At 70.9% G+C, this 56,102-nt stretch carries 53 protein-coding genes and 1 rRNA gene (1 of these 54 running past the window's edge); 21 read left to right on the top strand and 33 right to left on the bottom strand.

The window, feature by feature from the left end; translation table 11 throughout:
• The 3 genes from AB0Q90_RS22305 to AB0Q90_RS22295 all read left to right on the top strand — a co-directional run.
• On the top strand, positions 1-330 hold the final stretch of the coding sequence (locus AB0Q90_RS22305; RefSeq protein ID WP_363159371.1) for a beta-ketoacyl synthase N-terminal-like domain-containing protein. 2,673 nt of this gene lie to the left of the window's left edge; 330 of the gene's 3,003 nt are visible here — the last part of the coding sequence; its start codon lies beyond the left edge, outside the window; it ends in the stop codon at positions 328-330.
• 257 nt (positions 331-587) lie between these two features.
• Positions 588-2,423, top strand: coding sequence for a non-ribosomal peptide synthetase (locus AB0Q90_RS22300; RefSeq protein ID WP_363159372.1), 1,836 nt, complete (start codon positions 588-590; stop codon positions 2,421-2,423).
• On the top strand, positions 2,420-3,178 hold the full coding sequence (locus tag AB0Q90_RS22295) for a thioesterase domain-containing protein (protein WP_363159373.1): 759 nt from the start codon (positions 2,420-2,422) through the stop codon (positions 3,176-3,178). The genes AB0Q90_RS22300 and AB0Q90_RS22295 overlap by 4 nt, the downstream gene beginning before the upstream one ends.
• On the opposite strand, the gene AB0Q90_RS22290 is transcribed toward AB0Q90_RS22295, so the two are convergent.
• Together AB0Q90_RS22290 and AB0Q90_RS22285 are read right to left on the bottom strand one after the other, a co-directional pair.
• Complete coding sequence (locus AB0Q90_RS22290; protein ID WP_363159374.1) at positions 3,129-4,952, bottom strand: glycoside hydrolase family 15 protein; 1,824 nt, start codon at positions 4,950-4,952, stop codon at positions 3,129-3,131. The genes AB0Q90_RS22295 and AB0Q90_RS22290 overlap by 50 nt on opposite strands.
• A gap of 32 nt (positions 4,953-4,984) precedes the next feature.
• Entirely contained in the window at positions 4,985-6,886 is a 1,902-nt protein-coding gene (locus AB0Q90_RS22285; protein ID WP_363159375.1) for an alkyl sulfatase dimerization domain-containing protein, read from the bottom strand.
• A gap of 240 nt (positions 6,887-7,126) precedes the next feature.
• Here AB0Q90_RS22285 and AB0Q90_RS22280 point away from each other — a divergent pair, with 240 nt between their 5' ends.
• A complete protein-coding gene (locus AB0Q90_RS22280) occupies positions 7,127-7,984 on the top strand; it encodes a YhjD/YihY/BrkB family envelope integrity protein (protein WP_363159376.1) in 858 nt (285 codons plus the stop codon).
• 166 nt (positions 7,985-8,150) lie between these two features.
• Here the strand turns inward: AB0Q90_RS22280 and AB0Q90_RS22275 are convergent, their stop codons facing one another.
• Both AB0Q90_RS22275 and AB0Q90_RS22270 read right to left on the bottom strand, forming a co-directional pair.
• A complete protein-coding gene (locus AB0Q90_RS22275) occupies positions 8,151-8,747 on the bottom strand; it encodes a sigma-70 family RNA polymerase sigma factor (protein WP_363159377.1) in 597 nt (198 codons plus the stop codon).
• Between the two features lie 152 nt (positions 8,748-8,899).
• Positions 8,900-9,517 carry a hypothetical protein gene (locus tag AB0Q90_RS22270; protein ID WP_363159378.1) on the bottom strand — a complete coding sequence of 206 codons (618 nt, stop codon included), beginning with the start codon at positions 9,515-9,517 and terminating at the stop codon, positions 8,900-8,902.
• Between the two features lie 230 nt (positions 9,518-9,747).
• Here AB0Q90_RS22270 and AB0Q90_RS22265 point away from each other — a divergent pair, with 230 nt between their 5' ends.
• Complete coding sequence (locus AB0Q90_RS22265; RefSeq protein WP_363159379.1) at positions 9,748-11,322, top strand: CBM35 domain-containing protein; 1,575 nt, start codon at positions 9,748-9,750, stop codon at positions 11,320-11,322.
• Positions 11,323-11,363: 41 nt separating this feature from the next.
• Here AB0Q90_RS22265 and AB0Q90_RS22260 read toward each other — a convergent pair whose 3' ends face one another.
• From AB0Q90_RS22260 to AB0Q90_RS22240, 5 genes are all read right to left on the bottom strand, one after another.
• Positions 11,364-12,629 carry an ArgE/DapE family deacylase gene (locus AB0Q90_RS22260; protein ID WP_363159380.1) on the bottom strand — a complete coding sequence of 422 codons (1,266 nt, stop codon included), beginning with the start codon at positions 12,627-12,629 and terminating at the stop codon, positions 11,364-11,366.
• Positions 12,630-12,729: 100 nt separating this feature from the next.
• Positions 12,730-14,145: a HAMP domain-containing sensor histidine kinase gene (locus AB0Q90_RS22255; RefSeq protein ID WP_363159381.1), complete on the bottom strand. Its 1,416-nt coding sequence runs from the start codon at positions 14,143-14,145 to the stop codon at positions 12,730-12,732.
• The gene (locus AB0Q90_RS22250) at positions 14,146-14,862 is read right to left on the bottom strand and encodes a response regulator transcription factor (protein WP_363159382.1); all 717 of its coding nucleotides are present in this window, start codon (positions 14,860-14,862) and stop codon (positions 14,146-14,148) included. It lies immediately after the preceding gene.
• Between the two features lie 73 nt (positions 14,863-14,935).
• Entirely contained in the window at positions 14,936-15,520 is a 585-nt protein-coding gene (locus AB0Q90_RS22245) for an FMN reductase (RefSeq protein ID WP_363159383.1), read from the bottom strand.
• On the bottom strand, positions 15,517-16,599 hold the full coding sequence (locus AB0Q90_RS22240; RefSeq protein ID WP_363159384.1) for an LLM class flavin-dependent oxidoreductase: 1,083 nt from the start codon (positions 16,597-16,599) through the stop codon (positions 15,517-15,519). Before AB0Q90_RS22240 ends, AB0Q90_RS22245 begins: the two co-directional genes overlap by 4 nt.
• A 108-nt stretch (positions 16,600-16,707) precedes the next feature.
• Between AB0Q90_RS22240 and AB0Q90_RS22235 the strand changes: the two genes are divergently transcribed.
• Positions 16,708-18,108, top strand: coding sequence for an MFS transporter (locus AB0Q90_RS22235; protein WP_363159385.1), 1,401 nt, complete (start codon positions 16,708-16,710; stop codon positions 18,106-18,108).
• A 67-nt stretch (positions 18,109-18,175) separates the two neighbouring features.
• Here AB0Q90_RS22235 and AB0Q90_RS22230 read toward each other — a convergent pair whose 3' ends face one another.
• On the bottom strand, positions 18,176-19,060 hold the full coding sequence (locus AB0Q90_RS22230) for an NADP-dependent oxidoreductase (RefSeq protein WP_363159386.1): 885 nt from the start codon (positions 19,058-19,060) through the stop codon (positions 18,176-18,178).
• Positions 19,061-19,193: 133 nt separating this feature from the next.
• On the opposite strand from AB0Q90_RS22230, the gene AB0Q90_RS22225 reads away from it, so the two are divergent.
• Positions 19,194-19,592, top strand: coding sequence for a helix-turn-helix domain-containing protein (locus AB0Q90_RS22225; RefSeq protein ID WP_363159387.1), 399 nt, complete (start codon positions 19,194-19,196; stop codon positions 19,590-19,592).
• A 21-nt stretch (positions 19,593-19,613) separates the two neighbouring features.
• On the opposite strand, the gene AB0Q90_RS22220 is transcribed toward AB0Q90_RS22225, so the two are convergent.
• Together AB0Q90_RS22220 and AB0Q90_RS22215 are read right to left on the bottom strand one after the other, a co-directional pair.
• The gene (locus AB0Q90_RS22220; RefSeq protein WP_363159388.1) at positions 19,614-20,087 is read right to left on the bottom strand and encodes a MarR family transcriptional regulator; all 474 of its coding nucleotides are present in this window, start codon (positions 20,085-20,087) and stop codon (positions 19,614-19,616) included.
• Between the two features lie 74 nt (positions 20,088-20,161).
• Positions 20,162-20,623, bottom strand: coding sequence for a hypothetical protein (locus tag AB0Q90_RS22215; protein ID WP_363159389.1), 462 nt, complete (start codon positions 20,621-20,623; stop codon positions 20,162-20,164).
• A gap of 126 nt (positions 20,624-20,749) precedes the next feature.
• Between AB0Q90_RS22215 and AB0Q90_RS22210 the strand changes: the two genes are divergently transcribed.
• The gene (locus AB0Q90_RS22210) at positions 20,750-21,085 is read left to right on the top strand and encodes a YnfA family protein (RefSeq protein ID WP_363159390.1); all 336 of its coding nucleotides are present in this window, start codon (positions 20,750-20,752) and stop codon (positions 21,083-21,085) included.
• A 12-nt stretch (positions 21,086-21,097) separates the two neighbouring features.
• Here AB0Q90_RS22210 and AB0Q90_RS22205 read toward each other — a convergent pair whose 3' ends face one another.
• On the bottom strand, positions 21,098-21,532 hold the full coding sequence (locus AB0Q90_RS22205; RefSeq protein WP_363159391.1) for a nuclear transport factor 2 family protein: 435 nt from the start codon (positions 21,530-21,532) through the stop codon (positions 21,098-21,100).
• Between the two features lie 158 nt (positions 21,533-21,690).
• On the opposite strand from AB0Q90_RS22205, the gene AB0Q90_RS22200 reads away from it, so the two are divergent.
• The 3 genes from AB0Q90_RS22200 to AB0Q90_RS22190 are packed head-to-tail and all read left to right on the top strand — an operon-like array spanning position 21,691 to position 23,870.
• Positions 21,691-22,467, top strand: coding sequence for an SDR family NAD(P)-dependent oxidoreductase (locus tag AB0Q90_RS22200; protein ID WP_363159392.1), 777 nt, complete (start codon positions 21,691-21,693; stop codon positions 22,465-22,467).
• Complete coding sequence (locus AB0Q90_RS22195; protein WP_363159393.1) at positions 22,467-22,592, top strand: hypothetical protein; 126 nt, start codon at positions 22,467-22,469, stop codon at positions 22,590-22,592. The genes AB0Q90_RS22200 and AB0Q90_RS22195 overlap by 1 nt, the downstream gene beginning before the upstream one ends.
• Before the next feature lie 9 nt (positions 22,593-22,601).
• Positions 22,602-23,870, top strand: a complete 1,269-nt coding sequence (locus tag AB0Q90_RS22190) for a tyrosine-protein phosphatase (protein WP_363159394.1) — start codon at positions 22,602-22,604, stop codon at positions 23,868-23,870.
• Positions 23,871-23,918: 48 nt separating this feature from the next.
• On the opposite strand, the gene AB0Q90_RS22185 is transcribed toward AB0Q90_RS22190, so the two are convergent.
• On the bottom strand, positions 23,919-25,112 hold the full coding sequence (locus AB0Q90_RS22185) for an RtcB family protein (RefSeq protein ID WP_363159395.1): 1,194 nt from the start codon (positions 25,110-25,112) through the stop codon (positions 23,919-23,921).
• 180 nt (positions 25,113-25,292) lie between these two features.
• On the opposite strand from AB0Q90_RS22185, the gene AB0Q90_RS22180 reads away from it, so the two are divergent.
• The 3 genes from AB0Q90_RS22180 (at position 25,293) to AB0Q90_RS22170 (ending at position 28,377) form a co-directional block, all read left to right on the top strand.
• Positions 25,293-26,108 (top strand): DUF3558 domain-containing protein, encoded by an 816-nt coding sequence (locus AB0Q90_RS22180; RefSeq protein ID WP_363159396.1) that lies wholly within the window; start codon positions 25,293-25,295, stop codon positions 26,106-26,108.
• A gap of 109 nt (positions 26,109-26,217) precedes the next feature.
• Positions 26,218-27,039, top strand: coding sequence for a DUF3558 family protein (locus AB0Q90_RS22175; RefSeq protein ID WP_363159397.1), 822 nt, complete (start codon positions 26,218-26,220; stop codon positions 27,037-27,039).
• A 108-nt stretch (positions 27,040-27,147) separates the two neighbouring features.
• On the top strand, positions 27,148-28,377 hold the full coding sequence (locus AB0Q90_RS22170) for a DUF2637 domain-containing protein (RefSeq protein WP_363159399.1): 1,230 nt from the start codon (positions 27,148-27,150) through the stop codon (positions 28,375-28,377).
• Between the two features lie 67 nt (positions 28,378-28,444).
• Here the strand turns inward: AB0Q90_RS22170 and lysS are convergent, their stop codons facing one another.
• Positions 28,445-30,187: a lysine--tRNA ligase gene (gene lysS, locus AB0Q90_RS22165; protein WP_363159401.1), complete on the bottom strand. Its 1,743-nt coding sequence runs from the start codon at positions 30,185-30,187 to the stop codon at positions 28,445-28,447.
• A gap of 127 nt (positions 30,188-30,314) precedes the next feature.
• On the opposite strand from lysS, the gene argS reads away from it, so the two are divergent.
• Entirely contained in the window at positions 30,315-32,069 is a 1,755-nt protein-coding gene (gene argS / locus AB0Q90_RS22160) for an arginine--tRNA ligase (protein WP_363159402.1), read from the top strand.
• Positions 32,070-32,134: 65 nt separating this feature from the next.
• Here the strand turns inward: argS and AB0Q90_RS22155 are convergent, their stop codons facing one another.
• Positions 32,135-32,581, bottom strand: coding sequence for a peptidoglycan-binding domain-containing protein (locus AB0Q90_RS22155; RefSeq protein ID WP_363159403.1), 447 nt, complete (start codon positions 32,579-32,581; stop codon positions 32,135-32,137).
• Positions 32,582-32,797: 216 nt separating this feature from the next.
• Here AB0Q90_RS22155 and AB0Q90_RS22150 point away from each other — a divergent pair, with 216 nt between their 5' ends.
• Together AB0Q90_RS22150 and AB0Q90_RS22145 are read left to right on the top strand one after the other, a co-directional pair.
• Entirely contained in the window at positions 32,798-33,517 is a 720-nt protein-coding gene (locus AB0Q90_RS22150) for a peptidoglycan-binding protein (RefSeq protein ID WP_363159404.1), read from the top strand.
• Positions 33,514-34,278 carry a DUF2690 domain-containing protein gene (locus AB0Q90_RS22145; protein ID WP_363159406.1) on the top strand — a complete coding sequence of 255 codons (765 nt, stop codon included), beginning with the start codon at positions 33,514-33,516 and terminating at the stop codon, positions 34,276-34,278. The genes AB0Q90_RS22150 and AB0Q90_RS22145 overlap by 4 nt, the downstream gene beginning before the upstream one ends.
• Here the strand turns inward: AB0Q90_RS22145 and AB0Q90_RS22140 are convergent.
• The 3 genes from AB0Q90_RS22140 to hemB all read right to left on the bottom strand — a co-directional run bounded on the left by AB0Q90_RS22140 (position 34,275) and on the right by hemB (position 37,503).
• Positions 34,275-35,090, bottom strand: a complete 816-nt coding sequence (locus tag AB0Q90_RS22140) for an arylamine N-acetyltransferase (protein ID WP_363159407.1) — start codon at positions 35,088-35,090, stop codon at positions 34,275-34,277. The two genes, AB0Q90_RS22145 and AB0Q90_RS22140, sit on opposite strands and share 4 nt — an antisense overlap.
• Positions 35,091-35,160: 70 nt before the next feature.
• Positions 35,161-36,375, bottom strand: a complete 1,215-nt coding sequence (locus AB0Q90_RS22135) for a PLP-dependent aminotransferase family protein (RefSeq protein WP_363159408.1) — start codon at positions 36,373-36,375, stop codon at positions 35,161-35,163.
• Between the two features lie 135 nt (positions 36,376-36,510).
• Positions 36,511-37,503 (bottom strand): porphobilinogen synthase, encoded by a 993-nt coding sequence (hemB, locus tag AB0Q90_RS22130; RefSeq protein WP_363159409.1) that lies wholly within the window; start codon positions 37,501-37,503, stop codon positions 36,511-36,513.
• Between the two features lie 481 nt (positions 37,504-37,984).
• Here hemB and AB0Q90_RS22125 point away from each other — a divergent pair, with 481 nt between their 5' ends.
• The gene (locus AB0Q90_RS22125; RefSeq protein ID WP_363159410.1) at positions 37,985-39,397 is read left to right on the top strand and encodes an FAD-dependent oxidoreductase; all 1,413 of its coding nucleotides are present in this window, start codon (positions 37,985-37,987) and stop codon (positions 39,395-39,397) included.
• A gap of 12 nt (positions 39,398-39,409) precedes the next feature.
• Here AB0Q90_RS22125 and AB0Q90_RS22120 read toward each other — a convergent pair whose 3' ends face one another.
• The 5 genes from AB0Q90_RS22120 to AB0Q90_RS22100 all read right to left on the bottom strand — a co-directional run bounded on the left by AB0Q90_RS22120 (position 39,410) and on the right by AB0Q90_RS22100 (position 45,157).
• On the bottom strand, positions 39,410-41,116 hold the full coding sequence (locus AB0Q90_RS22120) for a uroporphyrinogen-III synthase (protein WP_363159412.1): 1,707 nt from the start codon (positions 41,114-41,116) through the stop codon (positions 39,410-39,412).
• On the bottom strand, positions 41,113-42,072 hold the full coding sequence (gene hemC, locus AB0Q90_RS22115) for a hydroxymethylbilane synthase (protein WP_363159413.1): 960 nt from the start codon (positions 42,070-42,072) through the stop codon (positions 41,113-41,115). The genes AB0Q90_RS22120 and hemC overlap by 4 nt, the downstream gene beginning before the upstream one ends.
• The gene (locus tag AB0Q90_RS22110) at positions 42,069-43,850 is read right to left on the bottom strand and encodes a glutamyl-tRNA reductase (protein WP_363159414.1); all 1,782 of its coding nucleotides are present in this window, start codon (positions 43,848-43,850) and stop codon (positions 42,069-42,071) included. Before AB0Q90_RS22110 ends, hemC begins: the two co-directional genes overlap by 4 nt.
• Positions 43,847-44,611 (bottom strand): redox-sensing transcriptional repressor Rex, encoded by a 765-nt coding sequence (locus AB0Q90_RS22105; protein ID WP_363159415.1) that lies wholly within the window; start codon positions 44,609-44,611, stop codon positions 43,847-43,849. Before AB0Q90_RS22105 ends, AB0Q90_RS22110 begins: the two co-directional genes overlap by 4 nt.
• 252 nt (positions 44,612-44,863) lie before the next feature.
• The gene (locus tag AB0Q90_RS22100) at positions 44,864-45,157 is read right to left on the bottom strand and encodes a glutaredoxin family protein (RefSeq protein WP_363159416.1); all 294 of its coding nucleotides are present in this window, start codon (positions 45,155-45,157) and stop codon (positions 44,864-44,866) included.
• A 107-nt stretch (positions 45,158-45,264) separates the two neighbouring features.
• Here AB0Q90_RS22100 and AB0Q90_RS22095 point away from each other — a divergent pair, with 107 nt between their 5' ends.
• The 3 genes from AB0Q90_RS22095 (at position 45,265) to AB0Q90_RS22085 (ending at position 48,788) form a co-directional block, all read left to right on the top strand.
• A complete protein-coding gene (locus AB0Q90_RS22095) occupies positions 45,265-46,179 on the top strand; it encodes an HAD-IB family hydrolase (protein WP_363159417.1) in 915 nt (304 codons plus the stop codon).
• 363 nt (positions 46,180-46,542) lie between these two features.
• Positions 46,543-47,316, top strand: coding sequence for an ECF subfamily RNA polymerase sigma factor, BldN family (locus tag AB0Q90_RS22090; protein ID WP_363159418.1), 774 nt, complete (start codon positions 46,543-46,545; stop codon positions 47,314-47,316).
• Positions 47,317-47,549: 233 nt separating this feature from the next.
• The gene (locus AB0Q90_RS22085) at positions 47,550-48,788 is read left to right on the top strand and encodes a DUF5667 domain-containing protein (RefSeq protein WP_363159419.1); all 1,239 of its coding nucleotides are present in this window, start codon (positions 47,550-47,552) and stop codon (positions 48,786-48,788) included.
• An 89-nt stretch (positions 48,789-48,877) separates the two neighbouring features.
• On the opposite strand, the gene AB0Q90_RS22080 is transcribed toward AB0Q90_RS22085, so the two are convergent.
• The 9 genes from AB0Q90_RS22080 to rrf all read right to left on the bottom strand — a co-directional run.
• Entirely contained in the window at positions 48,878-49,939 is a 1,062-nt protein-coding gene (locus AB0Q90_RS22080) for a lysophospholipid acyltransferase family protein (protein ID WP_363159420.1), read from the bottom strand.
• A 14-nt stretch (positions 49,940-49,953) separates the two neighbouring features.
• Positions 49,954-51,015, bottom strand: a complete 1,062-nt coding sequence (locus AB0Q90_RS22075) for an NAD-dependent epimerase/dehydratase family protein (RefSeq protein WP_363159421.1) — start codon at positions 51,013-51,015, stop codon at positions 49,954-49,956.
• Between the two features lie 247 nt (positions 51,016-51,262).
• Positions 51,263-51,361: an AURKAIP1/COX24 domain-containing protein gene (locus AB0Q90_RS22070; RefSeq protein WP_003948845.1), complete on the bottom strand. Its 99-nt coding sequence runs from the start codon at positions 51,359-51,361 to the stop codon at positions 51,263-51,265.
• A 156-nt stretch (positions 51,362-51,517) separates the two neighbouring features.
• Entirely contained in the window at positions 51,518-51,730 is a 213-nt protein-coding gene (locus tag AB0Q90_RS22065; RefSeq protein WP_004984898.1) for a helix-turn-helix domain-containing protein, read from the bottom strand.
• Positions 51,731-51,859: 129 nt separating this feature from the next.
• Complete coding sequence (locus tag AB0Q90_RS22060) at positions 51,860-52,675, bottom strand: phosphatase (RefSeq protein ID WP_363159422.1); 816 nt, start codon at positions 52,673-52,675, stop codon at positions 51,860-51,862.
• 200 nt (positions 52,676-52,875) lie between these two features.
• Positions 52,876-54,051 carry an acetoin utilization protein AcuC gene (locus AB0Q90_RS22055; RefSeq protein WP_363159423.1) on the bottom strand — a complete coding sequence of 392 codons (1,176 nt, stop codon included), beginning with the start codon at positions 54,049-54,051 and terminating at the stop codon, positions 52,876-52,878.
• The gene (locus AB0Q90_RS22050) at positions 54,002-55,222 is read right to left on the bottom strand and encodes an MFS transporter (RefSeq protein ID WP_363159424.1); all 1,221 of its coding nucleotides are present in this window, start codon (positions 55,220-55,222) and stop codon (positions 54,002-54,004) included. The genes AB0Q90_RS22055 and AB0Q90_RS22050 overlap by 50 nt, the downstream gene beginning before the upstream one ends.
• Positions 55,223-55,305: 83 nt before the next feature.
• Complete coding sequence (locus tag AB0Q90_RS22045; protein ID WP_363159425.1) at positions 55,306-55,950, bottom strand: HAD family hydrolase; 645 nt, start codon at positions 55,948-55,950, stop codon at positions 55,306-55,308.
• Between the two features lie 71 nt (positions 55,951-56,021).
• Positions 56,022-56,102 (bottom strand): 5S ribosomal RNA (gene rrf, locus AB0Q90_RS22040); the annotation flags it as partial.

Here is a 56,102-nt window from a genome sequence, read left to right as displayed (position 1 = left end):
GTGGCCCCGGAGGCCCTCGCCCCGCCCGCCGCGGACGCGGGCCCCGCTCCGGTGCCGGAGGCGCGGAGCGCGGAGCCGGAACCCGAGAGCCCGGCCCCGGTCGTCGACCCGGCGGAGGCCGTGGCCCGGATCTGGGCGGAACTGCTGGGCCGGGACGATTTCCCGGCGGACGCCGACTTCTTCGCGCAGGGCGGCGACTCCCTGCTGATCACCCGGCTCATTCGCAGGGTGAACAGCGAGTTCGGCATCCGTGTCCCCGTGCGCGAGATGCTGACCCGGCGGACGCTGGACGGCCATATCGAGGTGGTGCGTCGACTTCGGGTGAGCTGAAACGCGTGCAGAACGCCTACAGAGCGCCTACAGAATGTAACCGCTAATCAGCTTTCTCCTTTTGGGCGAGCGAACACGATTCGCACTCGCCCCGCGAAACGGATCACAAAATTCCGCTAGCGAACTCACCATCCGGAGTTCGCTGATCGCTTTGGGGAGTTTTTCTTATGTCGGCCCTACAACCGATGAAATCCCAAATAGCCGCGTCAATCGGCGAACCCCTGCCTGAAGACGCGCACGTTCCCGTCCATGAAGCGGTGGCCCGGCAGGCCGCCGACCGTTCCGCCGCGGTCGCCGTGCGCTGCGGCGATCTGGCCGTCACCTACGGCGAGTTGATCTCCTGGTCCCGGCGGCTGTCGCACCGCCTCGCCGCGGCCGGGGTGGGCCCCGGTGACCGGGTCGCGCTCCTCGCCGAGCCCTCCGCCGCGATGATCGCCTCCGTGCTCGGCGTCCTCGGCGCGGGCGCCGCCTATGTGCCCGTAGACCTGGCCCAGCCGGACGCCCGGGTCGCCACGATCCTCGACGACGCCCAGGTGAAGGCCGTCGTGGCAACGGCACACACGCAGGACCGGACGACCGACTCCCCGGTGCCGGTCGTCACGGTCACGGACGTACCCGACGAGGAGCCGGACGCCCCGGCCGCCGACTCCTTCGCCGCCGTGGTCTCCCCGACGGACCCGGCCTACCTCATCTACACCTCGGGCAGTACCGGCGAACCCAAGGGTGTGGTCGTAGAGCACCGCAGTCTCGCCGCCTCGACCCGGGCCCGCCTCATGGTCCACCCGGACCCTCCGACCTTCCTCCTGGTGTCACCGCTGGCCTTCGACTCGTCGGTCGCCGGGATCTGGGGCACCCTCCAGGCGGGCGGCTGTCTGGTCGTGGCGTCCGCCGACGAACTGCGTGACGCCGACCGGCTGGTCTCCCTCGTCAGCCACCACCGCGTGGACCGCACCCTGTGCGTGCCCGCGCTGTACGAGCTGCTTCTCGACGCCGCCGAACGCGCCGGGACGGCTCCCCTGGCCTCCCTGCGGCAGGTGATCGTAGCGGGCGAGGCCCTGCCGCAGTCCCTGGTCGAACGGCACTTCGCGGTCCACTCCGGCGCGGTGGACCTGATCAACGAGTACGGCCCGACCGAGACGACCGTATGGGCCACCTACCACCGCTTCACCGGCGTCGAACCCGTCAGCATCGGCGGCCCGGCCCCCGGCGCCCGGCTCTACGTCCTCGACGACGAGCGCAGGCCCGTACCACCGGGCCTGCAGGGCGAGTTGTTCATCGGCGGAGCCGGCGTGGCACGTGGCTACTTCGGCCGTCCCGAGGCCACGGCGGCGGTCTTCCTCGACGATCCCTTCGCCGGGAAACCCGGCGCGCGCATGTACCGGTCCGGTGACCTCGTGCGCCAAAGCGCGGACGGCGGGCTGGAGTTCATCGGCCGCAAGGACGACCAGGTCAAGGTCCGCGGTCACCGCGTGGAACTCGGTGCGGTCGAGGCGACGTTGCGCCTGCTGGACGGCGTCCAGGAGGCGGTCGTCCTGCCCGACGCGCGGGGAACGGGCCTGATCGGCTTCGTCGCCTCGCGGGAGGGCGCGGACCCGGGCGCGCTGCGCCATGCCCTCGCCGAGAAGCTGCCGCCCGTCATGGTCCCCGGCGATCTGCGGGTCCTGCCGGAACTGCCGCGCAACCTCAACGGCAAGCTCGACCGCGCGCTGCTGCGGACACACGCGGCGCAGCCCGCGGAGCCACCCGCGGCGGCGGCACCCCGCACCGACGATCCGCTCACCGCCCAGGTGACCGCCGCCTGGTCGGAGGTCCTCGGCGTGGCCACGGTGCCGCTGGACGTCAACTTCTTCGATCTGGGCGGCCATTCGCTGGCCATGTTCAAGCTCCAGGACGCGCTGGAGCGGCACTGCGGGCTGCGGCCGTCGATCGTCGCCCTGTTCCAGGAGACCACCGTGGCGGCACAGGCCGCGCTCATCCGCACCAGTCGCGAGGAAGAAGGGGACACGATGCCGTCCGACTCCGCCGAGGCCGCCCGCAGGGCCCGCACGGCCAGGCTCCGCCAGCAGCGCGCCCGGAAGGGGGCCCGACAGTGACCGCTCCCGCCTCGCGCGTGCTGGTGTGCGATACCCCCCGGCCTGCGGCAGCCGTCCGCCTGGTGTGCTTCCCGCACGCCGGGGGCTCGGCCTCCTTCTACCGTTCCTGGGGCCCCGCGCTGCCCGAGGCGGAGGTCCACGCCGTCCAGTACCCCGGCCGCGCCGACCGGATGGACGAGGAACCCCCGCACGATCTCGTCCGGCTCGCCGCGGAGATCGCCGACGCGCTCGAACCGCTGGCGGACCGCCCGCTCGCCTTCTTCGGACACAGCCTGGGCGCCCCCGTGGCCCTGGAGACGGCCCGCGCGCTGCAGAGCCGGGGCATTCACCTCGCGCACCTGTTCGCGTCGGGCTCCCGCGACGCCCCGCTGCCCGTCCTCCCCGACCACGACGACGACCCCGACCAACTGCTCAAGGACCTGGTCAGGATGGGCGGCACCGACGCGGAGATGGCGGCCGACCCGATCTTCCAGGAAGTGGTCCTGCCGTATCTGATCGCCGACGGCCGGATGTTCCACGACTACGCGATGGCGCCCGGGCCGCAGCTCACCTGCCCGGTCACCACCGTCGTCGGCGACCGGGACGACGACGCGGACCTGCGCCCGTGGAGCGCGCTGAGCACCGGGCCCGTCCGGGAGGCCGGTGTCACCGGGAACCACTTCTATCTGATCGCCGATCCGCCGTACTCCCTGCTGCGGGAGGCCCTCACCGCCCCGCCCGGTCCAGCTCCTCGTCCAGCCCCAGAGCTGCCGTGATCAGGGCGAGATGGGTGAACGCCTGCGGGAAGTTGCCCAGTTGTTCGCCCGTGGGGCCGATCTCCTCGGCAAACAGGCCGACATGGTTGGCGTACGTCAGCATCTTGTCGAAGGCATAGCGGGCTTGGTGGAGGCGGCCGGCGCGGGCGAGGGCGTCGACGTAGAGGAAGCTGCACAGGGAGAAGGTGCCCTCGCTGCCGCGCAGTCCGTCGGGGGAGGCGGCGGGGTCGTAGCGCAGGACCAGGCTGTCGGAGACCAGTTCGGCGTCCATGGCGTCGAGCGTGGACAGCCAGCGCGGGTCCCGGGGCGTGATGAAGCCGACCGCCGGCATGAGCAGCAGTGAGGCGTCGAGGACCTCACTGCCGTAGTGCTGGACGAACGCCCCCCGCCGCTCGCTCCAGCCGCGGTCCATGACCTGCCGGAGGACGTCGTCGCGGGCGGTGGTCCAGGCGGTCACGTCGCCGGGGCGGGCCAGCTCGCGCGCCACCCGGATGCCCCGGTCGAAGGCCGTCCAGCACATCAGCCGGCTGTAGGTGAAGTCCTGCCGGCCGCCGCGCGTCTCCCAGATGCCCTCGTCCGGGCGGTCCCAGTTCCGCGCCAGCCAGTCCAGTACGTCGGCCATGCCGCGCCAGTTGTCGTAGCCCATGAAGTGGGCGAGGTCGTCGGTGTTGGTGAGGGCGTGCACGGCTTCGCCGTAGATGTCGAGCTGGAGCTGGTCGGCGGCGCCGTTGCCGATGCGGACGGGTGCCGAGCCGCGGTAGCCCTCCAGGTGGTCGAGGGTCTCCTCGACGAGATGGGGGTCGCCGTCGATGCGGTACATGATCTGCAGCGGCTCGCCGTTGACCGTGCGGCGCTCGCGCAGGCGGTCGCCCAGCCAGTGCCGGAAGGCGTGGGCCTCCTCGGTGAAGCCCAGGCCGAACAGGGCGTTCAGGGACAGGGAGGCGTCCCGGATCCAGGTGTAGCGGTAGTCCCAGTTGCGTTCGCCGCCGAGCTGCTCGGGCAGGCCCGCCGTCATGGCGGCGATCGGGGCGCCGGTGGGGGCGTAGGTGAGCAGCTTCAGGGTGATCGCGGACCGGTGGACCGTCTCCTGCCAGCGGCCCTGGTAGCGGCTGCGGCGGATCCAGCCGTGCCAGAAGGCGCAGGTGGCGTCGAACTCCGCGCGGACGCTCCCGGCCGTCGGCGCGGGGGGCGGTGGGCCGCCCGCGGCGCAGACCGTCAGCACGGCCCCCGCCAGCTGTCCCTGGCCCAGTTCCGCGACGGCGCGCACGTCCTCGCCGTCCCGCTCCAGCTCCACCGGCCCCGCGGTCTGGAGGTGGGCGTCGGTGCCGGGGCCGGCGAAGTGCGCCGTGCCCTCGTGCAGGGTGAGGCGGTGGGCGGCGCGGCCGTAGTCGAAGCGGGGGCGGCAGGCGATCGAGAAGCGGATCCGGCCGCGGGTCACCCGCAGCACCCGGACCAGCCGGTGCCGGTCCGTGGCTGTCTCGGGCCGGTCCACCGCCATGAAGTCGACCACTTCACCGACCCCGTCGGGGGTGAGGAACCGGGTGATGAGCACCGCGGTGTCGGCCAGGTAGAGCTGGCGCGTGGTCACCTCCGCGCCCTCCACGGTGATCGCGAAGTGGCCGCCGCGGTCGTGGTCGAGCAGGGCCGCGAAGATGCTGGGCGAGTCGAACCGCGGGGCACAGAACCAGTCGACGACGCCGTCGGAGGAGACGAGGGCCGCGGTCTGGAGGTCTCCCACCATTCCGTGGTCGGCGATGGGCGGGTAGCGACGCATGGTGACTCCCTCCTGTTCGTTCGGCGGACCGCTCACGGCGTGACGATCGCGAAGTCCGGGTCCGGAGCGGCGAGATACCCGAGCAGTTCGGTGAGCCGGCCCAGGTCGCCGCTGACCTTGATGTCGTCCCGGGCCGCCAGATCGGCCGGGGAGAGGGCACCGAGCAGCACGGCGCGCAGATCCGCCTCGGCGAGGGTGATCTCCACGTCCGGGCCGCCGGCGGCCGGGCCGGTGCCGGTGACCTGGGTGAGGACTCCGTTGCGCAGGCGCAGGGTTACGGGGGCGCCGCCGGTCGGGTTCCAGCGCACGGTGATGTCCGCGTCCCAGCTCCGCGGGCCGTCCACCCGGATGGCGAGCGTGTCGAAGAGCTGCTCCAGGGTCAGCGCCGACAGCAGGTCGGGCGAGGTGGTTCCGGTGGGCGTGCCGATCGGGCCGCGGCGCAGTTCCAGGGCGCCGACGAGGTAGAAGTTGCGCCAGGTGCCGTTCTCGCTGCCGTAGCCGAGCTGTTCGAGGGCGTCGGCCTGGAGGGCGCGTGCCTCGGCGTTGTCCGGGTCGGCGAACACGACGTGGTGGACGACCTGGGCGACCCAGCGGAAGTCGCCGTCGGCGTACGACTGCCGGGCCCGGCGCAGCACTTCGTCGGCGCCGCCCATGAACTCCACGTACCGCTGGGCGGATTCGACCGGCGGATGCTCCCACAGGTGCGCCGGGTTGCCGTCGAACCAGCCCAGGTAACGCTGGTAGACCGCCTTGGTGTTGTGGCTGACCGAGCCGTAGTAGCCGTGGGTGTGCCAGGCCCGCTCCAGGGCCGGCGGCAGCTGCATCCGCTCGGCGATCTCCGGCCCGGTCAGGCCCTGGTTGAGCATGCGCAGGGTCTGGTCGTGGAGGTAGGCGTACAGGTCGCGCTGCTCGGACAGGAAGCCGACGACCCGCTCGCGGCCCCACACGGGCCAGTGGTGCGAGGCGAAGGCCACGTCGGTCGAGTCCGTGAACAGGTCGATCGCCTCGGTGAGGTAGCGCGCCCAGACCCGGGGGTCGCGGACCTGGGCGCCGCGCAGGGTGACCAGGTTGTGCAGGTTGTGGGTGGCGTTCTCCGCCATGCACAGCGCCGCGTGGTCGGGGAAGTGGATGTTCAGCTCCGCCGGGGCCTCGGTGCCGGGAGTGAGCTGGAAGACCATGCGGATGCCGTCGACGGTCTCCGTCTGCCCGGTGCGGGTGATGTCCACGGTGGGCGGGATCAGCCCGACCGAGCCGGTGGACAGGGTCTGCCCTAGACCCGCGCCGATCTGCCCCCGCTCCCCCTTCGGCAGCCCGGCGCCGTACATGTAGGCGGCGCGGCGGTTCATGGCCGTACCGGCGTAGACGTTCTCGCTGACGGCGTGCTCCAGGAAGCCCTGCGGCGCGAACACCGGGACGCCGCCGGCGATGTCCTCGTCCGTCACGACACCGCGGACACCGCCGAAGTGGTCGGCGTGGCTGTGGGTGTACAGCACCCCCGTCACCGGCCGGTCCCCGCGGTGGCCGCGGTACAGGGCGAGCCCCGCGGCGGCCGTCTCGGCGGTCAGCAGCGGGTCGACGACGAGGACGCCGCGCTCGCCCTCGACGATCGTCATGTTCGACAGGTCGAAGCCGCGCACCTGGTAGATCCCCTCGACCACCTCGAACAGACCGTGGTCGGCGCAGAGCCGGCTCTGCCGCCACAGGCTCGGGTTGGCGGTGTCCGGGCAGTCCTGCCCGAGGAATCCGTAGGCCTCCAGGTCCCAGACGACCCGGCCGTCCGCGTGGGTGATGGCCGACTCCCGCGCCGTGCCCATGAAGCCGCGCCGCGCGTCCTTGAGGTCCTGGTCGTCGTCGAAGGGGAACCGCTGCCGTACCGCCTGGTTGGCCTGCGCGATGACCGGCTGCGCGGGCTTGGCGTCGGTGTTCTCGGGCATCTCTGTCTCCCTCGCGGAGGACGGGTGGACTCAGCCACTGCCACCCTCACCCGGGCCCCCCGCCACCACGACCGGGTGTACGCCGTACGGGGGTACGGCGACTCGCCCCGGCCCCCGCCCCGTCCGACACTCGAAGTCCCCCCGCCCGGCGGGCCGGTGACCCGAGGAGACCGATGAGCACGCAGGAGCAGGAGTACGAGCATCCGCGCGTCCGTGGCCTGCGGTGCCGGGGTCTCCGCTGTGCCGACCGATGTCGCGGACCGCATGGCCGGTGAACCGTCGACGCGGGTGGAGCGCCTGCGCACCCGCGCCGAACAGCGCTTCCCCGTCGTGAGCGAACTGACGGGCCGGCTGCTGTCCACGAACCTCCTGGACGCGGCGACCCGGCTCGCGGCCCAGGCGTTCCTGGCCGCGGTGCCGCTGCTGTTCGCCCTCGCCGCGTTCGCCCCGCACGGCGTCCGCGACCAGCTCCGGGAGTCCCTGCGCGCCATGTTCGGGCTGACCGGGCAGTCCGACGGGGAACTTCAGCAGGTCCTCGGCGACTCCGCCGACGACAGCCTGCGCGAGACCAGCGGTGTCATCGGCCTGGCGGTGGCGCTGGTCTCCGCCACCAGCTTCAGCCGGGCCATGGCCAGGGTCTGTGAACGGGCCTGGCGGCTCCCCAAGGCGGGAACCAGGGTCGCGGCCTGGCGCTGGGTGGTGTGGCTCCTGGTGCTGGTGCTGGTCGTCCTGCTCCAGGCGCCCCTGCGCAACGGCTTCGGCGCCGGCCCGTGGCTGGGCATCGTGCTCACCTTCCTGGTGAGCACCGGTGTCTGGCTGTGGACGCAGCGCCTGCTGCTGGCCGGCCGCGTCCCCTGGCTGTCGCTGCTGCCCGGAGCGCTCCTGGCCGGCGCCGCCACCAGCGCCCTCGGCCTGACGGCCCGCATCTACATGCCCACCGCACTCAACCGCGCCCTCCAGGAGTACGGCTCCCTCGGCCTGGTCCTCACCCTGCTGTCCTGGCTGATCGTGGTGTGCGCGGGGGTCACCTTCGCGGTGACCATCGGTGCGGTACTGGCGGAGGAACCACCACTGAAGGGGCTCCTGACGAGGGACTGAGGAACAGGGGGTGCCGTGGCCGCACCCCCCATTCCGAATCAGGCGGCCGCGAGATCCGCATCGCGGTGACCATCGGCGCGGTACTCGCCGAGAACCACCACTGAAGGGGCTCCTGACGAGGGACTGAGCCGCGGGGGGTGCCGTGGCCGGCACCCCCCGTTCCGGCTCAGGCGGCGACCAGGTCCGCCAGCGTCTCCCGGGCCCGCGCCACGCGGGAGCGGACCGTGCCGACCGGGCAGTCGCTGACCTCGGCCGCCTCCGCGTAGGGCAGGCCGAGCAGCTGGGTGAGGACGAAGGCCTCCCGGCGCTCGTCGGGCAGCGAGGCCAGCAGGTCGAGCAGGGCGATGCCGTCGTCGAAGCCAGGCAGGAACCGCGGCTGGGCGTTCTCGACGGCCAGCTGCCAGTCCGGCACGTCGCACAGCCGGGGCCGGGCGGAGGCGTGCCGGTAGCTGTCGATCACCGCGCGGCGGGCGATGGACAGCAGCCAGGCGCGGGCGGAGGAGCGGCCCTCGAACCGGTGCAGGCTGCCGAGCGCCCGCAGGAACGTGTCCTGCGCGAGGTCGTCCACAGCCTGGGGATCGGCGCACAGATGGGCGACGTAGCGCAGGACGTCGCGGTGCAGGGCGCGTACGAGGTGCTCGACCGCGTCCGCGTCACCGCCGCGGGCGGCGAGCGCCCATGCCGTCGTCGACTCGTCGAGCGCTGCCCGTTTCTCGCGGTTTTCGCTGCTCGTGCCGCGGGCGGGCGGGACAGAAGTGATCACGTGGTGTCCTTCTCGTCATCCGTGATCCGGACCGGTGGGCACACGAGGGCGCGGGCGGTCCGGTGAGTGGGGAGACGGCCGTACGGCACCTGCGTGGGCGTACGGCCGAGCCCGGGGCGGCTGTCTGCGCGGCCCCGGGAATCCGGCTGTCGTCAGGCGACAGCGGTCCCCACGGGCGGACCCCGGGAAGTGATCGCGTGGACGAGGAGGAGACGCGGGACGCGCTCCGAGCGGCGCCGGCGCACACGGACGCGCGGCCGCTGCGGGACGGCGGGCAGGGCGAGCGGCAGCCGCAGCGGCGCCGCCAGCCGGCCGGCCACGGCCCGCAGGATGCGGAAGGCGGCCTTCTCGCCGTGGGCCAGCCACAGCCCGGTGAGCAGGGCGGCCAGCAGGTGGGCGGCGAACATGCCGAACGACGACGAGCCGTCGGAGGCGTGCCCCATATCCATGGCATCCGTGGACATGGAATGCATGGGGTGCATGTGTGCCGACCCCATGTCCGCGACAGGACGCTCCTCCGGCTGCGCGAGGGAGAACCCTGTGTGCAGCCCCGTCTGCGCCGCGACCACGACCGCGACGATCAACGGCAGCCCGCGTTCACGCCCCGCCAGACGCCAGCCCACCGCGCCGGTGGCGGCCGCGCCGGCCACCAGCGTCCGTCCGGGCACATGGCTGCCGGACATCATGACGTGCCCCAGGGCGGCGAGCAGCACGCACACGGCCGCGAACACCGCGGCTCGTATCGTGCGAGTACACCACCCTGCTGTCATGGCGCCTCATCTTCGCATCCGGGCACGTTCCGTCAGGTGTGGGTACGGCACCCACCCCTGCCCCGCACTCAGTTCGCGGCCTGTGACCCCCACCACTTGTTCATGTCCGTGAATAAAAATCAAGTACGCGGATATTGACGCGCACACAACACCACTCCCAAGCTTCCCGGAGAAAGCGCTTACCCCCAAGGGGTTTGGCACCCGCGCCCGTTTCTCCTGGAGGCACCACGATGCACCTGAGACCCGCCCTCGCGTGCGCCGGCCTGCTGGCCGGTGCGCTCGTCGCGCTGTCCGGCAACCCCGCGCAGGCCGCGACCACCCGGTACGAGGCCGAGACCTCGCCCGCCGTCTGCACCGGCGCCGTCGAGACCGAGTGGGCCGGCTACTCCGGCAGCGGATACTGCAACGGCACCAACGCCACCGGCGCCTACGCCCAGTTCACCGTGAACGCCCCCGCCGCCGGCACCGCGACGCTGGCCGTCCGCTTCGCCAACGGGACCACCACCGCCCGCCCGGCCGACCTGATCGTCAACGGCAGCACCGTCCAGACGCCGTCCTTCGAGGGCACCGGCGCCTGGACGACGTATGCCACCAAGACGCTCACCGTGTCGCTCAACGCGGGCAGCAACACCATCCGGCTGAACCCGGCCACCGCGAACGGCCTGCCGAACGTCGACTCCCTCGACGTCACGACGAGCGGCGACACCACTCCCCCGACCAGCGGCGCGCTCTACGTCTCACCGACCGGCACCGACGGCGCGGCCGGCACCGAGTCCGCCCCGACGACCCTCACCTCGGCGATCAGCCGCATCGGCTCCGGCGGCACGATCTACCTGCGCGGCGGCACGTACAACCAGGCGTCGACCGTCACCATCCCGGCGACCAGCAACGGCACCGCGAGCGCCCGGACGAAACTGTCCGCCTACCCGGGCGAGCGGCCGGTGCTGAACTTCTCGGCGCAGACCGAGAGTTCGTCCAACCGCGGGCTCCAGGTGATGGGCTCGTACTGGCACGTCTCCGGGATCACCGTCGAACGGGCCGGTGACAACGGCATCTTCGTCGGCGGCAGCAACAACGTCTTCGAGCGCACGGTGACCCGCTACAACCGCGACACGGGGCTCCAGCTCGGCCGGATGGCGTCCTCCACCCCGACCAGCCAGTGGCCCGCCAACAACCTGATCCTCAGCGCCGAGTCGCACGACAACGCCGACTCCGACGGCGAGGACGCCGACGGCTTCGCCGCGAAGCTGACCGTCGGCCCCGGCAACGTCTTCCGCTACGCCGTCGCGCACAACAACATCGACGACGGCTGGGACCTCTACACCTACTCCGACTACGACCCCATCGGCGCGGTGACCATCGAGGACTCCCTCTCCTACGACAACGGCACCCTCACCGACGGCTCACAGGCCGGCAACGGCGACCGCAACGGCTACAAGCTCGGCGGCGAGGACGTGCCGATCAACCACGTCGTGCGGCGCAGCATCGCCTTCGACAACGGCAAGCACGGGTTCACGTACAACAGCAACCCGGGCTCGATGACGATCTCGAACAACCTCAGCATCGACAACACCGAGCGCAACTTCAGCTTCGACGCGGGTACTTCGGTGTTCCGGAACAACACCTCGTGCCGCAGCTCCAGCGGCACGAACGACCGGATCATCGGTGACGCCGACACCTCCAACCAGTTCTGGTCCGGCACCAACGGCTCCCGGTGCGCCAACTACTCCGGGGCCCTTGGCTGGTCGTTCGCCTCGGACGGCCGCCTGGTCGTGACCCTGGGCGGCAGGACGGTCACGCTGTAGCCGAACCGAGGGTGCCCGTCCGCCGGCGCGGACGGGCACCCCTACTTCGTCCCCACCGTCCGCAGGACCACCGGCACCAACGTCCGCGCCGCCGCCACCACTTCACGCACCGACACATGCTCCCGCGAGCTGTGCGCCACCTGGATGTCCCCCGGCCCGAACTGCAGGGCCGGGATGCCCGCACCGGTGTACAGCCGCAGATCGCTGCCGTACGTCGCACCCCGCTCCCGCAGCTCCGGGCCTCCGACGGCGTCGGCGTGGGCGGCCCGCACCACGTCCGTCAGCGGGTGCCCGGCCGGCAGCGCGCCGCTCGCGAACTGCCCGCCCGGCCAGGTGACCGTCGCCGGATGCTCCCGCAGCCACGGATCGGCGGCGCAGGCCTCGGCCACACACCGCTCGAACTCGGCGCGCGCGTCCGCCGGTTCCTCCCCCAGCCGCACCCCCAGCCGCCCCTCCGCCACCAGCAGATCGGGCACGCTGCTCGCCCAGTCCCCCGCACGCACGGTCCCGACGGACAGGCCGTACGGGATCGGGTACTCGGCCATCAGCGGCGCCGGATCCCTGTTCCGCTCGGCCTCAAGGCGGGCCAGCGCCCGGTGCAGCGGCAGATAGGCGTCGACCGCGCTCACCCCCTGCTCCCGGGAGCTGCCGTGCGCCGACTTCCCCGGCACGGCGAGCCGGAAGGTCAGCGCCCCGGCGTTGGCGGTGATCACGCTCCCGCCGGTCGGCTCGGCGATCACGCAGGCGTCACCGCCGTATCCGCGTTGCAGCGTGCCGAAGGCGCCGATCCCGCCGTCCTCCTCCCCGACGACGAAGTGCACGGCGACCCGCCCGCGCAGCCGGATCCCGGCCGCCCGAATGGCCGCCAGCGCGGCGAGATGGGCCGTCAGCCCGGCCTTCATGTCACAGGCCCCCCGCCCGTGCACAAGATCCCCGGTCACCCGCGGCACGAACGGATCCCCGGCCCAGGCCGCCGGATCCCCGGGCGGCACGACATCGACATGCCCCTGAAGAATCAACGTCGGCCCGTCACCCGCGTCGGCCGTCGTCCCGACCAGTCCCCACGCCTCCTCCCGCGGCACCTCAGACCCCGGAAAGTCGGGGTGGGCGCGCAGGACGTCCAAGTCCATGCTCCACAGATCGACTTCGAGCCCGAGCCGGGTCAGCCGCGCGGCAAGGTGATGCTGAAGCTCGGACTCGGCGGCACTGCCGGTCACGCTGGGTACGGCGATGAGCTCCAGCAGAGTGCGGGCAACATCGGCTTCGTCGACAGCGGCGAGCGCAAGGGCCTCTTCGGAACTCAACATGCGGTGGTTCCTTTCACATGGCTTTTAGGGGCGCGGGGAACTGCGCGACAAGCCACATACAACCCGCACCCGCCAACGCACAGAACCCCCCGAGCTCTCCTCAGGCCCCCGACCCCACCGTGAACCCGACAACAGACCCACCCCCCGCCCGCCGCGCAGCGAACGTCGCCCCACCGTGCGCCAACGCCACCTCCCGAACGATCGACAACCCCAGCCCCGACCCAGGCAAAGACCTCGCATCCGCAGCCCGGTAGAACCGGTCGAACACATGCGTAAGGTCGGCGTCCGCCACCCCCGGCCCCCGGTCCAGCACCTCCACCCGCACAGTCCCCGGCACGGCGGGCCCCGCCACATTGATCTCGATCTCCCCCGTCCCGCCCCGGTCGAACTTCGCCGCGTTCTCCACCAGGTTGGACAGCGCCCGCTGAAGCATCCCCGCCCGCCCCTGCACCGCCGTCTCCCCGCCGGCCCGCACCACGATCCGCCGCCCGGTGCGCCGCCGGGCCAGCCCCGCCACGTCCTCGGCGAGCTCCGCGAGATCGACCCGCTGCGGCGGCTCCGTATCGGACTGCCCGGCCGCCAGGTCCACCAACTCGTTGACGAGATCGGTCAGTTCACGCGCCTCCTGGGAGAGGTCGGCAACCAGCTCCTCCCTGGTCGCGGGCGGCAGCTCGTCGATCCGCCGCAGCAGCGAGATGTTCGTCCGCAACGACGTCAGCGGCGTACGCAGCTCATGCCCCGCGTCCTGCACCAGCCGCCGCTGGTCCTCCTCCGACTGGGCGAGCCGCCCCAGCATGCGGTCGAAGGCGCGGCCGAGGCGGCCCACCTCGTCGTAGCCGGTGACCGGCACCTGGATGCCGAGGCGCCGGGTGCGGGCGACGTCCTCCGCGGCGGCGGTGAGCACGATCAGCCGCCGGGTGATGCGCCAGGCCAGCCACCAGCCGAACAGCCCCGCGCCGACGACCACCGCGGACATCAGGAGCAGCGTCCGCTGCTGAAGGGCCCGCAGCAGGTCCTCGGTGTTGCTGAACTCCTGCGCGACCTGCACCGCCCCGCGGCCGCCGCCCAGCGAGACGGTCGCCACGCGGTAGACGTCGTTGCCGACGTCGACGTCCGCGTGCACGACGCTGCGCCCGGAGGTCTGCCGGCCCGCGATCTCCCGGTCGGCGTCGGTGACGGGCAGTCCGGGGCGGCCGGGGTCGACGATCGAGCCGTCCGGGCCCAGCACCTGCACATCGGTGCGGGCGGGCCGGACCAGGTCGTGACCGGGCGCGGAGGAGGAGAAGTCCTCGGGGTCCATCCGGCGCTCGCGCACCTCGTCGCCCAGGTCCCGCACGATCTCGTCGAACACGGACTGCTGGTCGACGCGGACCAGCCGGGCGGCGGCGCTGTAGGACAGGATGCCGACGACGACGGTGACGGCGGCGGCCACCGCCGCGAAGGACACCGCGAAGGTGGTGCGCAGCGAGACCAGTCGCGGGCGCCGGTTTCTCAGCAGTCGCCCGACGCGGCCCACTCAGTGCTCCCGGAGCACGTAACCCACACCGCGCACCGTGTGGATCAGGGCCGGCGCGCCCGGCTCGTCGAGCTTGCGGCGCAGATAGCCGACGTAGACGGCGAGGTTCTTGGAGCCGGGTCCGAAGTCGTAGCCCCAGATGCGGTCGTAGATGGTGGCGTGGTCGAGCACGATCCCGGCGTTGCGGACCAGCAGCTCCAGCAGTTCGAACTCGGTGCGGGTCAGCTCCAGCTCGCGCGGGCCGCGCCAGGCCCGGCGTGCCTGCGGGTCCATGCGCAGCCCGGCGGCCTCGACGAACCGCTCGGGTTCGGGCACCGGGGCCGGTACGTCCACGACCACCGGGGGCTCCTGTCCGGTGCGGCGCAGCAGGGCGCGCAGCCGGGCGAAGACCTCCTCCACGTCGAAGGGTTTGACGACGTAGTCGTCGGCGCCCGCGTCCAGGCCGGCGATGCGGTCCTGGGTCTCCACGAGCGCCGTCAGCATCAGGATCGGCGTGCGGTCGCCCTCGGCGCGCAGCACCCGGCAGACCTGGAGTCCGTCGATGCCGGGCATCATCACGTCGAGGACGAGCACGTCCGGCGGCGAGGTGTGGGCCTGCGCCAGCGCCTCGACGCCGTCGGCGACCGCGACGACCCGGTAGCCCTCCAGGGTGAGGGCGCGCTCCAGGGCGTGCCGGATGGCGCGGTCGTCTTCGGCGAGCAGAACGGTGTGGGCCACGCGGCCAGTGTGCCAAGGCCGCCGGTCGTACGACGTGACGAGCAGCTCACCGGCCCCCCTTCTTACTGGCCTCTCACCCGGCGGGGCGAAGCGCGGCCAGCCGTTCCTCGAAAGGCACGAACCGCTCCTCGGCGGGCTTCTTCGGGGACAGCCCGCTCATCAGCCCCGCCAGTTCCCCGGCCGCCCGCTCGATCCGTCCGTCCAGTCCCTCCGCGCCCCAGTCCTCCGAGGCGGCGTACACCCCGGTGGGCACGACGACGGCCCGCAGGTAGGAGAAGAGGGGGCGCAGGGCGTGGTCCAGCACCAGGGAGTGCCGGGCGGTGCCGCCGGTCGCCGCGATCAGCACCGGCTTGCCCGCGAGCGCGTCCTTGTCGAGCACGTCGAAGAACGACTTGAACAGTCCGCTGTACGACGCCGAGAACACCGGTGTGACGACGATCAGCCCGTCCGCGGCGGTCACCGCGTCCTGCGCGGCCGCGAGCCCCCGGCCGGCGAACCCGTTGGTGAAGTTGTGCGCGATCTCCACGGCGAGGTCGCGCAGCTCCACGACCTCGACCTCGACCGGCGCCGCGGCGGTGACGGCGGCGGTCAGCCGGTCGCCGAGCAGCCGGGTGGAGGACGGGACGCTCAGTCCCGCGGAGACGACGACGAGCTTCATGCGACGGTCACCTTCTTGGTGAGCAGGGACGAGTGGGTGGGGGCGTCGGGCACGTCCGTGGGACGGCCGACCGCGAACTCCTTGCGCAGCACCGGCACGACCTCCTCGCCGAGCAGGTCGAGCTGCTCCAGCACGGTCTTCAGCGGCAGTCCGGCGTGGTCCATCAGGAACAGCTGGCGCTGGTAGTCGCCGGCGTACTCGCGGAAGGACAGCGTCTTCTCGATGACCTCCTGCGGGGAGCCGACGGTCAGCGGGGTCTGCTCGGTGAAGTCCTCCAGGGAGGGGCCGTGGCCGTAGACGGGCGCGTTGTCGAAGTAGGGGCGGAACTCGCGCACCGCGTCCTGGGAGTTCTTCCGCATGAACACCTGCCCGCCGAGCCCGACGATCGCCTGCTCGGCGGTGCCGTGCCCGTAGTGGGCGTAGCGGCTGCGGTACAGCTCGACCATCCGCTTGGTGTGGTCGGCCGGCCAGAAGATGTTGTTGTGGAAGAAGCCGTCGCCGTAGAACGCGGCCTGCTCGGCGATCTCCGGGGAGCGGATGGAGCCGTGCCAGACGAACGGCGGTACGCCGTCCAGCGGGCGCGGGGTGGAGGTGAAGCCCTGGAGCGGGCTGCGGAACTTGCCCTCCCAGTTGACGACGTCCTCGCGCCACAGCCGGTGGACCAGGTTGTAGTTCTCGATGGCGAGGTTGATGCCCTCGCGGATGTCCTGGCCGAACCAGGGGTAGACCGGGCCGGTGTTGCCGCGGCCCATCATCAGGTCGACGCGGCCGTCGGCCAGGTGCTGGAGCATCGCGAAGTCCTCGGCGATCTTCACCGGGTCGTTGGTGGTGATCAGCGTGGTGGACGTCGACAGGACGATCCGCTCGGTCTGCGCCGCGATGTAGCCGAGCATCGTGGTCGGTGACGAGGGCACGAACGGCGGGTTGTGGTGCTCGCCGGTCGCGAAGACGTCCAGGCCGACCTCCTCGGCCTTCAGGGCGATGGCGACCATGGCCTTGATGCGCTCACGCTCGGTCGGCGTCCGGCCGGTGGTGGGGTCCGGCGTGACATCGCCGACGCTGAAGATCCCGAACTGCATGGTCGCTCACCCTCCAGGTTGTTGACCGTTCAACTATACCGCTGAACGACCCACCCCGCACCGTTATTCCGCTTGACGCGCACCCGCCCTTCCCTCATATTTATCTGCGTGACGCAGATACTGCACGAGACAGACAAGACTCCCGAGAGACCCCCGCTCCCCGCCCGCACCCGCTGGGCGATCCTGGCCGTCGTCCTCGCCGCCGACGTCCTCGACCTCCTCGACGCCACCATCACCAACATCGCCGCCCCGACGATCACCGCCGACCTCGGCGGCGGAGAGGGCCTCGTCCAGTGGCTCGGCGCCTCCTACGCGCTCGCCCTCGGCGTGCTGCTCGTGGTCGGCGGCCGGCTCGGCGACAGGTTCGGCCGCCGCCGGCTGTTCCTCACCGGCCTCACCGGCTTCGTCGTCGCCTCCCTGGCCTGCGGCCTCGCCCCCGACCCGACCGGCCTGGTCCTCGCCCGCCTCGCCCAGGGCGCGTTCGGCGCTCTCGTCATCCCGCAGGGCTTCGGCATCCTCGGCGCCACCTGGCCACGCGACCAGCTCGGCAAGGCCTTCAGCCTGTTCGGACCGGTGATGGGCCTGTCCGCCGTCGGCGGCCCGATCCTCGCCGGGTTCCTCGTCGACGCCGACGTCCTCGGCCTCGGCTGGCGCCCCATGTTCCTGATCAACCTGCTGCTCGGCGGCGCCGCCGTCCTCGCCGCCGTCCGCCTGCTCCCCCGCGACACCGGCGATCCGACGGTCGTCGTCGACACCCTCGGCGCCACCCTGATCGCCGGCGCCATGCTCGGCCTCCTCGGCGGCCTCATCGACGGCTCCGCCTCCGGCTGGACCGCCCGCCCCCTCATCCTGCTGGCGCTCGGACTCGCCCTGTTCGCCGCGTTCTGCCACCGCCAGCGCACCACCGCCCATCCGCTCATCGAGCCGTCGCTCCTGCACAACCGCGGCTTCACAGCGGGCCTGACCCTCGGCATCGTCGCCTTCGCCGCGACCTCCGGCCTCCTCTACGTCATCTCCCTCTTCCTCCAGCTCGACCTCGGCCGCACCCCCTCCGGCACCGCACTCGGCCTGATCCCGCTGACGATCGGCATCGTCATCGCGTCGATCGCCTGCCACGGCCTGATCCACACCTACGGCCGCCGCCTGATCACCGCAGGCCTGCTGACCCTCCTGGCCGGCTGCGGCTGGCTGGCCCTACAGGTGGACGGCTCCGGCGGCTGGCCCCTCGTCCCGCCCCTGCTGGTCATCGGCCTCGGCATGGGCATCTGCTTCGGCACCGTCTACGACATCACCATCGGCGACATCGCCCCCACCGAGGCCGGCAGCGCCAGCGGCTCCCTCAGCGCCGTCCAGCAACTCGCCAACGCGACGGGAGCGGCGGCGGTGACCACCGTGTACTTCCACACGGCGGACACCAGGCTGAGCCTGACGGTGGTGGCCGCGGCCCTGGCCGCATGCCTGCCCCTGGTCCGGCTCCTTCCGCACAAGGCCCAGGACAGCGCCCCGTAAGGGGCGCGGGGCTGTATCGATATGCGGCTCCGCCGCGTGGGCGCGACAAGCCCCCACCGGCCCGCAGCTAGGGAACCAACACCAGCCGCCCCCGAACCCCACCCTCCGCAAGCCGCGCATGAGCCTTCGCCGCATCCTCCAGGGCGAAGGCTTCAGCCACCCGCAGGGTCAGCACCCCCGCCTCCACCAGCCGCACCAGCTCACCGAGCTGCCCCCCGTCCGCACTCACCTCGACGGCAGTCACCCGCACCCCGCGCACCGCCGCCGGCGCGGCCTGCGGGATGACACCGACGTAGGCGCCGCCGTCCCGCACCCACTCCAGCGCCGTCTCCCCGAGAACGGCCGCGTCCAGCACCGCGTCGAACCCGGACCGCCCCTCGGCGACGAACTCCGCGGCCCCCAGCGCCCGTACGAGCTCCTCGTCGCCCTGCCGGGCCAGCGCGGTCACCGCGATCCCCCGATGCGCGGCAAGCTGCACGGCAAACCCGCCGACCGCCCCCGCGGCCCCCGTCACCAGCAGCGACTGCCCGGGCTCCACCCCCAGCAGATCCAGGGCCTGTACGGCGGTCAGCGCGTTCAGCGGCACCGTCGCGGCCGCCACCGCGTCCACCCCCTTCGGCGCCCGCGCCACCGCGTCCGTGTCCACGACGACGTACTCGGCATGCGTGCCCAGCGGCGCCACCGACCCGTAGTCGAGCGCGACGACCTCGTCCCCGACACCCCACGCGCTCGCCACGCCGACCGCGTCCACCGTGCCGGCGACATCCCAGCCGAGCCCGAGCTGCGTGCCCGCGCCGCCGAAGACGCCCTGCCGCACCAGCGCGTCCACCGGGTTCAGCGCGGCCGCCGCCACCTTGATCCGCACCTGCCGCGCGGCCGGCTCGGGCACCTGGGTCTCCACGACCTCGACGACCTCGGGCCCACCGAACTCGTTCACCACCGCAGCACGCATGACAGTCAACTCCCCTGAGAAATAAGGCTGTTCGTTCGAGGACAGCTCCTCGACCCACGAACAACCCTAGGAAGAGCTACTATCTATTCGTAAGTAGTTACCTGAGAGTGCGTATGTACCCCGGAGGTGAGCCATGGCGACCATGACCGCGGCCCAGAAGCGCGAACAGGCCCGCACCGAGTACGACGCGTTCATCCGGGGCTGCCCCACCAACCAGCTCCTGGACCGCCTCAGCGACAAGTGGGTCAGCCTGGTCGTCTCCGCCCTGTCCGCGGGCCCGATGCGCTACAGCGACCTCACCCGCAAGATCGCCGGCGTCAGCCCCAAGATGCTCACGCAGACCCTGCGCACGCTGGAACGCGACGGCATCCTCAGCCGCACGGTCACCCCGTCCGTCCCGGTCCGCGTCGACTACGAACTCACCCCGCTCGGCGCCAGCCTGGCCTGCCTGCTCACCGCGGTGAAGGACTGGGCGGAGACCCACATCGAGCAGGTCCACGAGGCACGCGAGCGCTACGACTCGGACAACTAGGGCCCGCCCGGCGGACAGACCCTAGACGTCCCCGGCGCGCAGTCGCTCCACCTGCGCCGCGCTGAACTCCGTCGTACGCCTCATGTGGTCGATGATCAGCGCCAGTTGGGGGTCGTCGAGGTCGTCGAAGAGGGCGTTCCAGCCGCCGCCCAGCCGGTCCCACATCCGCCCGAACTCGGCGACCTTCTCCGGCACCGTCGCCACCAGTACCCGGCGCCGGTCGGCCGCGTCCCGCTCCCGCACCACGTATCCGGCCCGCTCCAGCCGGTCCACGAGCCGCGTCGCCGACCCGGTCGTCAGGCCCGTCAGCTCGGCGATGCGGCCCGTCGTCACCGGACCGCCCTCCAGCGTCAGCAGGTTCAGACACTGCAGATCGGTGGGGTGCAGGCCCAGATGGTCGGCGACGGCCTGGTTGAACAGGGCGTACGAAGCCATGTACCGGCGGGAGACCACCGACAGCTCGGCCAGCATCCGCTCACGTGCCGTTCCGGCCATGTCGCCCACCCTTCGTCCGCGCCCGCGCGTCGTCTGCGCCGTGCAGATATCGTACGGCGCAGCAACCGGCGCAGTCAGAAGTAGTACGCGTCCCCCGTTTCCAGCACCAGAACCCGCTGCCGGTCGTTCGCCCGGTTGCGGTCCAGCACACCGCCGCTCCACACCGTGTCGATCTCCATCAGCACCTCCGACGGCACCCCCCGCAGCCGCACCCGCAACTCGATCCGCTCCCCCACCCCGTCCGCGTCCAGGGCCCCCACCCGGCACAGCAGCGCCCGCGCCCCCGCACGCGCACAGCCCTCCGGCAGCACCTGCCGGTTCGCCAGCGGCTCCGACCAGCGCAGCCGCACCGTGGCGTCCGGCACCGCCGACGGCCCGTGGTTGCGCGGGGTGAACCGGACGTCGACCCGCCCGTCGGCCATGTGCGCGGCCCCGTGATACGCCAGATCGGCCTCGGGCCCCTCGACGGCCCCCGCACCCGGAGCCACCCCGCCGACCAGCACCGCGGCCACGACGCACCCAGCAAGAACCCGCATGCCACCCACTCCTCACCTCATGTGGTCATACGGATGTATCCCACGCGGAGCGGACCCCAGGCGCCGTCCATCAGGTGACGTCAGGGGACGCCGGGCGGCTCACGGTGGGTGTGCAAGGCTGCGCGCATGCTCGTCCTCCGCTCCGCCGCCCTCTTCGTCGTCGCCGCCCTCTTCGAGATCGGCGGCGCCTGGCTGGTCTGGCAGGGCGTACGCGAACACCGCGGCTGGGCATGGATCGGCGCCGGCGTCCTGGCCCTCGGCGCCTACGGTTTCGTGGCCACCCTCCAGCCCGACGCCAATTTCGGCCGCATCCTCGCCGCGTACGGCGGAGTCTTCGTCGCCGGATCCCTCGCCTGGGGCATGGTCGCGGACGGCTACCGCCCCGACCGCTGGGACGTGACGGGCGCGCTGATCTGCCTGGCGGGGATGGCCATGATCATGTACGCCCCGCGCGGCGACTAGGAAGCGGAACCCCTACGAGGGCTCCTCCGGCAGCAACCCCAGCTGCCCCAGGAACTCCATCTGGTCGAAGTAGAGCCGGTAGCTGACGATCCGCCCGTCCGCGACGGTGGCGAGGTCCACCCCGCGGATCCGGACGTCCCGCTGAGTCGCCGGCAGCGTCTCCCCGGACGGCAGCGGAATCGGCCCGGTGTTCCTGCCGCTGAAGAAGCCCTCGTCGATGGCGGTGTCCCCGACCTCGTACGCGGCCACCGGCTCGAACGTCCCGTCCGGCACCGCGTCCGTCATCTGCTGCCAGTACTCCACGATGGCGTCCCGCCCGCGCAGCTCCCCGCCGTCCGGCGTGACAGCAACCGCGTCCTCGGCGAACAACTCGGCCAACGCCTTGATGTCCGGCGCGGCGGTCACCGCCTCGGTCAGCCGATCCATCAGCTCACGCGCTTGACCCATGATCCACCTCCGGCCTGGAAGGATCACCCACCTCATTTTCCCACCACGGCCCACCGGCGTCGCCCACTGACCGAGATCACAGACCACCCCCCGCCCTCCCCCGCCTATCCTGGCCGGAGCCCGTCATACGAACGTAAACGCCCGCCCGAGGAGCACCCATGGCCAGCGCAGCCCCGTCCGCCGCCTCTCGCATCGCCGTCGTCACCGGCGCGAGCAGCGGAATCGGCGCCGCCACGGCCCGGCAGCTCGCCGCGGCCGGCTACCGGGTCGTCCTGACCGCCCGCCGCAAGGACCGCATCGAGGCGCTCGCGGAGGAGATCAACGCGGCCGGCCACCAGGCGACGGCCTACCAGCTCGACGTCACCGACCGCGCCGCCGTCGACGAGTTCGCGACGGCCTTCCAGACCATCGGAGTCCTGGTCAACAACGCCGGCGGCGCGCTCGGCGCCGACCCGATCGCCACCGGCGACCCGGCCGACTGGCGCACGATGTACGAGACGAACGTCCTCGGCACCCTGAACCTGACCCAGGCCCTGCTCCCGAAGCTGGACGCGAGCGGCGACGGCACGGTGGTCGTCGTCTCCTCCACCGCCGGTCACGGCACCTACGAGGGCGGCGGAGGCTACGTCGCCGCCAAGCACGGCGCCCACGTCCTCGCCGAGACCCTCCGCCTGGAGATCGTCGGCCGCCCGGTCCGCGTCATCGAGATCGCCCCCGGCATGGTGAAGACCGACGAGTTCGCCCTCACCCGCTTCGGCGGCGACCAGGACAGGGCGGAGAAGGTCTACGCGGGCGTGGCCGACCCCCTCAGCGCCGACGACGTCGCCGACACCATCACCTGGGCCGTGACCCGACCCAGCCACGTCAACATCGACCTGCTCGTGGTCCGCCCGCGCGCCCAGGCCTCCAACACCAAGGTTCACAGGGAGCTGTAGTGCCCGACGGCAACAAGGACCCGCACAACGAACGCCAGATGTGGTGGTGGCTCGGCTACTTCCTGTTCGGCATCCACATCGTGGCGTTCGTCATGATCTACGCGGTGACGCACGCACCGAAGTAGAACTGTGGCGTGGACAGACACATACCGTTCGACGCCCTGCACAACTTCCGCGACCTCGGCGGCTACACGACGGAGGACGGCCTCCGTCTCCGCCCCGGCCGCCTCTACCGCGCGGACTCCCTCGGCAAACTGACCGAGGACACGGCCGACTGGTCCCGCTTCCTCGGCCTCGGCATCCGCACGGTCGTCGACCTCCGCTACCCCTGGGAGATCGACGACAAGGGCCGAATCCCGGACCACCCCGCCTTCACGTACCACAACCTCAGCATCGAGCACCGCCCCTACAACCAGGCGACGCGCAGCCCCGACGTGGCCGTGGGCCCGTACCTCGCCGAGCGCTACATGGAAGTCGCCGAGGACGGCACGGCGGAAATCCGCGAAGCCCTCGAACTGATCGTGAAATCAGCGGAGTCCGACGAGGACGCGCTGGTCTTCCACTGCGCCTCGGGCAAGGACCGCACCGGCCTCATCGCCGCCCTGACCCTCACCCTGCTCGGCGTCCCCGAACCCACCGTCATCGAGGACTTCACCCTCACCGAACTCGCCACCGACGCCCTCCTCGCGGAATGGCGGGCAAGAAACAACGGCCAGTCCCCGAACTGGCCGCACTTCGGCAGAGCCCCGGAATCGGTGATGCGCCTGTTCCTGACGTCCTTGAAGGCCCGCTACGGCTCGGTGGAGGGCTATGTGACCAACGCCCTGTCCCTCGACGCGGAAGCCGTCAGCAAAACCCTCCGCACCCACCTCCTGGAACAACCCCCCGCCATCTGGCCCGAGTTGACCTACCGCAAGGCAGCCGAACCGGACGCCCCCGCCCTCGTCCGCCTCCGCGACTCCGCCGCCCTGTGGCAACTGGCCCGCGGAATCGACCAATGGAAGCCCGGCGAAAAGAACGAAGCCCACTTCCGCGACTGCATGCAGGACGGCGAGGTCTGGCTGGCGTACGCAGGCGACCACCTCGCCGGCGCCTGGGAACTCCACTGGACCGACCCCGCCGCCTGGGGCCCCCGCCCACCCGACGCCGGCTACATCCACCGCCTGATGACAACCCCGCACACGGCCCCGCCGGAAACGGGCCGTCGCATGCTGGCAGAAGCGGAATCCCGCATCACCGCAACAGGCCGCCCCTACGCCCGCCTGGACTGCCTCACCACCAACCCCCGCCTCCGCGAGTACTACGAGGCCGCGGGCTACGAGGTGGTCGGCGAGCAGCCCGCAAAGGACGGCGGCTCGGGCAGCCCGTACGCGGTGACACTGCTGGAGAAGCGGCTCACCTGACACGTGCGGGGCCCGGGCCGCACCGGCCCGGGCCCCGCACACAGAGCGTCAGCCCTTCACACAGACGACCTGCTTCAGCTTCGCCACGACCGCGACCAGGTCCCGCTGCTGATCGATGACCTGCTCGATCGGCTTGTAGGCGCCCGGAATCTCGTCCACGACGCCGGAGTCCTTACGGCACTCCACGCCCCGCGTCTGCTCCTCCAGGTCCTTCGTCGAGAAGCGGCGCTTCGCGGCGTTACGGCTCATGCGCCGACCGGCGCCGTGCGACGCCGAGTTGAAGGACTTCTCGTTGCCGAGGCCCTTCACGATGTACGAGCCCGTGCCCATGGAACCCGGGATGATCCCGTACTCCCCGGAGCCCGCCCGGATCGCACCCTTACGGGTGACCAGCAGGTCCATGCCCTCGTAGCGCTCGCGGCTGACGTAGTTGTGGTGGCAGGAGATCTCCGGCTCGAAGGTGGGCTTCGCCTTCCTGAACTCCTTGCGGATCACGTCCTTCAGGAGCGCCATCATGATCGTGCGGTTGTACTTCGCGTACTCCTGCGCCCAGTAGAGGTCGTTCTGGTACGCCGCCATCTGCGGAGTGTCCGCGATGAAGACCGCCAGGTCACGATCGACCAGGCCCTGGTTGTGCGGGAGCTTCTGGGCCACACCGATGTGGTGCTCGGCCAGTTCCTTGCCGATGTTCCGGGAACCGGAGTGCAGCATGAGCCACACTGAACCGGACTCATCCACACAAACCTCGCAGAAGTGATTTCCGGAGCCGAGCGTGCCCATTTGCTTCGTGGCCCGCTCCTCCCGGAACTTCACCGCATCCGCAACCCCGTCGAACCGCCCCCAGAAGTCGTCCCACCCGGCCGTACCGAAGCCATGCATCCGTCCCGGATCAACAGGACTGTCATGCATCCCCCGCCCCACCGGAATCGCCTGCTCGATCTTCGAGCGCAGCCGGGACAGGTCCCCCGGAAGATCGTTCGCGGTCAGCGAGGTCTTGACGGCCGACATTCCGCAGCCGATGTCCACGCCCACCGCCGCGGGACACACAGCGCCCCGCATCGCGATGACCGACCCGACCGTCGCGCCCTTGCCGTAGTGCACGTCCGGCATGACCGCCAGGCCCTTGATCCACGGCAGGGTCGCGACATTGCGCAGCTGCTGCATCGCCCCGTCCTCGACCGTCGTCGGGTCGGCCCACATGCGGATCGGAACCTTCGCGCCCGGTATCTCTACGTACGACATATCGTCCTCGTTCCCCCGAAAAGCAGTAAAAATCTCAGAAGTCTCAAATCGCAAAAGCTGGCGCCAAGGTCAACGAAAGGGACGACGGACCGGCGTTCACAGCAGTGCGTGCGATACACATTGTCTCCAGGGGGCACCCCGGCCCGGCAAGCGATTAACCAGCACCGAGAGGAGCCGACCGTGCAGCGGAAGGCGTATGTATCCGGCGTCGCCGCACTCCTCGCGGCGCTGCTGGTCGGCTGCACCGGCGGTTCCGCGGACGAGGGCTCGACGGACAACTCCAATCCGGGCGACTCCGGTACGGCGTCGCCGACGGCGGAGCCGGGCCGGTACCGCACGCTTCCTGAGGCCTGTGGCGCGGTGAGTCAGGGCACGCTCGACTCGCTGCTGCCCGGCATCCAGGAGATCGCGGACGAGGAGCAGCAGGAGAAGGCGTACGAGGGTACGGCGACGGTGACGTACGACACCGATCGCAAGGTGGGGTGCCGCTGGAAGGTGGAGTCGGCGGATGCCACCGATCATCTCTTCGTCGATTTCGACCGGGTGGTGTCGTACGACAACGCCGTGAGCGACGACAGTGAGGCGGAGCAGGTCTTCGCGACGAAGCGGGTGGCGGCGGATCTTCCGGAGCCGGCCACCAGCAGCCCTGACGCCGAGGAGAGCGGCAGCCCGTCGAGCACGGCCGACGCTTCCGCGTCTCCTTCGGATTCGGCGTCCGCGTCGGCGTCCTCCTCGCCGTCCGTTCCTCCGGCCGATCTCCAGCCGCGCGTTCTGGACGATCTGGGCGACGAGGCGTTCCTCGACGACGCGCTGAGCAGTGCCGGTTCGACGGCCGAGCAGCGGACGGTGACTGTGGCGTTCCGCACGTCGAATGTCATCGTGACCATCCAGTACGAGGAGCAGCCGGCGACGGTGGGTGTCGTCCCGGACAGCAAGGAAATGCAGGACAGGGCGCGGAATCTGGCGGCGGAACTGGCGGAGTCGCTGGCCGGCTGAGGGCTTTGGGGGGCCGTTCGTGAAGACGGCGAATCAGGAACGTACGGGTTCCTCACCGCGTACCGTGGCCCCTCGGACCCGATCCGACCGCAGGAGCACGAGCAGCGTGATGAGTGAAGGAACCATGCGATCAGCACAGCGAGACCTCTGTGACCAGCGAGCGAAGCGCGTCAGCCGCGTTCTTCTCAGCGCGGCCGCCGTCCCGGTGATGCTGCTTGCCGCCGGCTGCTCGTCGGACTCCGGCTCGGACGAGCCGGGCAAGAACTCCGGTGCCGAGACGTCGGCTTCGGCGAGTGCGTCGCCGACGGTGCAGGCGGCGGCGTACGGCACGCTGCCGGAGGCGTGCAAGGTGCTGGTGAAGGACACGCTGACCGATCTCGTGCCGGAGGGTGCCAAGTCCGGCAAGGAGGGCAAGTCGGACGACACGGCGTCGCGGGCGAGTTGCTCCTGGAGCAGCCTGGACAACAACGGCGTGAAGGGTTCGCAGTTCCGCTGGCTGAATGTCTCGCTGCTGCGTTTCGAGTCCGATGTCACGCGCGGCGAGGGCGACAAGCTGGCGCAGGAGTACTACGAGAAGCAGGTCAACGACGTCCAGGCGGTGGACGGCGCGAAGAACGTGAAGTCGGAGCCGGTCACGGGGACGGGTGACGCGGCGACGGCCGTGCGCTACGACCTGAAGAAGAAGGAAGGCTCCTTCAAGCAGCAGACGATCGTGGCCCGGGTCGAGAACGTGGTCATCACGCTCGACTACAACGGCGCGGGTCTGGCGGGCGAGAAGACGCCGAGCGCGGACACGCTGATGAAGCTGGCGAAGAAGGCCGCGAAGGAGGCGGTGGCGGCGGTGACGGAGGCGAACGGCTCCTCGGCGAGCGCCGACCCGTCCACTTCCGCCTCCGCTTCTCCTTCCAAATCGGCTACGAAGAAGAGCTGACGCCCCCTACCGGCCACCCGTGCCCCGCACACATGTGCCACCCTGTTGCGCGCAACAACACGCAAGGGGAGGGGAGTACGGGTGGCCGCGCCTATACAGCTGACACGGATGCACCGCGTTCTCATCGGCGTGGTCGTGTTCGGCGCCTTGATCATCGCCGGTATCGGCTTCGCCGGGTCGTACGCCGCCGTCCGTGAGCTGGCCGTCAAGAAGGGCTTCGGGAACTTCAGTTATGTGTTCCCGATCGGCATCGACGCGGGCATCTGCGTGCTGCTGGCCCTGGACCTGCTCCTGACCTGGATTCGCATTCCGTTTCCCCTGCTGCGTCAGACGGCGTGGCTGCTGACGGCGGCCACGATCGCGTTCAACGGTGCGGCGGCCTGGCCGGATCCGCTGGGCGTGGGTATGCACTCGGTGATCCCGGTGCTGTTCGTGGTGGCCGTGGAGGCGGCCCGGCACGCGATCGGCCGGATCGCGGACATCACGGCGGACAAGCACATGGAGGGGGTCCGCCTCACCCGCTGGCTGCTGAGCCCGGTCCCCACGTTCCTGCTGTGGCGCCGGATGAAGCTGTGGGAGCTGCGCTCCTACGAGCAGGTGATCAAGCTGGAGCAGGAACGTCTCGTCTACCAGGCACGGCTGCGCTCCCGCTTCGGCCGGGCCTGGCGTCGCAAGGCCCCGGTCGAGTCCCTGATGCCCCTGCGTCTGGCCCGCTACGGCGTTCCTCTGGCGGAGACGGCTCCGGCGGGCCTGGCGGCGGCGGGCATCGAGCCGCAGGTGCTGCCCGCGCAGGCCGCGGTTGCCCGTCCGGCCGGGGCGGCCCCGGATCCGCAGACGGCGGTTGCCCCCGGTGAGCAGCGTCCCGAGCTGGTCGGCGGGCCCGAGGCCGGTCGGCCGGCCCGGGAGCCCGAGCCCGAGCAGAGCCCCTGGTTCGAGGCGCCGCAGCAGATCGAGTACCACGGCGGCTACGACCCCACGTTCGAGCCGGACTACGACCAGTGGTACGCCTATCAGCAGGCGGCCGAGCAGTTCCAGGAGGAGCTCCCGGTCCAGGAGCCTTCCCCGGACCCGGAGGAGACGGGCAGCTTCCCCATCCCGGTGTCCCCCGGTCGCACGCGTGAGCTCGGCGAGGGCGGCGGCTCTCCGGAGCCGACGGAGGAGGACTACTACCAGGTCTTCCGTCAGTCGATAGACGGCAGCTACCCGACCTCGGGCCAGTTCCGGGGCGACGTGGAGACGACGTACGGCGTCAAGCTGCCGGCGCGTGAGGCCGACCGTATGGTCAACCGCTTCACCAACCGTCACACGGCGGAGCTGCAGGACGACCACATCGCCTGAGCGCGCGTACGAGTACGCCGAAGGGGGCGCCGGTGCATCACCGGCGCCCCCTTCGGCGTAGTACCGCTTATGCCCCGAGCAGGGCCCGCACCCGCTCCTGTCCCACTGCGAGGAGCAGGGTGGGCAGCCGCGGGCCGGTGTCGCGGCCGACCAGCAGGTGGTAGAGCAGCGCGAAGAACGTGCGCTGGGCGGTCTTGATCTCGGCCGGCAGGTCCTTGGGGGTGGCGTCGGCGGAGAATCCGGCCTGCACCTTGGGCACGCCGTACACGAGGTGGGTCAGGCCATCCAGCGACCAGTGGTCGGCCAGCCCGTCGAGCAGCAGGCGCAGCGACTGCTGGGAGGCCTCGTCGAGGGACTTCAGCAGGTCGGCGTCCGGCTCGTCGCGCACGATGGTCCGCTGGTCGGCGGGCACGTGCGTGTTGATCCAGGCCTCGGCCCTGTCGTACCGCGGCCGGGCCTCGTCGAGGGTGGCGAGCGGGTTGGCCGGGTCGAGCTCGGAGAGGATCCGCAGGGCCTGGTCCTCGTGTCCGGCGGTGATGTCGGCGACGGACGCGAGGGTCCGGTACGGCATCGGCCGGGAGGTGGTGGGCAGCTCACCACCGGCGGTGCGCACGGCACGCGAGTGCGCGGCGACGTCGGCGGGCAGCGCGGAGCCGTCGGCGACCTTGGCGTCGAGCTTGTCCCACTCGTCGTAGAGCCGCTGGATCTCCTGGTCGAAGGCGATCTTGAAGGACTGGTTGGGCCTGCGGCGGGCGTAGAGCCAGCGCAGCAGCTGCGGCTCCATGATCTTGAGGGCGTCCTCGGGCGTGGGCACGCCGCCCCGCGAGGACGACATCTTGGCCATGCCGCTGATGCCGACGAAGGCGTACATGGGTCCGATGGGCTGCTTGCCGCCGAAGATCCCGACGATCTGGCCGCCCACCTGGAAGCTGGACCCGGGCGAGGAGTGGTCGACGCCGCTCGGCTCGAAGACGACTCCTTCGTAGGCCCAGCGCATGGGCCAGTCGACCTTCCAGACCAGCTTGCCGCGGTTGAACTCGTTCAGCCGCACGGTCTCGGCGAAGCCGCACGCGTTGCAGGTGTACGACAGCTCGGTGGTGTCGTCGACGTAGGACGTGACGGTGGTCAGGTCCTTCTCGCAGTTGCCGCAGTACGGCTTGTACGGGAAGTATCCGGCGGCGCCCAGGGAGCCGTCGTCCTCGCCGGCCGCGCCGGACCCCTCGGCGGCCTCCAGCTCGGCCTCGTCGACGGGCTTCTGCGACTTCTTGGCGGGGGCCTTCTTGGTCCGGTACTGGGCGAGGACCGCGTCGATGTCACCGCGGTGCTTCATGGCGTGCAGGATCTGCTCGCGGTAGACGCCCGAGGTGTACTGCTCGGTCTGGCTGATGCCGTCGAACTCGACGCCCAGCTCGGCGAGCGATTCGACCATGGCGGCCTTGAAGTGCTCGGCCCAGCTCGGGTACGCCGAGCCCACCGGCGCCGGGACGGAGGTCAGCGGCTTGCCGATGTGCTCGGCCCAGGCGTCCTCGTCGACCCCGTCGATGCCCTTGGGCACCTTGCGGTAGCGGTCGTAGTCGTCCCAGGAGATCAGGTGCCGGACCTGGTGGCCGCGCCGCCGGATCTCGTCGGCCACGAGGTGCGGGGTCATGACCTCGCGCAGGTTCCCCAGGTGGATGGGGCCGGACGGGGAGAGACCGGACGCGACGACGACCGGTTTGCCCGGGGCCCGACGCTCCGACTCCTCGATGACCTCATCCGCGAAACGGGAGACCCAGTCGGTGGTCTCGGTGCTCTGAGCCACGATCGGCACGTCCTTCTTTCTGAACGGGTGACGCTCCATTGTCACAGACCCACGTGCGGCCGGAAAAACGGCTTTACCCCCCATGGGATACTGACCGTGTCTATCGATCCCCACGAGGAGAACGGCACCCACTCCTATGGCTCCGGTCACGTCCCTCAGCGACTCCGTCGAACAGCAGCTCACCTCCGCGATCTCCGCCGCCGTGCCGGAGACCTCCGCGGACCCTCTGCTGCGACGCAGTGACCGGGCCGATTTCCAGGCCAACGGTGTCCTCGCGCTGGCCAAGCAGGCGAAGGCCAACCCGAGGGAGCTGGCGACGCAGGTCGTCTCCCAGGTCGTCACGGGTGACGTGATCAAGGACATCGAGGTCTCCGGCCCCGGCTTCCTGAACATCACGCTGACCGACAGGGCGATCACCGAGAACCTCGCCGCGCGGTACGCGGACGGCGAGCGTCTCGGCGTGCCGCTGAACGAGAACGCGGGCATCACGGTCGTCGACTACGCCCAGCCGAACGTGGCGAAGGAGATGCACGTCGGCCATCTGCGTTCCGCGGTGATCGGCGACGCGCTGCGCGGCATGCTCGACTTCACCGGCGAGCGGACGATCGGCCGGCACCACATCGGCGACTGGGGCACCCAGTTCGGCATGCTCATCCAGTACCTGCTGGAGAACCCGGGCGAGCTGGCCCCGGCCTCGGAGGTCGACGGCGAGCAGGCGATGTCGAACCTGAACCGGGTGTACAAGGCGTCGCGCGCGGTCTTCGACTCCGACGAGGAGTTCAAGGAGCGGGCGCGGAAGCGGGTCGTGGCCCTGCAGTCCGGCGACAAGGAGACCCTGGAGCTGTGGCAGCAGTTCGTGGACGAGTCGAAGGTCTACTTCTACTCGGTCTTCGAGAAGCTGGACATGGAGATCCGGGACGAGGAGATCGTCGGCGAGTCCGCGTACAACGAGGGCATGCCCGAGACCGCCCGCCTGCTGGAGGAGATGGGCGTCGCCGTCCGCTCCGAGGGCGCGCTCGTGGTCTTCTTCGACGACATCCGCGGCAAGGACGACCAGCCGGTCCCGCTGATCGTGCAGAAGGCGGACGGCGGCTTCGGCTACGCGGCTTCCGACCTGACCGCGATCCGCAACCGTGTCTTCGACCTGCACGCGACGACGCTGCTGTACGTCGTGGACGTGCGCCAGTCGCTGCACTTCAGGATGGTCTTCGAGGCGGCCCGGCGGGCGGGCTGGCTGAGCGAGCACGTCACCGCGCACAACATGGGCTACGGCACGGTCCTGGGCGCGGACGGCAAGCCGTTCAAGACGCGTGAGGGCGAGACCGTACGGCTTGAGGATCTGCTGGACGAGGCGGTGCAGCGGGCCGCCGAGGTCGTACGGGAGAAGGCGCTGGATCTCACCGAGGACGAGATCCAGGAGCGGGCCGCGCAGGTCGGTATCGGTGCCGTGAAGTACGCGGACCTGTCGACGTCGCCGAACCGGGACTACAAGTTCGACCTGGACCAGATGGTGTCGCTGAACGGTGACACGTCGGTGTACCTCCAGTATGCGTACGCCCGTATCCAGTCGATCCTGCGCAAGGCGGGCGAGACCAGGCCGGTCGCGCACCCGGAGCTCGAACTCGCCCCGGCAGAGCGGGCGTTGGGCCTGCACCTGGACGCGTTCGGTGGCACGGTGTTCGAGGCGGCGGCGGAGTACGCGCCGCACAAGCTGGCGGCGTACCTCTACCAGCTGGCGTCGCTGTACACGTCGTTCTACGACAAGTGCCCGGTGCTGAAGGCCGACAGCCCCGCCCAGGTCGAGAACCGGCTGTTCCTGTGCGACATGACGGCCCGCACCCTCCACCAGGGCATGGCGCTGCTGGGCATCAGGACGCCCGAGCGGCTCTAGCGAAGTCCGGTACCGCGGCCCGTCCTCTCCCCCGCTGGGAGGACGGGCCGCGGCGTTCTCGCGGCTCAGCAGCCGATGCGGTTGAAGTGCGCGAACGCGGCCCTGGTCTTCGGTCCGGCGATCCCGTCGATGACAAGGCCGTAGTGGTAGATGTTCAGATAGCGCTGGAGCGCCTTGACCGTCTTGGGTCCGACGACGCCGTCGACCCGTCCGGCCCCGAGGCGCATGTCGTTGAATTTCTTCTGGGCGGCCTTCCAGCTCTTGGTGCCGAGCCTTCCGTCGATCGGGCCGGGGTTGTAGCCCGTGTTGCGCAGCCAGCACTGCCAGTTCTTGGCCTGGGTGGTGTTCAGGCCGAGGTTGTTGACGGCGAGCGGGGCGACGGCCTCGGCGCTCACCGCCGGCCTGCTGTCCTGCGCGGTCGCCGCGAAGCCGGTGCCCGTGGCCGCCAGACTCCCTACGGCGAGCCCGGCGGCGGTGGTGACACCGACGAGGGTCCTTGTCAGAGCGCGCATGTTGTTCCCCCTTGGGATGGGCGTCGATGGCAATGAGGCTGCGGGGCGGCGACCGATCCCCGCCACCCGCACCGAGGAAGTGACGTCCTCGCGGGACGTCCCGCGCGCTGACCTGCGGGGACGTGGTCCGGCGGGACGGTGGCGCGGGACGGGCGCGGTGGCCGGTTCCATGCGGCTGTGGGCACCGCCGTCCGGTGAGGTCCGTACTTTCTGGTTATGGCGCGGTGGAAAGAGCTTCCCGAGGAACTGAGCCGGCCGGTGCGCCAGTTGGTGGTACGGCTACGTCGGCTGAAGGACCACAGCGGGCTGAGCATGCGGCAGTTGGCCGCGAAGACGGGGTACAGCGCGAAGTCGTGGGAGCGGTATCTGGGCGGTAGGTCGCTGCCGCCCCGGGAGGCCGTGGAGGCGATGGCCCGGATCGGCGGCGACGACCCGGTCCGGCTGCTGGCGCTGCACGAGGTCGCGGCGGAGGCGTGGCGTACGAGTGCGTGGGCCGAGGCCGGCAAGCCGCGCGGGCGTTCGCTGCGGATCGCGTTCGTGGCGGGGGCGGTGGCCCTGGTCGTGGCGGTCTCCGTGGCGGTCGTGCTGATCGTGCAGTCCACGGACGGCGGCGGGGAGAAAGCGGCGCCGCCGCCACGGCCTCCGTCGGAGTCGCGGTCGCGGCCGTCGTACGACTGCCGGGTCGAGCGTGGGGCCGACGGCCGCTGGTATGCGGGCAACAGCCGTACCCAGGACGCCATTTTGACGTACGGCCGGGCCGGTCCGGAGGTTGCGGAGGCGCAGTGTCTGCTGCGGCGGGCGGGGTTTGCGCCGGGTGAAGTCGACGGGATCTACGGCCCGTTGACGCAGGGCGCGGTCAAGCGGATCCAGCGGCGGGACGGTCTGGTCGTGGACGGCATCATCGGCCCGCACACCTGGAAGGCGCTGCGCGGATGACCGGCCCCCGACTCGCCGCCGAGCTACGGGAGTTGAGGTCCCGTACCGGCCTGAGCCTGGCGGCGCTGGCCGAGCGGACGACGTACAGCAAGTCGTCCTGGGAGCGTTACCTCAACGGCAAGACGCTGCCGCCGCGCCAGGCCGTCCGGGATCTGTGCCGGATCGCCCATGAGCCGGAGGGGCGCTGCCTGGCGCTGTGGGAGCTGGCCGAGGCGGAGTGGAGCGGGCGGGCGGCGAGCGCGAGCGTGCCCGCGCAGCCGCCGACCGGGCGGCAGCCCCGCAGGATCGCACCCCTCGCGGCGGTGTGTGCGGTCCTCCTGTCCGGCGGGCTGGCGGCGGCGCTCGTACTGATCCCGGGCGGCGACGGCGGGCAGCGGGCGTCCGTGACGTCCTCCGCCCCGGGCCCGCGCTGCCAGGGAACCTCCTGCGAGGGGCAGGACCCGATGCACATGGGGTGCGGCCGGGGCCCGGCCACGCTTGCCGAGTACCGCACGGCGTCCGGCGCCCGCCTGGAGCTGCGTTACAACAAGGCGTGTGGGGCGAGTTGGGCCCGGATGTGGGGTACGCGCGTCGGCGACCGGCTGGAGGTGACCGCGGGCGGCCCGACCCGCGCCGCCCGGATCAGGGACGACGTCGACGCGGAGTCCTATGTGTACACCCCGATGACGGCGGCCCGCCCCGGAGCCACGGTCCGGGCCTGCTTCGAGCCCGGGGCGGCGGACGGGAGAAGGGAGTGCGTCGGCCGGCGGGTGGGCCCCTAGCCGATCCCGAACTCCTCCTCCAGCACCCGCTCGACGTCCTCCTCCGCGATCTTGCGTTCGCTGACCGTGCCGTCGGCGCGGGTCTCGGTGAGGACGCGGCCGTGGAGGAGGACATGGCGGTCGGCGGTCACGCGCTGGACGTAGATGCTCCGGGTGAACGGGGAGCGCGGGTTGGTCCCGACATGCCAGTTGAACACCTCGTAGTCGGGCCTCTCGAACGGGTCCAGGGTGAAGGCGTACTGCGCCTGCCAGGAGGAGCCTTCGCGGGCCTCCAGTGCCCACAGTTCCAGCGGCCCCTCGTGCGGGACGTGCATGAGCCGGTGCCGGCGGCCGGCGCCCTCGAACTCGACGCCCGTCGTCAGCGGAACCGGCTCCAGCAGGGCGCCGATCGCCCCGAAGCCCACGTCGGCGACGTACGGCTGGGGGTCGCCCGGGGCGTGGACGAGCAGCAGCATGTGGGTGCGGGGGCGGCTGTCGATACGGTCCGCGCCCAGGACTACGCGGGCGGCCAGTGTGGTGACCCGGAAGCCGAGTGCCTCCAGCGCGTGCTGGAACAGGGTGTTGTGCTCGTAGCAGTAGCCGCCGCGCCGGCCGTGCACCAACTTGGCCATGAGGTCGGCGAGTTCGAGGGAGGGCGCGGTACCGCTCACGGCGTCCAGGTTCTCGAAGGGGATGGCCCGCGCGTGCGCGAGATGCACCCCCCGGAGAGTCGCGATCCCGGCGCTGCGCTCGCCGTCCCATCCGATGCGCCCGAGGTAGGCGTCCAGGTCGAACGCCACGGTCTGCGCCTGCTGCTGCTCTGTGTCGGACATGCCTTCACCCTAGGCAGCCGCCCCCGCCCCGTCGGCGGTCCCCAGCCGCATCCGCCCCGGGACTTCCGGCCTAGGCCCCGAGCCCTTCCCCGAGCCGGCGCAGCCCCTCCCGGATCCGCTCCGGCGTCTCCGTCACGAAGCACAGCCGCAGCGTCGAACGGTCGGCCTCACCGGCTTGGAAGGGGGCGCCGGGGACGTACGCCACGTCGTGCCCGACGACCTCCGGCAGCAGGGCCGTGGTGTCGTACGACGAGGGCAGCCGCACCCAGAGGAACATCCCGCCCTCGGGCCGGTTCCAGGTGGCGCCGTCGGGAAGGGCGTCCGGCAGCCCGGCGAGCATGGCGTCCCGTCGCTCGCCGTACACGGCGGCGACCCGCGCCACGTGCGCGTCGAGGTCCTGGTCCGCCAGGTAGCGGGCGGCGGCGAGCTGGTTGACGGTCGGGGTGTGCAGGTCGGCGGCCTGCTTGGCGACGACGCAGGCGCGGCGCAGGTCGGCGGGGGCACGCAGCCAGCCGAGCCGCATGCCGGGGGCCATGACCTTGGAGAAGGAGCCGAGGAGGACGGTCCGGTCGGCGGCGTCCTCGTGGGAGGCGATCCACGGCACGCGCTCGCCCTCGAAGCGCAGCTCCCCGTAGGGGTCGTCCTCGACGATCCACAGCCCGTGCCGCGCGGCGACGGCGGCGAGGGCGGCGCGCCGCTCGCCGGGCAGGGTGCGGCCGGTGGGGTTCTGGAAAGTGGGGACGGTGTAGAGCAGCTTGGGCCGCTCGCGCAGCACGCACTCCTCCAGCGCCGCGGGGTCGACGCCGTGCTCGTCACCGGGCACGGCCACCACGCGGGCCCCGGCCAGCCCGAAGACCTGGAGGGCCGCGAGATAGCAGGGGTCCTCGACGAGGACGGTGTCGCCCGGGTCGACGAGCGCGGCGGCGAGCAGGGACAGGGCCTGCTGCGAGCCGGTGGTGACCAGCAGGTCGTCGGCGTCCGTGGGCAGCCCCCGCACCGACATCCGCGCGGCGAGCGCCTGGCGCAGGCCCGGCACGCCCTCGGTGGTGGAGTACTGGAGCGCCTGCTCGGGAACGTCCGCGAGGACGGCCCGGTACGCGGCGGCGACCCCGTCCACGTCGAACAGCTCCGGCGCCGGCAGCCCGCCCGCGAAGTTGATCACCTCGGGGCGTGCGGTGACGGCGAGGATGTCCCGCACCGGCGAACCACCGATCGAGCGGGCCCGCGCGGCGAGCGGCGGAAGGGACGCGCGGGCAGGGGCTGACGCGGACTCAACGACACTCATGACACGGCTCCTTCGATCGGCTCCTGCGCAGCCTAGGCATATGCATGCCGCTTACAAGCAGCTTTCCGGGATCCGGACCGAGGGAACCTGTCCGCTGTGTGCCGTGCCTTGTCGTGTCGTCCCGTCGACGATGAACTACCGCAGCATCTGGGCCGCTTCGGTGGCCCAGTAGGTGAGGATGTTGCGCGCGCCGGCCCGCTTGATGCCGGTGAGCGTCTCCAGGATCGCGCGGTCCCGGTCGATCCAGCCCTTCTCGGCGGCGGCCTCGATCATCGAGTACTCGCCGGAGATCTGGTAGGCGGCCACCGGCACATCGACGGCCTCGGCGACCTTCGCCAGGATGTCGAGGTAGGGCCCGGCAGGCTTGACCATCACCATGTCGGCCCCCTCCTCCAGGTCCAGCGCCAACTCCCGCATGGACTCACGAACGTTGGCGGAATCCTGCTGATAGGTCTTCCGGTCGCCCTGCAGCGACGAGCCGACGGCCTCCCGGAACGGACCGTAGAACGCGGAGGCGTACTTGACCGTGTAAGCAAGCACGGCCACGTCCTCCCGCCCGATCTGGTCGAGGGCATCCCGAACGACCCCGATCTGCCCGTCCATCATCCCGCTGGGCCCTACGACATGGGCGCCGGCGTCGGCCTGCACCTGAGCCATCTCGGCGTACCGCTCCAGGGTGGCGTCGTTGTCGACGCGCCCCTCGGCGTCGAGCACCCCGCAATGCCCGTGATCGGTGGTCTCGTCCAGGCACAGGTCGGACATCACGAGCAGCTCGTCGCCCACCTCGGCCCGCACGTCCCGGATGGCGACCTGCAGAATCCCCTCCGGGTCGGTCCCGGGAGTCCCGAGCGCATCCTTCTTGGACTCCTCCGGCACCCCGAAGAGCATGATCCCGGAGACCCCGGCGGCCACGGCCTCCGCGGCCGCCTTCTTCAGGCTGTCCCGCGTGTGCTGTACGACGCCCGGCATCGCCGCGATCGGCACCGGCTCACTGACACCCTCACGCACGAACGCCGGAAGGATGAAGTCGGCCGGGTGCAGCCGCGTCTCGGCAACCATCCGCCGCATAACGGGAGTAGTCCTCAGCCGCCGAGGCCGGGTACCGGGAAAGGATCCATACGTCGACATACCACCTACGCTACGCCCGCCCCAGGAACCCCGATGCCGACTCAGTGTCGGCGGGGCGCTCCGCGGGGTGGCGGGTAGGGGGGTGACACGTATCCCTCGCAAGTGCAGGCCGGTGGGGGTTACTCGCGCAGTTCCCCGCGCCCCTTCGGGGCGCTGCCAGCTGCGGGCACGCGTGCAGCTGAGGCGGCGCCCACCCCGGCAGGCGGTGCGGATGGAGCCGCTGATCCTGCGGGCATGAGTGCCGCCTGGGGCGGCACGGGTGGGCGCAGGCGGCACCCCGCTAGCGCCGGGCTGCGCGACCCACCCCCACGCCGGCCCCCACCCAGGGCACCACACGACCCACGCCAGCCCCCCGCCCCCCACATGCGCCCCACCCACCCCAGCGCGATCCTGAAAGAACCGGATCAACAAGTGGACCCCGACGGCCGCCGCAGATCTCCGACCGCCGCCGTCCCTCCGTACTCGCGCCGCGGAGGACCCCATGACCACGACCCCCCACCCCCACCACACCCCCCACCAGACCCCCGACCGCTTCGCCCTCTCGGACATCCGGGGCCCGGTCCTGCGCCCCGGCGACGACGGCTACGCGGACGAAGTCACCGGCTTCAATCTCGCCGCCCTGCACACCCCGGAACTCGTCGTCGGAGCAACCGGCCCGGACGACATCGTGGCCGCCCTCCGCTGGGCGTCCGACACCCACACCCCCGTAGCCGTCCAGGCCACCGGCCACGGCGCCAACTTCCCCATCGAAAGAGGCCTCCTGATCAGCACGGCCCGCATGACGGACGTAACGGTCGACCCCGCCACCCGCACAGCCACGATCGCCGCGGGAGCGAAGTGGAGCCACGTCCTGGAGGCATCCGCCCCCCACGGCCTCTCCGCACTCAACGGCTCGTCCACCGACGCGGGCGTCGTCGGCTACGCCCTCGGCGGCGGCCTCCCCGTCCTCGGCCGTACCTACGGCTACGCGGCCGACCTGGTCCGCTCCTTCCACGTGGTCACCCCGGACGGCACCCTCCGCAAGGTGGACGCGACCCACGAACCGGACCTCTTCTGGGCACTGCGCGGCGGCAAGGGCAACGTAGGAGTGGTGACGTCCCTGGTCACCGACCTGCTCCCGCTCTCCCGCATCCTGGGCGGCGGCATCTACTGCGCGGGCGAGGACGCCGAGCCCCTGCTGCGCGCCTGGGCGGACTGGACCCGCACGGTGCCGATGGAGATGAACAGCACGTTCAGCCTGCTGCGGCTGCCCCCGTTCCCGGAGATCCCCGAGCCCTTCCGCGGCCGCTTCTGGGCCCGCGTCTGCCTGGCCTGGACGGGCGATGCGGCCGAGGGCGAGAACCTGCTGGCACCGCTCCGCGCGGCCGCACCGGTCGTCGTGGACACGGTGGAGGAGATGGACTACACCGCCGTGGACCGCGTCTACATGGACCCCCAGGACCCGCTCCCCGCCCGCGAGTCCTGCGCCCTGCTGCGCGACCTGCCCGAGGAGGCCATCCGGACATTCCTCGCCGAGGTGGGACCCGAGGCCCCCGACTGCCCCCTGCTCCTGATCGAGATCCGCCACATGGGCGGCGCGCTCTCCCGCCCCGCCCCCGTCGACGACGCGGTCTGCGCCCGCGACGCCGAGTACCTCCTGGAAGCGGTCGGCGTCCTGGCCGCACCCCCCGCGGCCGAGGCGGTCGAGCAGGCCACGCAGTCTCTGAACACCGCGATGGCCCCGTACGGCACCGGCCGCACCATGGTCAATCTCCACGGCACCCCGGGCGACGCCACGGACCGCGCCCGCGCCTGGACCCCGGAGGTCTACCACCGTCTGCAACGGACGAAGTCGACGTACGACCCCCAGAACCTGCTGCGTTACGGCCACACGGTCGCACCCGCGCAGCCGTAACGCCCGTAACGCCTAGGTCGTCGTACGACGCCTGCGCGCCCCCGGCCTCCGCTCGCTCGGCCGAGTCACCGGATCCCCGGCCTCGACCGCCGCGGCCCGGCGCCGCAGACCGAAGTCCGCGAGCGCCTCCGCCAGCTTGTGCACGGACGGCTCCGGAGCCATCACGTCGACCCGCAGCCCGTGCTCCTCGGCGGTCTTCGCCGTGGCCGGACCGATACAGGCGATCACCGTCACGTTGTGCGGCTTGCCGGCGATGCCCACCAGGTTGCGCACGGTCGAGGACGACGTGAAGAGAACGGCGTCGAAGCCACCCCCCTTGATCGCCTCACGGGTGTCCGCCGGCGGCGGCGAGGCCCGCACGGTCCGGTACGCCGTGACGTCGTCGACCTCCCAGCCCAGCTCGATGAGCCCGGCGACGAGGGTCTCGGTCGCGATGTCCGCCCGGGGCAGGAACACCCGGTCAATGGGATCGAACACCGGGTCGTACGGCGGCCAGTCCTCCAGCAGCCCGGCGGCCGACTGCTCCCCGCTCGGCACCAGATCCGGCTTCACACCGAACGCGATCAGCGCCTTCGCGGTCTGCTCCCCGACCGCGGCCACCTTGATGCCCGCGAACGCCCGCGCGTCGAGCCCGTACTCCTCGAACTTCTCCCGCACGGCCTTGACGGCGTTCACCGAGGTGAAGGCGATCCACTCGTAGCGGCCCGTCACCAGGCCCTTGACCGCGCGCTCCATCTGCTGGGGCGTGCGCGGCGGCTCGACGGCGATCGTCGGCACCTCGTGCGGCACGGCCCCGTAGGACCGCAGCTGGTCGGAGAGCGACGCCGCCTGCTCCTTCGTCCGCGGTACGAGCACCTTCCAGCCGAACAGCGGCTTGGACTCGAACCACGACAGCTGGTCGCGCTGCGCGGCGGCGGAACGCTCACCGACCACGGCTATCACCGGCCGACCGCCGTCCGGCGACGGCAGCACCTTGGCCTGCTTCAGCGTCTGCGCGATCGTGCCCAGCGTCGCCGTCCACGTCCGCTGACGAGTGGTCGTACCAGCGACCGTGACCGTCATCGGCGTATCGGGCTTGCGGCCGGCCGCCACCAGCTCACCGGCGGCAGCGGCGACGGAGTCGAGCGTCGTCGAGACGACAACGGTCCCGTCCGACGCACCCACCTCCGTCCAGCACCGGTCGGAAGCCGTGCGCGCGTCCACGAACCGCACGTCCGCGCCCTGGGCGTCCCGCAATGGCACACCGGCGTACGCGGGCACGCCGACCGCGGCCGCGACACCGGGGACCACCTCGAAGGGCACCCCGGCCGCGGCGCACGCCAGCATCTCCTCGGCGGCGTACGTGTCGAGCCCGGGATCCCCGGACACCGCACGCACGACCCGCCTGCCGCCCCGCGCGGCCTCCATGACAAGATGTGCGGCATCCCGCGCGGCGGGTGCCCCAGCGGTCGTTGACGCGCCGTCAACAACCGCTAGTTGAGGCGTGCCTGTGCCCGGAACGGGGTCCGACGAAGGATCCGTCTCCGTGTTCACGACGGCTACGCCCGGCCTGGCGTGCACACGTACGACGTCGAGCACCTCGTGCTCGGCGACGAGAACGTCCGCGTTCGCCAGCGCCTCCACGGCGCGCAGAGTCAGCAGTCCCGGATCCCCGGGTCCGGCACCGAGGAAGGTGACGTGCCCGTGTTCGAGGCCGGCGGGAAGGGTGGTGGGGCTCAATGTGCTCGCTCCCCCATCAGACCGGCCGCGCCCTGGGCAAGCATCTCGGCAGCGAGTTCGCGACCGAGCGCCAGCGCCTGCTCGTGCGTCTCGGGCACGGGACCGGTGGTGGACAGCTGCACCGTACGAGTGCCGTCGGTCGTGCCGACGACGCCCCGCAGGCGCATTTCCTTGACAATCTGCCCGTCGGCCAGAAGGTCGGCCAGCGCGCCCACAGGGGCGGAGCAGCCGGCCTCCAGGGCGGCGAGCAGTGACCGCTCGGCGGTGACGGCGACCCGCGTGAACGGGTCGTCGAGCTCACCGAGCGCGGCGATGAGGTCCGCGTTGTCCGCGGTGCACTCGATCGCCAGGGCCCCCTGGCCGGGGGCGGGCAGAACTGTGTCGACCGACAGGAAGTCGGTCACCTCGTCGATGCGCCCGATGCGGTTCAGGCCGGCGGCCGCCAGCACCACCGCATCCAGCTCACCGTCGTGCACGTACCGGATCCGCGTGTCGACGTTCCCGCGGATCGGCACCGTCTCGATGTCCAGCCCATGGGCGCGGGCGTACGCGTTCAGCTGGGCCATGCGGCGCGGCGAACCCGTACCGATGCGCGCCCCGCGCGGCAGGTCGGTGAACTTCAGCGCGTCGCGGGCGACGATGACGTCCCGCGGGTCCTCGCGGACGGGGACGGCGGCCAGCGTCAGCTCCTCGGGCTGCGTGGTCGGCAGGTCCTTCAGCGAGTGCACCGCGAAGTCGACCTCGCCGCGCAGCAGCGCGTCCCGCAATGCGGTCACGAACACACCCGTGCCGCCGATCTGCGCGAGGTTCTCCCGCGACACATCCCCGTACGTGGTGATCTCGACGAGCTCGACGGGCCGCCCGGTCACCTGGCTCACGGCGTCCGCCACCAGCCCGGACTGGGCCATGGCGAGCTTGCTCCGCCGGGTCCCGAGCCGTAGCGCCTTGTCCCTCATGATGCCGGCCCTCGGTCTTTCTCATCAGTGCTCTTCTCGGCCCGCGAGACGGCGGCAACCGTCTCCGGGTCGAGGTCGAACAGGGTCCGCAGCGCGTCCGCGTACCCGGCACCGCCGGGCTCGGCCGCGAGCTGCTTGACCCGTACGGTCGGCGCGTGCAGCAGCTTGTCCACGACGCGCTTCACGGTCTGGGTGATCTCGGCGCGGTGCTTGTCGTCGAGCCCGGGCAGCCGCCCTTCGAGCCGGGCGATCTCACCGGCCACGACATCGGCGGCCATGCTCCGCAGCGCCACGACGGTCGGCGTGATGTGCGCGGCCCTGAGCGCCGCCCCGAACGCCGCGACCTCGTCGGAGACGATACGGCGGACCTGGTCGACGTCGGAGGCCATCGGGGCGTCGGCCGAGGCCTCGGCCAGCGACTCGATGTCCACCAGCCGCACCCCGGCCATCCGGTGCACGGCGGCGTCGATGTCACGGGGCATCGCAAGATCAAGAAGGAAGAGCACGGGCTCGGGCGCCTCAACGACCGCCTCGGGCCGACGCCGCTCAGGAATCCGCCCGACAGTGGCAGCGGCGGCGGCCAGCGCGGCAATCGCGTCAGCCTCATCGGCCGCACTCTGCGGGCGCACGCTCCCGTTGTCCACCCAGACGGCATGCTGCTCCAACTCGGCAGCACCCATCCCGGCAACAGCGGCCTCCCCGAGCACGGAGAACCCAGCGGTGGCAGGCAGATCAAGCGGACAGTTCTCGTCAGCACCCGCCGCCCAGCTGCGGGCAGCAGCGCCACTTGCCTCACCCGTCAGGCTGCGGGCAGCAGCGCCGCTCGCCTCACCCGTCAGGCTGCGGGCATGCGTGCCGCCTGGGGCGGCCCCGCTGCCAAAGAGAGGCGGCACCCCGTAAGCGCCGGGCTGCGCGACCGACCCCCGGCCGACACCAGCGTCCAGCGCCCCCTCAACCGCAGCTGCAACCACATCCGCAGTCAGCACCAGCCCCGTAGCCCCGGTACAGGACACCACAACATCGGCACGTGTCAGCTCATCCGCCACAGCACCCATCGGCACCGCGCGAGCCACACCACCAACACCGTCGTTCAAAATCTCCGCAAGCCGCTCGGCCCGATCGGCAGTCCGGTTGGCGATGACAACCTCGCCCACCCCCGCCCGCACCAGCGTCGCCGCCGCCAGCGAGGACATCGACCCGGCACCGATCACCAGCGCCTTCTTGCCCCGCGCCCAGTCCTGCACCGCCGTACCGCGAGCCAGCTGCTCAAGCCCGAAGGTGACCAGCGACTGTCCAGCCCGGTCGATACCGGTCTCGGAGTGCGCACGCTTGCCGACCCGCAGCGCCTGCTGGAACAGGTCGTTCGTCAGCCGCCCGGCGCTGTGCAGCTCCTGCGCCCGCGCCAGGGAGTCCTTGATCTGGCCGAGGATCTGCCCCTCGCCGACGACCATCGAGTCGAGCCCGCAGGCCACGGAGAACAGATGGTGGACGGCCCGGTCCTCGTAATGCACGTACAGATACGGAGTCAGCTCGTCGAGCCCGACCCCGCTGTGCTGGGCCAGCAGCGTGGACAGCTCGGCCACACCGGCATGGAACTTGTCCACGTCGGCGTACAGCTCGATCCGGTTGCAGGTCGCGAGGACCGCGGCCTCGGTGGCCGGTTCGGCGGCGACGGTGTCCTGCAACAGCTTGATCTGCGCGTCCGCATTCAGCGCCGCCCGCTCCAGCACGCTGACCGGTGCGCTGCGGTGGCTCAGCCCGACGACGAGGAGACTCATGCCGGCATCACGGCGGGTACGTCCCCGTCGGGCCCCTGATCGGCGGAGTCGCTCCGCGTGGTGGCGGCCGGAACCGTGCCCTCGGCCGCGGCGGCCTCCTCGCCGGCCTTGCGCTGCTCGTGGAAGGCGAGGATCTGCAGCTCGATGGAGAGGTCGACCTTGCGCACGTCGACGCCGTCCGGGACGGACAGCACGGTCGGCGCGAAGTTCAGGATGGAGGTGACCCCGGCGGCGACGAGCCGCTCGCAGACCTGCTGGGCGGCACCGGCGGGCGTGGCGATGACACCGATGGACACACCGTTGTCCTCGATGATCCGCTCAAGGTCGTCGGTGTGCTGCACGGGGATCCCGGCCACGGGCTTTCCGGCCATTGCGGGATCGGCGTCGATGAGCGCCGCGACACGGAAACCGCGCGAGGCGAAGCCGCCGTAGTTGGCCAGCGCGGCGCCGAGGTTACCGATGCCTACGATCACAACCGGCCAGTCCTGGGTCAGGCCCAGTTCGCGGGAGATCTGGTAGACGAGATACTCGACGTCGTAGCCGACGCCCCGGGTCCCGTAGGAGCCGAGGTAGGAGAAGTCCTTGCGCAGCTTCGCGGAGTTGACCCCCGCGGCGGCCGCGAGCTCCTCGGAGGAGACCGTGGGTACCGAGCGCTCCGACAGTGCGGTCAGCGCGCGGAGGTACAGCGGAAGCCGGGCGACGGTGGCCTCGGGAATCCCTCGGCTACGGGTCGCCGGTCGGTGAGTTCGGCCAGTTGCCACGGTGCTCCTGCGGGTAGAGCGGGGCTGCAGGCGGTCATACGTCCCCAGACCGCCCCGTCGAAAGCAGGCTATGTCTTTGTGAACGCGTGCACAAAGATGGTGTCCGATTTGCCCGGCCAACGTGACCGGGGTCACGCGCTGTCGCCTCATGGCCCACACGGGGGTCAAAACCGAACACTCTCCTCAACGATCCCCACCCCCGAGACCAGGTCGCCGACGATCCTAAGTCAGTTTCCGGGCCAGTTGGACTACTCAGTCAGTGCCCGACAGGGCGGCACGCAGGCGGACCTCGTTCACCCGCCAGAACGTGTGCTGCTTGCCGTCGACGAGTACGACGGGGATCTGTTCCCAATACTGGTCGTGGAGTTGGGGATCCTGGGTGATGTCCTTCTGTTCCCAGGGAACACCCAGATCACCGCAGACCTTCTCGATGACGATCTGTGCGTCATCACACAGATGACAGCCGGGCTTGCGGATGAGGGTGACGAGCCGGTCCGCGGGCACCTTGGCCGGCTTGCGGCGGAAGACGGGACTCATGTCAGCCATTCTCGCGCGCCCACGCGCGCGTGTTTAACGGCACAGTCGCGGAGAGTTCACAGGCTTCAAACCTCTCGACTCCGGAACCACCGAACAAACTGGCTATGCTCACGGGCATGGCCGCTCTCGGATGGCTCACTCCCCGTAGGCGCTCCGCCACGGCGCGGAGCGTGTTGGCAGGCGAGGCCTCGGCGGAGGCAGCGCGCAAGTCCGTCCCCGAAACCCTCCCCGAGGAGGAACCGGAGTTCCCGGTGCTGGGCGACGACAAGGCAGCCGCGTTCTTCGACCTGGACAACACCGTGATGCAGGGCGCCGCGCTGTTCCACTTCGGCCGGGGCCTGTACAAGCGGAAGTTCTTCGAGACCCGCGACCTGGCGAGGTTCGCCTGGCAGCAGGCGTGGTTCAGGCTGGCGGGCGTCGAGGACCCCGAGCACATGCAGGAGGCGCGCGACTCCGCGCTGTCGATCGTGCAGGGTCACCGGGTCTCGGAGCTGATGTCGATCGGCGAGGAGATCTACGACGAGTACATGGCCGAGCGCATCTGGCCGGGCACCCGTGCGCTGGCCCAGGCCCACCTCGACGCGGGCCAGAAGGTGTGGCTGGTCACGGCGGCGCCGGTGGAGATCGCCCAGGTCATCGCCCGCCGCCTCGGCCTGACCGGTGCGCTGGGTACGGTCGCGGAGTCGGTGGACGGCGTCTACACGGGCAAGTTGGTCGGCGAACCGCTGCACGGCCCGGCGAAGGCGGAGGCGGTCCGCGCCCTGGCCTCGGCGGAGGGCCTGGACCTGTCCCGCTGCGCGGCCTACAGCGACAGCCACAACGACATCCCGATGCTGTCGCTGGTCGGCCACCCCTACGCGATCAACCCGGACACCAAGCTCCGCAAGCACGCCCGCGAACTGGACTGGCGCCTGCGCGACTACCGCACGGGCCGCAAGGCGGCGAAGGTCGGCATCCCGGCCGCGGCGGGCGTGGGCGCGGTGGCGGGCGGCACGGCTGCGGCCATCGCGATCTCGCGCCGCCGGCGGTAACGCCCGCGGCGCGTCCCCGCGCTCACCTCTGATCACGAACGCCCCGCGCCGCCCGATCCCGGCCAATCCCCGCTCCGTACCCGCAAAACCCCCTGTCCAGTCCCCTTGGCTGCACACGGCCACAACACGCCCCGCACCCGACCGAAACCTGATCCTTTCCGATCAACAACTGGTCACTGTGCGGCACTTGATCGGGCGTCAATCGGTTACAGAAGCGACGTAATCGATGATTTGAGCAACTGGGTGTAGCAGCGCCTGCACGAAGCGTTATTCTCCTCAGACGCAATCCGGTACCCCTCCGTCGCTACGACGGGTGAACGGTCCCGCACTGCACGTGATGGAAGCTCTGCCTCTGGGAGTCCCGTGTACCCACACGTCGGGGTTGACGCCTCGGGCCTGGCTACGCTGCGCGCAACGGTCCAAGACCTGTTGCGCGGCTTCGTCCCCACCGCGTACGCCGTCCCCGCCCTCGCCGTAGCCGCCGCACCCGTCGGCCCGTGCTACGCGCTCGCCGACGGCGGCGCCGCCGTCGGCAGACGGGGGCGTTCGGCCGGCGCCACCACTGCCCGGCGGCCGGCCGCGGACAGCGACAGCGCCCGGATGATGGATCTCGTCGAGCGGGCACAGGCCGGCGAGGCGGACGCGTTCGGGCGGCTCTACGACCAGTACAGCGACACCGTGTACCGCTACATCTACTACCGGGTCGGCGGGAAGGCGACCGCCGAGGACCTGACGAGCGAGACCTTTCTGCGCGCGCTCAGAAGGATCGGCACCTTCACCTGGCAGGGCCGGGACTTCGGCGCCTGGCTCGTCACCATCGCCCGCAACCTCGTCGCCGACCACTTCAAGTCCAGCCGCTTCCGGCTGGAGGTGACCACCGGCGAGATGCTCGACGCCAACGAGGTCGAGCGGTCCCCCGAGGACTCCGTCCTGGAGTCGCTCTCCAACGCCGCCCTCCTCGACGCCGTACGACGGCTCAACCCCCAGCAGCAGGAGTGCGTGACGCTCCGCTTCCTCCAGGGCCTCTCCGTCGCCGAGACCGCCCGCGTCATGGGCAAGAACGAGGGCGCCATCAAGACCCTCCAATACCGGGCCGTACGCACCCTGGCCCGGCTCCTCCCGGACGACGCCCGCTGACCGTGCACACTCAGTAGTACCCAACTCGCTGTCAGTGAAAGTCCGTTGACTCCCCGATCCGATCATCCGCCGTCCGTAACCCAAGTGCCGCGACGCTCGTTGTGCGGGATGCAGGCTCCCTGTGGTCACTACCCGGCCACCTCCGATCACTCGATCGTGTGGATGTGGTCAGGGTGTGCAACCCTCAGGACCCCCTGGGGAGTCGACCGTCATGACGAGAGGAGGTGCCGCCAGTGATCGCGAACGTATCGGCGCACCGGCGGGCGAACGCCTTCGCCCAGGCCCTGGAGGAGCAGTCCGACCGGGGCACGGCGGCCGAGCAGTCCGAAGGATCGGCACCGTCCCCGGCGCTCGCGGAACAGACCGAGCAGGGCCGTCTGTTGGCCCTCGCGACCGGTCTCGGCGAGCTGCCCAAGCCAGTGCTGGATCCCGAGGTCAAGGTCGTCCAGCGGGCCCAGCTCGTGGCCGCGATGGAGGCCATGCTGCTGGAGGGCACCGCGGGAGGCGGAGCGGATCCTTCGGTACCCGAGCAGCGCTCGCCCCGAGGGCGGGGCGCGCACCGGGCGAGCCCGCTGGGCAAGCTGCGACCGCGTTCCCGGCTCACCAAGGGCCTCGCCGCGGGCGGCCTCAGCGTCGGGGTGGCCGCCGGCGCCTTCGGCGGAGTCGCCGCTGCCAGCGGTGACGCCCTGCCCGGCGACTCGCTCTACGGCCTCAAACGCGGCATCGAGGACTTCAAGCGCGGTCTGGCCGACGGGGACAGCGAGCGCGGCCGGGTCTACCTCGACCAGGCCTCCACCCGCCTGAGCGAGGCCCGCCGGCTGATGGAGCGCGACCGTGGCGGCCACCTCGACCACGAGTCCGTCGGCGAGATCCGCCGCGCCCTGTCCGGGATGCAGCACGACGCCTCCGAGGGCCACCGCCTGCTCTCCGCGGCGTACGAGGCCGACCCGGACTCCCTCGGCCCCATGCAGGCCCTCTCCGCCTTCTCGCGCTCGCACCGCGACGTCTGGGGCGCCCTGCGCGACCGGCTCCCCGTACAGCTGGGCGATGTGAGTCAGCAGGTGTCGTCGGTGTTCGACGCCATAGACCAGGACGTCGCCCCGCTGCAGTCCCTGCTCCCGCAGCCGCCCGCCGAGACCGGCGGCGACGGCAAGCGGCAGGGCGGCTCCGCCTCCGCGTCCACCGGCACCTCCGGTACGGACAGCCCGGCGGCGCCCAGCAGCGGCAGCGGCACCTCCGACGGCAGCCAGTCCGGCACCGGCAGCCCCAGCAGGTCCGCGGGCTCCGGCAGCACGGACGACGGCCTGCTCGGCGGCAGCACCGGCGGCCTGCTCGACCCGCCGGTGGACAGCACCGGCAGCTCCGCGCCGTCCACCAGCAGTACGCCGACCAGCGAGCCGGACGTCACCCTCCCGCCGCTGCTCCCGGGCCTGCTGCCCGGCCTGGGCATCGACGGCGAGGACGCGAGCTAACCGGTACGCCCGTAGGGGGCGCCCCTCTCACGAGGAGCGCCCCCTACGTCGTATGAACGTTTCTTCAGGCTCCGACTCGGGGCGACGGCTCAGAAGAAGACCGACCTGCGCTGCACGAGCAGCTTGTACAGCGTGTGCTGGATCTGTTCCCTGACCTGGTCGGTCAGGTTGAACATCAGCATCGGGTCCTCGGCCGCCTCCGGCGGATAGCCGTCCGTGCGGATCGGCTCGCCGAACTGGATCGTCCACTTCGTGGGAAGCGGGATCGCGCCGAGCGGGCCCAGCCACGGGAAGGTCGGCGTCAGCGGGAAGTACGGGAAGCCCAGGACCCGGGCCAGCGTCCTGGCGTTGCCGATCATCGGGTAGATCTCCTCCGCGCCCACGATCGAACACGGGATGATCGGGGCGCCCTGCCGCAGCGCGGTGGAGACGAAGCCGCCGCGGCCGAAGCGCTGGAGCTTGTAGCGCTCGCTGAAGGGCTTGCCGATGCCCTTGAAGCCCTCCGGCATCACGCCGACCAGCTCGCCCTGGCCCAGCAGCCGCTCGGCGTCCTCCGCGCAGGCGAGGGTGTGGCCGAGCTTGCGGGCCAGCTCGTTGACCACCGGCAGCATGAAGACCAGGTCCGCCGCCAGCAGCCGGAGGTGACGGCCGGCGGGATGGTTGTCGTGGACGGCGACCTGCATCATCAGGCCGTCCAGCGGCAGCGTCCCCGAATGGTTGGCGACGATCAGGGCCCCGCCCTCGGACGGGATGTTCTCCACGCCCTTCACCTCGACCCGGAAGTACTTCTCGTACACCGGGCGCAGCAGGGACATCAGGACCTGGTCGGTGAGCTCCTCGTCGTAGCCGAAGTCGTCGACCTCGTAGTCCCCGGTGAGGCGGCGGCGCAGGAAGGACAGGCCACCGGCGATGCGCCGCTCCAGGCTGCCGCCGTCCTGCGGCTCCTGCGGCTGTTGCGGCTGCTGCTCCTCACGGGTCACAGGGACATCATCCTGCGAGGACGCCCTGCCGGGCAGGGGCTGGACCTCGCGTACCAGCGCGGGCTCCGTGCCCTTGAGCCGGCTCCCCGCGCTCCGGCGCCGCGGCGGCCGCTGTACGGCGCCACCGCGGGACCGGTCGTCGTCGAACGGAATGACCTTGGCATCCGCCATCGTTGATGCGCTCCTCAGTTGGCGCTCTGCGTCGGGGGGTGGCCGCTGCCCAGGACAGGCAGCGCGGCGATCCGGTCGACGGCCCCCGCAAGGGCCTCCGGCGGCAGCAGACCCGGGCCGCGGCTGCGCGCGAACTCCGCGAACGTCTCCGCCGTCGTGTACTTCGGCTTGAAACCGAGCGTCTCACGCATCTGGTCCGTCGCCACGACCCGGCCGTGCGTCAGCAGCCGGATCTGCTCGGGTGAGAAGTCCGTCATGCCCAGCGTACGCACCAGGGAGCCCGCCCAGGTGACGGCAGGCAGCAGCAGCGGCACGGTGGGCCGCCCGAGCCGCCGGGAGCACTGGGAGAGCAGCAGGACGCCGTCGCCGGCGATGTTGAAGGTGCCGCTGTTGAGCGTGGACCGCTCCGGTTCGTGCGAGGCGATCCGCAGCACCTCGATCACATCGTCCTCGTGCACGAACTGCAGCCGCGGGTCGTAGCCGAACACGGTCGGCAGGACGGGCAGCGAGAAGTACGAGGCGAGCGGCGAGTCCGCGGCCGGCCCCAGGATGTTGGCGAACCGCAGCACGCACACGGCGACATCGGGCCGCCGCCGCGCGAAACCGCGCACATATCCCTCGACCTCGACCGTGTCCTTGGCGAACCCGCCACTGGGCAGGGACTTGGGCGGCGTGGTCTCGGTGAACACCGCCGGGTCGCGGGGCGCGGACCCGTACACGTTCGTACTGGACTTCACCACGAGCCGCTTCACGGTCGGCGACTTCTGACAGGCACCGAGCAGCTGCATGGTCCCGATGACGTTGGTCTCCTTGACCGTGGTCCGGCTGCCACTGCCGAGCGCCGTACCCGTCACATCCATGTGTACGACGGTGTCGGCGGCCGTCTCGGCGAGCACCCGCGCGATGGTGGGCTGCCGGATGTCGGCCTGGATGAAGTCGGCACCGCCCAGATGGTGCTCCGGCGGCACCGCGTCCACGGCGATCACCCGCTCCACCTGTGGGTCACGCTGGATGCGTCGTACGAACCGGCCCCCCAGCTGGCGAGCCACTCCGGTCACGAGCACGACCTTGCCCAAGATCAGCGCCTTCCTTCCAGCACTCGTCCCTGCACCCTGCCCGCGTTCCCCGTGTGCGGCCAACTTAGCGGGTTGATGTTGCGCTGTGATGACCGCCCAATGCACGAAGTGACGACATCCACGGACGTACGAACAGACCAAGCCATGTGCCGCACATGCGTACGCACACAGCCGCCCAGCGAAGATGCGTGTGGCCCCCCACCGGTTCGGTGGGGGGCCACAGTCACGCCTGCTTTCGCGGCGCCGCTTACTTCTTGTTGCGACGCTGAACGCGCGTGCGCTTGAGCAGCTTGCGGTGCTTCTTCTTGGCCATCCGCTTGCGCCGCTTCTTGATAACAGAGCCCACGACTACCCTCGCTCACTTCTCATCACTCGGTGTTTGGGCGCCATGGGCCCACACGACCTACGAGGGGCTAGCCTACCCGCCCGAGCGCTGAGGTCGTAATCGAGGGGGACGGGGGGATCCCTGCGATGCCCTGAGGATCCCCCTCGCCCCTTGCCGTCAGGCGGTTTCCACCCCCACGTAGCTCTCGCGGAGATACTCGTGAACCGCTTGCTCGGGGACGCGGAAGGACCGCCCCACCCGGATCGCGGGCAGATGACCGCTGTGCACCAGCCGGTACACGGTCATCTTCGACACTCGCATCACCGAGGCGACTTCCGCCACGGTAAGGAACTGAACCTCGTTCAGAGGCCTCTCGCCAGCTGCAGCCATGACACACCTGAACCTTCCGCACTCGACGGCCACCGGCTTCCCCTTCCGGTGACTCTTCGTCGCTGCGTGCTCACTCCCCAATGTAGGGGCGGGTGATGCGAGTGGGGAAGAGGTGCACCCATCGGCGGCCTACTGTGACAGACACGCTCGATTGAGTACGTAGCGGGTAAGCGGCCGGTAGTAATCAGACCGCACAGCGTCATCAAGTGGAACGACGACGGACACGACCCCCTCCGCCTCCCCCACGAAGAGCGCAGGGTCATCGGTATCGGCAAGACCAATGGCCTCAAACCCCAGCTGACCTGCCCCGCAGACCCACCCGTGGTCCCCGATGACAAGCCCGGGCAGGGGCCCGCCGGCCTCCGCGGCCGCCGCCAGCGCGGTACGAACCGGGAGCGGCGAATGCGTGTGTGCGCCGGGCTCACAACCGGAGCTCAGAGGCCCGGGTTCCCGCACCAACGCGACTCCTCGTACGTAGTCAAGGTTGTACGTGCGTAGGCCGAACCGGGTCGTTATGTCGACACAGCGACCCTGCGCCGGTGTGAGAACGGCACATCCCGCCGCCGAGAGGGCGTCTGCCAAGGCGGCGTAGAACCCGAGCAGCCGGTGCGGGTGCCCGGTCCCCAGAAGCACAGGCACGCTGCGCTGCACAGCAGCAGCGAGACGCCCGGCGAAGGCGTCCAGCGCGGCCATCGTCCGCCCAGGATCGATCACATCATGGCCTGAGATGCGTTGCGGATCGGCCGAAACCCCACACTTCTCCGCCATCAACTCAATCAAATCCAGCTGCCCCCATGACCACTCGGGATCGATCCCGATCAGCACCCGAGGATCACGAGCAGCAAAGAGCCGATAACTCCGCAGACTCTCCTCCCGCGAGGTAGCCACAACCCCCGCAAGCCGAGCAGCAACCAGATGAGCACGCAGCGCTCCGACGGACAACACGGGAGCGATGGTGACGGACGGGGCGGGGCGGCGGCGGAGGAACGGGGAAACAGGGCACGGTTGGCGTAACGGCTTTCCAGCCCGTCCGGCGTTTGAGGACGAGGCCGTTCACAGGCCGAAGCGGGGGTCCGGGGGCGGCAGCCCCCGGTGACGGGACGGGTAGGGGCGGCGGGGGCGAAACAAACCCCACACCCACCGGCCTACGCCAACAGCCCCCGCAACGGAAACACCGCCCGCCGAGCCGCCAGCACAGCCTGGTCCAGCCGATCCGCAGGGTCGTACCCCGCCTCCCAGGCGGCCCACCCCACCGGCCACCGCCCATCAGTCATCCGCATCGGCCCCAACTGCCGAGTCCGCGCAAATACCTCCTGCCGCCACCCCTCAGGAATCACCGTCTCCGGCGCAATCTCCCGCCCCGCAGCAATCCCCACCAGATGCGTCCACGACCGAGGCACGACATCCACCACCGCGTACCCCCCACCCCCGAGCGCCACCCACCGCCCCTCGGCGTACTCGTGCGCCAACTCATGACACGCCACCTGCACAGCCCGCTGCGCATCCAACGACACAGCCAGATGCGCCAACGGATCCTCGAAATGCGTATCGGCCCCGTGCTGCGTCACCAACACCTGCGGCCGAAAATCAGCAATCAATTCCGGCACCACCGCATGAAACGCCCGCACCCACCCCGCATCCCCGGTCCCCGCCGGCAACGCCACATTCACGGCCGACCCCTCCGCGGCCCCCTCCGCCCCCGTCTCCTCCGGCCACCCGGTCTGCGGAAACAAGGTCCGAGGATGCTCATGCAGCGAAATCGTCAGAACCCGCGGATCCTCCCAGAACGCCGCCTGCACACCATCCCCGTGATGCACGTCGACGTCCACATACGCGACCCGCTCGGCCCCCAGCTCCAACAACCGGGCAATGGCCAACGAGGCGTCGTTGTAGATGCAGAACCCCGACGCACCCCCCGGCATCGCATGATGCAGCCCACCCGCGAAGTTCACCGCATGCAGCGCCTCCCCCCGCCACACAGCCTCCGCCGCCCCCACCGACTGCCCGGCGATGAGCGAGGACACCTCGTGCATCCCGCCGAAGGCCGGATCATCCATCGTCCCGATCCCGTACGACCCGTCCGCCGACCGCGGATCCAGGGACGCCGCCTTCACGGCCTCGATGTAGTCCTGCCGATGCACGAGCCGCAGCGTCGACTCCCCCGCCGGCTTCGCCGCAACGACGTCAAGGTCGCGGTCAAGCCCGAAGGCATCCACGAGCCTCCGGGTCAGGGCAAGCCGGACCGGGTCCATCGGATGGCCCGGCCCGAAGTCATAGCCCGTTACTGCCTCGTCCCACATCAGCTGTGCGCGGCCGCTCATGACCGTCACCGTATCGGTCCGGTTGAGCGGCGAACGACCGGGCGTACACCAGCGTCACCAGGACCAACACCATCGGCACAAGCATCGCCCCGCGATAACTCCACGCATCGCCCAAGGCCCCCACCAACGGCGAACCAATCAAAAACCCCACATAGTTGAAGACATTGAGCCGCGCGACAGCGGCATCGGACGCCCCCGGGAACAACCGCCCCGCCGCCGCGAACGTCTGCGGTACCAGCACGCACAACCCCAGCCCCAGCAAGGTGAACCCGAGCATCCCGACCCACGCCCCGGGCGCCCCCGCCACCACCGCGAACCCGACCGCGGCAACCACAGCCCCACCCCGTACGACGGTCACGGCCCCGAACCGCCGCACCCCGAGATCGCCGAGCGCCCGCCCCAGCAGCGTGGTGACCATGTAGACGTTGTACGGCACCGTCGCCAGCTGCTCACTACTCCCCAGCACGTCCTGCAGATACTTCGCGCTCCAGTTGGAGACGGTCGAGTCCCCGATGTACGCGAACGTCATCACCAGACACAGCGGCAAGAGCACCTTGAACCCGACAGCCCCCGCCCGGGCCTCGGCCTCCACCGCACCCTCTACGGCCGCGGGCTCCCCGTCGACGTACCACCCACTCCCCACCAGCGCCGCCGGCAACAGCAGCACGACCACGGGCAGATACGCCACGAACAACGCCAGATCCCAGTGCGCCCCCGCCCAGGCCAGCGACGCCCCCATGATCCCGCCCAGGCTGTACGCCGCATGGAAGCTGAGCATGATGCTGCGCCCGTACGTCCGCTGCAGACTCACCCCGAGCATGTTCATCGAGGCGTCCAGCGCCCCCACGGCCAGCCCGAACGCCCCGAGCGCCACCGCCAGTTCGACCATCCGGTCCCCGGCCCCGACCCCGAGCAGCGCCAGGAGCACCACGGGCTGGGACCAGCGCAGCACTCTGCTGGCAGGAACCCTCCGCACCAGCTTCTCGGTCGCCACACTCCCGACACCCGCCAGAATCGGTACGGCGGCCAGGAAGGCGGGCAACAGCGCGTCCGAGACCCCGTACCGATCCTGAATGGCCGGTATTCGGGTCACCAGCAGCGCAAACGCGACGCCTTGAGCGAAGAAGCTGAACGCCAACGAGGCCCTGCCGCGCCGCAGCACATCAGTCATGGCGGCGAGCGTAGGGCCCCGGCGTACCCGTGGGTAGATCCAGCCAAAGATGAATTTCACTCAGCTTTGATCCGGTGGCGGTCTCACAGGAGCAGGTCGGCCAACTCCCCCATGTCGGAGAAGAGTCCAGTGGCCTGGGAGAGCTTCGCCGCCGGCGTCATGGCGGTAAACCCGTAGACGTCCATCCCGGCGGCGACAGCCGCCTGCACGCCCAGCGGACTGTCCTCGATCACCACGCACCGCGCGGGCTCGACCCCCATCCGCTCCGCCGCGTACAGGAAGAGATCCGGCGCCGGCTTCCCCCGCCCCACATCCTGCGAACTGAAGATCCGGGACTCCTCGAACCACCGGTCCAGCCCGGTCTTCCGGTGCCCGACCCGAATCCGCTCATGACTCCCGGAAGAGGCCACGCAGTACGGCACCTCGTCCGCGGCAAGCTTCTCCAGCACCCCGCCGGCCCCCGCCACCGGCTCCAGCTCCCGCTCGAAGGCCGCGAACACCCGCCCGTGAAAGACGTCGTCGAACTCCTCGGGAAGCCGCTGCCCCGTCCGCTCCAGGACCAGCTCATGGATCCGGTGCATGGCGGACCCCATGTAGTCCCGGATGGACTCCTCGTACGAGGTCGGGTGCCCGAGCTCGGTCAGATAGGCGGCCAGGTGCCGGTTGGAGATCGGCTCACTGTCGACGAGGACGCCGTCGTTGTCGAAGATAACCAAGTCATAGCGCATGCCTAGACCCTAAAGGACCCTGAAATGCAGAAAACCCCGCACCATCAGGTGCGGGGTTTTCCCTAAAATTTGTTCGGCGGCGTCCTACTCTCCCACAGGGTCCCCCCTGCAGTACCATCGGCGCTGTGAGGCTTAGCTTCCGGGTTCGGAAT

The organism is Streptomyces sp. NPDC079141 (genome assembly GCF_040686775.1).
Classification (GTDB): Bacteria; Actinomycetota; Actinomycetes; order Streptomycetales; family Streptomycetaceae; genus Streptomyces.
The sequence above is the reverse complement of the archived record's forward strand: the minus strand, read 5'-3'. Positions and strand labels throughout refer to the sequence as shown.

What these genes read in the sequence shown, in the direction of transcription:
- AB0Q90_RS22260 (WP_363159380.1), bottom strand. Translation starts at nt 12,629, where the DNA reads ATGTTGAGTTCCGAAGAGGCCCTTGCGCTCGCCGCTGTCGACGAAGCC.
- AB0Q90_RS22080 (WP_363159420.1), bottom strand. Translation starts at nt 49,939, where the DNA reads ATGGCGGATGCCAAGGTCATTCCGTTCGACGACGACCGGTCCCGCGGT.
- argS (WP_363159402.1), top strand. Translation starts at nt 30,315, where the DNA reads ATGGCTCCGGTCACGTCCCTCAGCGACTCCGTCGAACAGCAGCTCACC.
- AB0Q90_RS22065 (WP_004984898.1), bottom strand. Translation starts at nt 51,730, where the DNA reads ATGGCTGCAGCTGGCGAGAGGCCTCTGAACGAGGTTCAGTTCCTTACC.
- AB0Q90_RS22170 (WP_363159399.1), top strand. Translation starts at nt 27,148, where the DNA reads ATGCACCGCGTTCTCATCGGCGTGGTCGTGTTCGGCGCCTTGATCATC.
- AB0Q90_RS22270 (WP_363159378.1), bottom strand. Translation starts at nt 9,517, where the DNA reads ATGACAGCAGGGTGGTGTACTCGCACGATACGAGCCGCGGTGTTCGCG.
- AB0Q90_RS22140 (WP_363159407.1), bottom strand. Translation starts at nt 35,090, where the DNA reads ATGTCCGACACAGAGCAGCAGCAGGCGCAGACCGTGGCGTTCGACCTG.
- AB0Q90_RS22285 (WP_363159375.1), bottom strand. Translation starts at nt 6,886, where the DNA reads ATGCCCGAGAACACCGACGCCAAGCCCGCGCAGCCGGTCATCGCGCAG.
- AB0Q90_RS22230 (WP_363159386.1), bottom strand. Translation starts at nt 19,060, where the DNA reads ATGCGTGCTGCGGTGGTGAACGAGTTCGGTGGGCCCGAGGTCGTCGAG.
- AB0Q90_RS22210 (WP_363159390.1), top strand. Translation starts at nt 20,750, where the DNA reads ATGCTCGTCCTCCGCTCCGCCGCCCTCTTCGTCGTCGCCGCCCTCTTC.
- AB0Q90_RS22055 (WP_363159423.1), bottom strand. Translation starts at nt 54,051, where the DNA reads ATGAGCGGCCGCGCACAGCTGATGTGGGACGAGGCAGTAACGGGCTAT.
- AB0Q90_RS22135 (WP_363159408.1), bottom strand. Translation starts at nt 36,375, where the DNA reads ATGAGTGTCGTTGAGTCCGCGTCAGCCCCTGCCCGCGCGTCCCTTCCG.
- AB0Q90_RS22145 (WP_363159406.1), top strand. Translation starts at nt 33,514, where the DNA reads ATGACCGGCCCCCGACTCGCCGCCGAGCTACGGGAGTTGAGGTCCCGT.
- AB0Q90_RS22150 (WP_363159404.1), top strand. Translation starts at nt 32,798, where the DNA reads ATGGCGCGGTGGAAAGAGCTTCCCGAGGAACTGAGCCGGCCGGTGCGC.
- AB0Q90_RS22110 (WP_363159414.1), bottom strand. Translation starts at nt 43,850, where the DNA reads ATGAGTCTCCTCGTCGTCGGGCTGAGCCACCGCAGCGCACCGGTCAGC.
- AB0Q90_RS22265 (WP_363159379.1), top strand. Translation starts at nt 9,748, where the DNA reads ATGCACCTGAGACCCGCCCTCGCGTGCGCCGGCCTGCTGGCCGGTGCG.
- AB0Q90_RS22100 (WP_363159416.1), bottom strand. Translation starts at nt 45,157, where the DNA reads ATGGCTGACATGAGTCCCGTCTTCCGCCGCAAGCCGGCCAAGGTGCCC.
- AB0Q90_RS22245 (WP_363159383.1), bottom strand. Translation starts at nt 15,520, where the DNA reads ATGAAGCTCGTCGTCGTCTCCGCGGGACTGAGCGTCCCGTCCTCCACC.
- hemB (WP_363159409.1), bottom strand. Translation starts at nt 37,503, where the DNA reads ATGTCGACGTATGGATCCTTTCCCGGTACCCGGCCTCGGCGGCTGAGG.
- AB0Q90_RS22215 (WP_363159389.1), bottom strand. Translation starts at nt 20,623, where the DNA reads ATGCGGGTTCTTGCTGGGTGCGTCGTGGCCGCGGTGCTGGTCGGCGGG.
- AB0Q90_RS22290 (WP_363159374.1), bottom strand. Translation starts at nt 4,952, where the DNA reads ATGCGTCGCTACCCGCCCATCGCCGACCACGGAATGGTGGGAGACCTC.
- AB0Q90_RS22220 (WP_363159388.1), bottom strand. Translation starts at nt 20,087, where the DNA reads ATGGCCGGAACGGCACGTGAGCGGATGCTGGCCGAGCTGTCGGTGGTC.
- AB0Q90_RS22205 (WP_363159391.1), bottom strand. Translation starts at nt 21,532, where the DNA reads ATGGGTCAAGCGCGTGAGCTGATGGATCGGCTGACCGAGGCGGTGACC.
- AB0Q90_RS22175 (WP_363159397.1), top strand. Translation starts at nt 26,218, where the DNA reads ATGAGTGAAGGAACCATGCGATCAGCACAGCGAGACCTCTGTGACCAG.
- AB0Q90_RS22050 (WP_363159424.1), bottom strand. Translation starts at nt 55,222, where the DNA reads ATGACTGATGTGCTGCGGCGCGGCAGGGCCTCGTTGGCGTTCAGCTTC.
- AB0Q90_RS22155 (WP_363159403.1), bottom strand. Translation starts at nt 32,581, where the DNA reads ATGCGCGCTCTGACAAGGACCCTCGTCGGTGTCACCACCGCCGCCGGG.
- AB0Q90_RS22200 (WP_363159392.1), top strand. Translation starts at nt 21,691, where the DNA reads ATGGCCAGCGCAGCCCCGTCCGCCGCCTCTCGCATCGCCGTCGTCACC.
- AB0Q90_RS22125 (WP_363159410.1), top strand. Translation starts at nt 37,985, where the DNA reads ATGACCACGACCCCCCACCCCCACCACACCCCCCACCAGACCCCCGAC.
- AB0Q90_RS22045 (WP_363159425.1), bottom strand. Translation starts at nt 55,950, where the DNA reads ATGCGCTATGACTTGGTTATCTTCGACAACGACGGCGTCCTCGTCGAC.
- AB0Q90_RS22095 (WP_363159417.1), top strand. Translation starts at nt 45,265, where the DNA reads ATGGCCGCTCTCGGATGGCTCACTCCCCGTAGGCGCTCCGCCACGGCG.
- hemC (WP_363159413.1), bottom strand. Translation starts at nt 42,072, where the DNA reads ATGAGGGACAAGGCGCTACGGCTCGGGACCCGGCGGAGCAAGCTCGCC.
- AB0Q90_RS22185 (WP_363159395.1), bottom strand. Translation starts at nt 25,112, where the DNA reads ATGTCGTACGTAGAGATACCGGGCGCGAAGGTTCCGATCCGCATGTGG.
- AB0Q90_RS22225 (WP_363159387.1), top strand. Translation starts at nt 19,194, where the DNA reads ATGGCGACCATGACCGCGGCCCAGAAGCGCGAACAGGCCCGCACCGAG.
- AB0Q90_RS22240 (WP_363159384.1), bottom strand. Translation starts at nt 16,599, where the DNA reads ATGCAGTTCGGGATCTTCAGCGTCGGCGATGTCACGCCGGACCCCACC.